The sequence below is a fragment of the Enterococcus sp. AZ109 genome (genome assembly GCF_051714625.1).
Classification (GTDB): Bacteria; Bacillota; Bacilli; order Lactobacillales; family Enterococcaceae; genus Enterococcus_A.
In genome coordinates this window covers 115,343-173,013 of record NZ_JBIOSF010000001.1, presented here as the reverse complement: position 1 = coordinate 173,013, position 57,671 = coordinate 115,343, and the positions used below count along the sequence as shown (strand labels likewise).

Annotated in this window: 53 protein-coding genes and 1 tRNA gene (1 of these 54 cut by a window edge); 9 read left to right on the top strand and 45 right to left on the bottom strand. The window is 38.5% G+C overall.

The window, feature by feature from the left end:
* Window positions 1-36 carry the 5' portion of a translation elongation factor 4 gene (gene lepA, locus IGI42_RS00825; RefSeq protein ID WP_438713646.1) on the bottom strand. 1,800 nt of this gene lie to the left of the window's left edge, so only the first 36 of its 1,836 coding nucleotides appear in the window; its start codon is at window positions 34-36; its stop codon lies off the left edge, out of view.
* A 152-nt stretch (window positions 37-188) separates the two neighbouring features.
* Between lepA and IGI42_RS00820 the strand changes: the two genes are divergently transcribed.
* The 3 genes from IGI42_RS00820 to IGI42_RS00810 are packed head-to-tail and all read left to right on the top strand — an operon-like array spanning window position 189 to window position 2,553.
* A complete protein-coding gene (locus IGI42_RS00820; protein ID WP_438713645.1) occupies window positions 189-1,406 on the top strand; it encodes a GNAT family N-acetyltransferase in 1,218 nt (405 codons plus the stop codon).
* Window positions 1,393-1,893 (top strand): nucleoside 2-deoxyribosyltransferase, encoded by a 501-nt coding sequence (locus IGI42_RS00815; protein WP_438713643.1) that lies wholly within the window; start codon window positions 1,393-1,395, stop codon window positions 1,891-1,893. Before IGI42_RS00820 ends, IGI42_RS00815 begins: the two co-directional genes overlap by 14 nt.
* Entirely contained in the window at window positions 1,894-2,553 is a 660-nt protein-coding gene (locus tag IGI42_RS00810; protein ID WP_438713642.1) for a hypothetical protein, read from the top strand.
* A gap of 72 nt (window positions 2,554-2,625) precedes the next feature.
* Here IGI42_RS00810 and IGI42_RS00805 read toward each other — a convergent pair whose 3' ends face one another.
* Complete coding sequence (locus tag IGI42_RS00805) at window positions 2,626-3,132, bottom strand: pyridoxamine 5'-phosphate oxidase family protein (protein ID WP_438713641.1); 507 nt, start codon at window positions 3,130-3,132, stop codon at window positions 2,626-2,628.
* A 223-nt stretch (window positions 3,133-3,355) separates the two neighbouring features.
* Between IGI42_RS00805 and IGI42_RS00800 the strand changes: the two genes are divergently transcribed.
* Window positions 3,356-4,093, top strand: coding sequence for an HAD family hydrolase (locus IGI42_RS00800; protein ID WP_438713640.1), 738 nt, complete (start codon window positions 3,356-3,358; stop codon window positions 4,091-4,093).
* Between the two features lie 42 nt (window positions 4,094-4,135).
* Here IGI42_RS00800 and IGI42_RS00795 read toward each other — a convergent pair whose 3' ends face one another.
* From IGI42_RS00795 to IGI42_RS00780, 4 genes are read right to left on the bottom strand one after another with little or no spacing between them, the layout of a single operon-like run.
* Window positions 4,136-4,816 carry a hydrolase gene (locus tag IGI42_RS00795; RefSeq protein ID WP_438713639.1) on the bottom strand — a complete coding sequence of 227 codons (681 nt, stop codon included), beginning with the start codon at window positions 4,814-4,816 and terminating at the stop codon, window positions 4,136-4,138.
* A 40-nt stretch (window positions 4,817-4,856) separates the two neighbouring features.
* Window positions 4,857-5,471, bottom strand: coding sequence for a glycoside hydrolase family 73 protein (locus IGI42_RS00790; RefSeq protein WP_438713637.1), 615 nt, complete (start codon window positions 5,469-5,471; stop codon window positions 4,857-4,859).
* A gap of 9 nt (window positions 5,472-5,480) precedes the next feature.
* Complete coding sequence (locus IGI42_RS00785) at window positions 5,481-6,260, bottom strand: M15 family metallopeptidase (RefSeq protein ID WP_438713636.1); 780 nt, start codon at window positions 6,258-6,260, stop codon at window positions 5,481-5,483.
* A 16-nt stretch (window positions 6,261-6,276) separates the two neighbouring features.
* A complete protein-coding gene (locus IGI42_RS00780; protein WP_438713634.1) occupies window positions 6,277-6,810 on the bottom strand; it encodes a hypothetical protein in 534 nt (177 codons plus the stop codon).
* Window positions 6,811-7,001: 191 nt separating this feature from the next.
* Between IGI42_RS00780 and IGI42_RS00775 the strand changes: the two genes are divergently transcribed.
* Window positions 7,002-7,955, top strand: a complete 954-nt coding sequence (locus IGI42_RS00775; protein ID WP_438713633.1) for a Gfo/Idh/MocA family protein — start codon at window positions 7,002-7,004, stop codon at window positions 7,953-7,955.
* A 144-nt stretch (window positions 7,956-8,099) separates the two neighbouring features.
* Window positions 8,100-8,693 carry an FUSC family protein gene (locus IGI42_RS00770; protein ID WP_438713631.1) on the top strand — a complete coding sequence of 198 codons (594 nt, stop codon included), beginning with the start codon at window positions 8,100-8,102 and terminating at the stop codon, window positions 8,691-8,693.
* Between the two features lie 6 nt (window positions 8,694-8,699).
* Here IGI42_RS00770 and IGI42_RS00765 read toward each other — a convergent pair whose 3' ends face one another.
* From IGI42_RS00765 to glgB, 14 genes are all read right to left on the bottom strand, one after another.
* Window positions 8,700-12,032, bottom strand: a complete 3,333-nt coding sequence (locus IGI42_RS00765) for an FtsX-like permease family protein (protein ID WP_438713629.1) — start codon at window positions 12,030-12,032, stop codon at window positions 8,700-8,702.
* Window positions 12,033-12,044: 12 nt separating this feature from the next.
* Entirely contained in the window at window positions 12,045-12,746 is a 702-nt protein-coding gene (locus tag IGI42_RS00760; RefSeq protein WP_438713627.1) for an ABC transporter ATP-binding protein, read from the bottom strand.
* Window positions 12,747-12,856: 110 nt separating this feature from the next.
* Window positions 12,857-14,005, bottom strand: coding sequence for an N-acetylglucosamine-6-phosphate deacetylase (nagA, locus tag IGI42_RS00755; protein WP_438713626.1), 1,149 nt, complete (start codon window positions 14,003-14,005; stop codon window positions 12,857-12,859).
* 77 nt (window positions 14,006-14,082) lie between these two features.
* On the bottom strand, window positions 14,083-14,910 hold the full coding sequence (locus IGI42_RS00750) for a helix-turn-helix domain-containing protein (protein ID WP_438713624.1): 828 nt from the start codon (window positions 14,908-14,910) through the stop codon (window positions 14,083-14,085).
* A 111-nt stretch (window positions 14,911-15,021) separates the two neighbouring features.
* Window positions 15,022-15,396 (bottom strand): YxeA family protein, encoded by a 375-nt coding sequence (locus tag IGI42_RS00745; RefSeq protein ID WP_438713623.1) that lies wholly within the window; start codon window positions 15,394-15,396, stop codon window positions 15,022-15,024.
* Between the two features lie 160 nt (window positions 15,397-15,556).
* A tRNA-Leu gene (locus IGI42_RS00740) sits at window positions 15,557-15,640 on the bottom strand.
* Between the two features lie 45 nt (window positions 15,641-15,685).
* Window positions 15,686-15,874, bottom strand: coding sequence for a hypothetical protein (locus IGI42_RS00735; RefSeq protein ID WP_438713621.1), 189 nt, complete (start codon window positions 15,872-15,874; stop codon window positions 15,686-15,688).
* A gap of 42 nt (window positions 15,875-15,916) precedes the next feature.
* On the bottom strand, window positions 15,917-16,576 hold the full coding sequence (locus tag IGI42_RS00730) for a hypothetical protein (RefSeq protein ID WP_438713620.1): 660 nt from the start codon (window positions 16,574-16,576) through the stop codon (window positions 15,917-15,919).
* 98 nt (window positions 16,577-16,674) lie between these two features.
* Window positions 16,675-18,516, bottom strand: a complete 1,842-nt coding sequence (locus IGI42_RS00725; RefSeq protein ID WP_438713618.1) for a glycoside hydrolase family 13 protein — start codon at window positions 18,514-18,516, stop codon at window positions 16,675-16,677.
* A complete protein-coding gene (locus IGI42_RS00720; RefSeq protein WP_438713617.1) occupies window positions 18,497-20,935 on the bottom strand; it encodes a glycogen/starch/alpha-glucan phosphorylase in 2,439 nt (812 codons plus the stop codon). Before IGI42_RS00720 ends, IGI42_RS00725 begins: the two co-directional genes overlap by 20 nt.
* Window positions 20,936-21,132: 197 nt before the next feature.
* On the bottom strand, window positions 21,133-22,563 hold the full coding sequence (glgA, locus tag IGI42_RS00715) for a glycogen synthase GlgA (protein WP_438713616.1): 1,431 nt from the start codon (window positions 22,561-22,563) through the stop codon (window positions 21,133-21,135).
* A complete protein-coding gene (glgD, locus tag IGI42_RS00710) occupies window positions 22,563-23,714 on the bottom strand; it encodes a glucose-1-phosphate adenylyltransferase subunit GlgD (protein WP_438713614.1) in 1,152 nt (383 codons plus the stop codon). The genes glgA and glgD overlap by 1 nt, the downstream gene beginning before the upstream one ends.
* Window positions 23,704-24,846, bottom strand: coding sequence for a glucose-1-phosphate adenylyltransferase (locus tag IGI42_RS00705; protein WP_438716985.1), 1,143 nt, complete (start codon window positions 24,844-24,846; stop codon window positions 23,704-23,706). The genes glgD and IGI42_RS00705 overlap by 11 nt, the downstream gene beginning before the upstream one ends.
* A gap of 45 nt (window positions 24,847-24,891) precedes the next feature.
* Window positions 24,892-26,805 carry a 1,4-alpha-glucan branching protein GlgB gene (gene glgB, locus IGI42_RS00700; protein ID WP_438713613.1) on the bottom strand — a complete coding sequence of 638 codons (1,914 nt, stop codon included), beginning with the start codon at window positions 26,803-26,805 and terminating at the stop codon, window positions 24,892-24,894.
* Window positions 26,806-27,193: 388 nt separating this feature from the next.
* Here glgB and IGI42_RS00695 point away from each other — a divergent pair, with 388 nt between their 5' ends.
* Entirely contained in the window at window positions 27,194-27,745 is a 552-nt protein-coding gene (locus IGI42_RS00695) for a DUF2179 domain-containing protein (protein WP_438713611.1), read from the top strand.
* Window positions 27,746-27,912: 167 nt separating this feature from the next.
* Here the strand turns inward: IGI42_RS00695 and IGI42_RS00690 are convergent, their stop codons facing one another.
* The 8 genes from IGI42_RS00690 to IGI42_RS00655 form a co-directional block, all read right to left on the bottom strand.
* Entirely contained in the window at window positions 27,913-28,707 is a 795-nt protein-coding gene (locus IGI42_RS00690) for an alpha/beta hydrolase (protein ID WP_438713610.1), read from the bottom strand.
* Between the two features lie 61 nt (window positions 28,708-28,768).
* Window positions 28,769-29,572, bottom strand: coding sequence for a DUF1803 domain-containing protein (locus tag IGI42_RS00685; protein WP_438713609.1), 804 nt, complete (start codon window positions 29,570-29,572; stop codon window positions 28,769-28,771).
* A gap of 78 nt (window positions 29,573-29,650) precedes the next feature.
* Window positions 29,651-30,580, bottom strand: a complete 930-nt coding sequence (locus tag IGI42_RS00680; RefSeq protein ID WP_438713608.1) for a manganese-dependent inorganic pyrophosphatase — start codon at window positions 30,578-30,580, stop codon at window positions 29,651-29,653.
* Window positions 30,581-30,667: 87 nt separating this feature from the next.
* A complete protein-coding gene (pflA, locus tag IGI42_RS00675) occupies window positions 30,668-31,447 on the bottom strand; it encodes a pyruvate formate-lyase-activating protein (protein WP_438713607.1) in 780 nt (259 codons plus the stop codon).
* An 83-nt stretch (window positions 31,448-31,530) separates the two neighbouring features.
* Window positions 31,531-33,822, bottom strand: coding sequence for a formate C-acetyltransferase (pflB, locus tag IGI42_RS00670; RefSeq protein ID WP_438713606.1), 2,292 nt, complete (start codon window positions 33,820-33,822; stop codon window positions 31,531-31,533).
* Between the two features lie 284 nt (window positions 33,823-34,106).
* Window positions 34,107-36,560 (bottom strand): DNA topoisomerase IV subunit A, encoded by a 2,454-nt coding sequence (gene parC / locus IGI42_RS00665; RefSeq protein ID WP_438713605.1) that lies wholly within the window; start codon window positions 36,558-36,560, stop codon window positions 34,107-34,109.
* 14 nt (window positions 36,561-36,574) lie between these two features.
* Window positions 36,575-38,602, bottom strand: coding sequence for a DNA topoisomerase IV subunit B (parE, locus tag IGI42_RS00660; protein WP_438713604.1), 2,028 nt, complete (start codon window positions 38,600-38,602; stop codon window positions 36,575-36,577).
* 123 nt (window positions 38,603-38,725) lie between these two features.
* A complete protein-coding gene (locus IGI42_RS00655; protein ID WP_438713603.1) occupies window positions 38,726-39,148 on the bottom strand; it encodes a CoA-binding protein in 423 nt (140 codons plus the stop codon).
* Window positions 39,149-39,254: 106 nt separating this feature from the next.
* Between IGI42_RS00655 and plsY the strand changes: the two genes are divergently transcribed.
* Complete coding sequence (gene plsY / locus IGI42_RS00650) at window positions 39,255-39,884, top strand: glycerol-3-phosphate 1-O-acyltransferase PlsY (protein WP_438713602.1); 630 nt, start codon at window positions 39,255-39,257, stop codon at window positions 39,882-39,884.
* A gap of 7 nt (window positions 39,885-39,891) precedes the next feature.
* The gene (locus IGI42_RS00645; protein WP_438716983.1) at window positions 39,892-40,506 is read left to right on the top strand and encodes an NUDIX hydrolase N-terminal domain-containing protein; all 615 of its coding nucleotides are present in this window, start codon (window positions 39,892-39,894) and stop codon (window positions 40,504-40,506) included.
* Between the two features lie 56 nt (window positions 40,507-40,562).
* Here IGI42_RS00645 and IGI42_RS00640 read toward each other — a convergent pair whose 3' ends face one another.
* From IGI42_RS00640 to IGI42_RS00560, 17 genes are all read right to left on the bottom strand, one after another.
* Window positions 40,563-41,432, bottom strand: a complete 870-nt coding sequence (locus IGI42_RS00640; protein ID WP_438713601.1) for an aldose 1-epimerase family protein — start codon at window positions 41,430-41,432, stop codon at window positions 40,563-40,565.
* 14 nt (window positions 41,433-41,446) lie between these two features.
* Window positions 41,447-42,235, bottom strand: coding sequence for a GTP-sensing pleiotropic transcriptional regulator CodY (gene codY, locus IGI42_RS00635; protein ID WP_438713600.1), 789 nt, complete (start codon window positions 42,233-42,235; stop codon window positions 41,447-41,449).
* A gap of 15 nt (window positions 42,236-42,250) precedes the next feature.
* Window positions 42,251-43,645: an ATP-dependent protease ATPase subunit HslU gene (hslU, locus tag IGI42_RS00630; protein ID WP_438713599.1), complete on the bottom strand. Its 1,395-nt coding sequence runs from the start codon at window positions 43,643-43,645 to the stop codon at window positions 42,251-42,253.
* Window positions 43,646-43,658: 13 nt separating this feature from the next.
* Entirely contained in the window at window positions 43,659-44,204 is a 546-nt protein-coding gene (gene hslV, locus IGI42_RS00625) for an ATP-dependent protease subunit HslV (RefSeq protein ID WP_438713598.1), read from the bottom strand.
* Window positions 44,205-44,221: 17 nt separating this feature from the next.
* Entirely contained in the window at window positions 44,222-45,121 is a 900-nt protein-coding gene (gene xerC, locus IGI42_RS00620; RefSeq protein ID WP_438713597.1) for a tyrosine recombinase XerC, read from the bottom strand.
* 156 nt (window positions 45,122-45,277) lie between these two features.
* The gene (trmFO, locus tag IGI42_RS00615; protein WP_438713596.1) at window positions 45,278-46,576 is read right to left on the bottom strand and encodes an FADH(2)-oxidizing methylenetetrahydrofolate--tRNA-(uracil(54)-C(5))-methyltransferase TrmFO; all 1,299 of its coding nucleotides are present in this window, start codon (window positions 46,574-46,576) and stop codon (window positions 45,278-45,280) included.
* Between the two features lie 17 nt (window positions 46,577-46,593).
* A complete protein-coding gene (gene topA, locus IGI42_RS00610) occupies window positions 46,594-48,672 on the bottom strand; it encodes a type I DNA topoisomerase (RefSeq protein WP_438713595.1) in 2,079 nt (692 codons plus the stop codon).
* A 101-nt stretch (window positions 48,673-48,773) separates the two neighbouring features.
* Window positions 48,774-49,631 carry a DNA-processing protein DprA gene (dprA, locus tag IGI42_RS00605; protein ID WP_438713594.1) on the bottom strand — a complete coding sequence of 286 codons (858 nt, stop codon included), beginning with the start codon at window positions 49,629-49,631 and terminating at the stop codon, window positions 48,774-48,776.
* Window positions 49,632-49,691: 60 nt separating this feature from the next.
* Window positions 49,692-50,456: a ribonuclease HII gene (locus tag IGI42_RS00600; protein WP_438716981.1), complete on the bottom strand. Its 765-nt coding sequence runs from the start codon at window positions 50,454-50,456 to the stop codon at window positions 49,692-49,694.
* The gene (gene ylqF / locus IGI42_RS00595) at window positions 50,456-51,304 is read right to left on the bottom strand and encodes a ribosome biogenesis GTPase YlqF (protein WP_438713593.1); all 849 of its coding nucleotides are present in this window, start codon (window positions 51,302-51,304) and stop codon (window positions 50,456-50,458) included. The genes IGI42_RS00600 and ylqF overlap by 1 nt, the downstream gene beginning before the upstream one ends.
* Window positions 51,305-51,513: 209 nt before the next feature.
* Complete coding sequence (locus IGI42_RS00590) at window positions 51,514-52,281, bottom strand: helix-turn-helix domain-containing protein (protein ID WP_438713592.1); 768 nt, start codon at window positions 52,279-52,281, stop codon at window positions 51,514-51,516.
* A 455-nt stretch (window positions 52,282-52,736) separates the two neighbouring features.
* A complete protein-coding gene (gene lepB, locus IGI42_RS00585) occupies window positions 52,737-53,279 on the bottom strand; it encodes a signal peptidase I (RefSeq protein WP_438713591.1) in 543 nt (180 codons plus the stop codon).
* A gap of 82 nt (window positions 53,280-53,361) precedes the next feature.
* Window positions 53,362-54,777, bottom strand: coding sequence for a S41 family peptidase (locus IGI42_RS00580; protein WP_438713590.1), 1,416 nt, complete (start codon window positions 54,775-54,777; stop codon window positions 53,362-53,364).
* A gap of 80 nt (window positions 54,778-54,857) precedes the next feature.
* On the bottom strand, window positions 54,858-55,079 hold the full coding sequence (locus IGI42_RS00575) for a YozE family protein (protein ID WP_438713589.1): 222 nt from the start codon (window positions 55,077-55,079) through the stop codon (window positions 54,858-54,860).
* Window positions 55,080-55,137: 58 nt separating this feature from the next.
* Entirely contained in the window at window positions 55,138-55,734 is a 597-nt protein-coding gene (locus tag IGI42_RS00570) for a YpmS family protein (RefSeq protein ID WP_438713588.1), read from the bottom strand.
* On the bottom strand, window positions 55,735-56,694 hold the full coding sequence (locus IGI42_RS00565; protein WP_438713587.1) for an SGNH/GDSL hydrolase family protein: 960 nt from the start codon (window positions 56,692-56,694) through the stop codon (window positions 55,735-55,737).
* Window positions 56,695-56,753: 59 nt separating this feature from the next.
* Window positions 56,754-57,596 (bottom strand): DegV family protein, encoded by an 843-nt coding sequence (locus IGI42_RS00560; protein ID WP_438713586.1) that lies wholly within the window; start codon window positions 57,594-57,596, stop codon window positions 56,754-56,756.
* Between the last annotated feature and the right edge of the window lie 75 nt (window positions 57,597-57,671).

The following is a 57,671-nucleotide window of genomic DNA, read 5'->3' as shown; positions in this document are numbered from 1 at the left end:
TTGCTTTTGTCTTTCTTGCATTTGTTCTATATTCATTGATGTTCCTCATTTCTTTTAATCAGCACCACTCATTATACCAACGATTGTACGATAAAAAAAGGCTTTTTACCATTTCTCAACGTTAGTAAGAGAAAAATCAAGTCGGTTTTGCTATACTTGTTCTATAAACTAAATTTGGAGATGAAAGAATGGACCATGAGTTGAAAAATGAGATGGAGCTGCGGCGAGTTAGTGAGAAATATCTTGCTCAGTATGATGAGCTGCTGAGTTATGTATTTCAAGTAACTGAAGAAGATATCGAAAGCAGTGGCTATGAAAACAAACGTGAAATGGTTCGGGCAAAAAAACCAGTACTCGAGCAGTCAAAAGTTTTCGGTTGGTTCCATAATGACAATTTGATATCCCAAATTGCGATCTACCCTTGTGAAGTCAATATCCACGGAAAAGTTTTCCAGATGGGTGGCGTTACAGGTGTAGGAACTTATCCTGAATATGCCAATCACGGATTAATGAAAGATTTGATTCAGCTAGCATTAGTGGAAATGCGTAAAGATAAACAGTGGATTTCATATCTTTACCCTTATAATATTCCCTATTATCGACGTAAAGGCTGGGAGATTATGTCGGATAAGCTGAGCTTTAAAGTAAAAGATACCCAACTACCTAAACAAGTGGATGTGCCTGGTATTGTGGAACGACGTGATGTAGATGATCCGGATGTCTACAAGGTTTACGATGAATTTGCTTTAAAAAATCACGGAGCTATGATTCGTAAAGAACTGAACTGGGAAGAATACTGGCGTTTTGAAAACGAAGAAGAACGAATTGCCGCTATTTATTACGATCAAGACGGTCAGCCCACCGGAGTGCTCTTTTACTGGATTTATGACGAAGTTTTTCATATTAAAGAAATGTTCTATTTGAATCAAGAGGCTCGCAATGGCCTATGGAACTTTATCAGTGCACATTTTTCAATGATTTACTGGGTGAAGGGCGATATTTTCAAGAATGAACCGTTATCCTTCTTACTAGACGACAGCGAAATCACCGAAACGATAGCCCCATATTTCATGGCACGCATTGTGGATGTAAAAGAATTTTTGCAGGAATATCCTTTCTTTAAACAGGTAGAACCATTTTACTTTGAAGTTACCGATCCGGTGGCTGATTGGAACAATGGCATCTTTGGCATAAGTTGGGACAATAATGGTCAACTACAGGTGTCCAACGAACCCGTGGGGCATCCTGTCAAGCTATCGATCCAAACCCTGAGCTGTATGCTGATGAATTATCGTCGGGCTTCTTACTTGGCAAGAATCGAGCGTTTGGAAGCTGACAAAGAAACGATTCAATTATTAGAAGAAACATTACCTGACATGGAGGCGTATTTTAGTGACTATTTCTAATCATATTTATTTCGCTGGACCAATGTTTACCCAAAGCGATCTGCGTTACAATGAATACTTAGTAAAAAAAATTCGAGCACTTTCATCAGAGATTACCGTCTACTTACCGCAAGAAAATGAAGCAATAAATGACAAGTCCGCATATGCCGATAGTAAAATGATCGCCTTGGCCGACACTGAGGAAGTCTTGAAAAGTGATCTGATGGTAGCCGTCTTAGATGGGATTACCATTGATGCAGGCGTTGCATCAGAGATTGGCGTGGCTTATGCTAAAGGAATTCCCGTAATTGCGTTGTATTCCGATACCCGTCAGCAAGGTGCGGATAACTCGCAAAAGCTGGAGGCTCTAGCAACACCTGCGGAAAATCAGTTTCATTATTTGAACCTGTACACAGTTGGTCTAGTAAAGTTAAACGGTGAAGTTGTTTCGACAGAAGATGCCATGCTGGATGCGATTAAACGGGTACTTCTAGAAAGAAGGGATTAAATGACCTATCGCAAGCTGCAAATCGGGCTAATCATATTCGGTCTAATCTGCTTAGCCTATAACATCTACGAACTAATTATCAGCAAATATTCCACCCAGCAAGGAATTATTTTCGTGGTGGAATGTATTGCCGGCATCGCTTTGATTTTTCTACCAGAATTGGTTCAGAAATTTTTCAAACTGGCGCTTCCTGAGAAAATTGTCTATTTTTACTGGTTCTTTCTAGTGATCTCGGTCTTTTTAGGAACCTCTTTGCACATGATTTCTAGGATTTCATATTGGGATAAAATCCTGCATGCCGTAAGTCCGATGGTTTTAACTGCCGTCGGCTATGGACTAATCGGCTTCTTTATGAAGGATGCACCTATAAGCAAAACCTCACCTTGGCTATTCCTGTTGTTTGGCTTTGCCTTTGCTGGATTATGCGGCGTTTTTTGGGAATTTTGGGAATTTCTCTGCGACACAGTGGCAGATATGAACCTTCAGCGTTATGCGACTTCCGGTGGTGTGCCTTTAGTCGGTCGGGACGCTTTGATGGATACGATGGGGGATTTGTTAACGAACACAATTGGCGCCTTTATTATGGGGGTCTTTGCGGCGGTTCAGGCTAGAGGAAACGCCGGCCATTTTGAAGAATACCGTTTAAGAAAAATAAAATAAATAGTTGTTTCCATCCTCTGCTACTTTGAGTGAGGATGGATATTTTTTTCTGCCTAAAAAAACCTAGTGAAGTTATTCTCCACCAGGTTTATCCATATGTTTTGGTGCATGCTCTTTCATCGTATATTCATTGACAGTAATTTTTATTATCTCAGTTCGTTTAATCATACCTTCAGGAATTTCGTCAAACTCGACACCCTTGGCCGCATGATCCATCAACAGATGCAATGCAGCACGCTTTTCTTCTATATCTTCTAACAATTCGGCAACGCCAAAACCAATCACACTTTCATAAGCATAGGAATAATTTTCCGCTTTTCGTCCACCTTCAACTAAAGCATGTTTGTGATCCATTTCAATTGCGACTTTGCTGTCTGCCTGCAGGCGGTTGATTTTTTCCCCTTCAGTTGCCCCATGAATATACAGGACTAACTGTTCCTCATTCCATTGATAACCGTAGTTTACCGGCACAATATAAGGATAGTCTTCTCCGTTAAAAGCGATTCGAACAACCTGACATTCCTCTACTACCGTTTTGATTCGATCCAGATCGGTAACCTGTCTTTTTTTTCTGCGCATGCCCTCACTCCTTTGTCTCTTCATTATATAAGATTAGAAATTGAAAAGAAATCTTTTTTAAAGTGAAAAAAACTGAAAACTGATAAACCAACCTTTATAAAATATAGTAAAGAAAACCTTTATTTATCAAGGTTTTTGCCCTTTTCAAGCGGCTTTTTTTGAGCTAGAATATCCATGAAAACATTCGTGAAAATTCCAACAAACTGAAAGGTGTGTTTTTACTTTGCTTGATGCAATTATTTTTGATGTGGATGATACCATTTATGATCAGCAACAACCGTTTCGCAATGCTATTCAGAGAGTGTTCCCTTACGTTCGTTTGAAAGATATGCATTTTATGTATATTCGGTTTCGCGTACATAGTGATGAGAATTTTAACAAAGTCATTTCCGGTGATTGGTCCTTAACCTATATGAGAAATTATCGGATTTGCCAATCCTTGAAGGAATTGAATTATCCAGAAATCATCGACGAACAAGCCTTGACCTTTCAAAAAGTGTATGAAGAAGAGCTTGATGGGATCATTATGCATCAAGAGGTACGAAAAACGTTAGACTTTCTACAAGAGCAAGAAATTACTTTAGGTATCATTACTAATGGTCCTACTGATCATCAACATAAAAAAATTGTCCAGTTGGATTTATTAAACTGGGTAAATCCTGAACACATTATTATTTCGCAAGCCTCTGGTTATGAAAAACCTGACAAAGAGATCTTCAGATTAGCAGAACAGCAATTTCAGCTAATTCCCGAACAAACACTTTACGTTGGTGATAATTTTGATAATGATGTAGTTGGTTCAAAAAGTGCCGGTTGGCAGGCTTTGTGGTTCAATCATCGCCAACGCCAGTTAGCGGACGATATGTTACCCATTCATGATGTTGAGATTACATCTTTTGACGAGTTACTCCCCGCTATTGAGCAACTGGTTCAAAAAGAACGTTTATTAGTTGAAGCTTAATTCAAAAAAAGGGAAACGACTTTTTCTGTCGTTCCCCCTTTTTTATTCGTTCTCAATTTCTTCTTTACGGTATTTCTCCATCTTCTTACTAAATAACGCACCATTAGTTGGCGGAGTATACGTAATCGCATTGGCTCCAGCTTCAATGGTTTTTTTAATAGTTGCTTCATCAGGTCCACCTGTAGCGATAATTGGCAAATCAGGATAGCGTTCTCTAAAGAATTTCACTGTTTCCACCGTATCCTTAGCAGCACTAATATTGATGATTTCCACACCTGCTTCAAGTTTCTCATCAATTGGTGAGTGAACTGATGTGACGGTACTGATCACGGGAATATCAATCACATCATTAACTGCTTTGATGGTATCAACTGGCGTCGGTGCGTTTACTACCACACCTAAACTACCTTGTGCTTCCGCAAATATACTCATAAAAGCCGAACGTTGCCCGTGTGTCAAACCGCCGCCGACACCGGAAAATACTGGAATATCAGCTGCTTCGATAATACTTTTCGTAATGGCCGGATGTGGGGTAAATGGATAAACAGCAATGACGGCATCTGCATCAGTGTTACGGATAATTGCGATATCCGTCGTAAAGATAATCGAGCGGATTCGTTTGCCAAACACCATCAAACCAGTTGCCTGGTGAATTATCTTAGGAACACGAACAATATCACTACGCAGTTCGGTCATAATCTCATTCACGTTATTCTTCTCCATACATTAGCCTCCTCTCTCAACACCTTATACAACCAGTTTACTATGGTTGATCATACTGCGACAAATTATACGTCTCAATCACGTTAATAATTTTCTGCGCATAGGTGGGATCGGTGGCATAGCCCGCATCCTGCAAGGCTTGTGCTGCTTGTTGATAGTTGGCAGCAGTTAATACATTTTCGTATAATCCGGGATTCCAAGTAGTTCCGTTAACAAAAAGCAACGTATGGTCATCCATTGAAGCCTCCCAAGAATCATAAACCCGAAAATCACCTTGAATGGTTACCCAAGCTTCATTTACATATTCCTGTGTTTCCAAAGTTACCTTAGGCTGGTTGCCATACGCCTTGATGCCAAACAAGTTATTGTATTGGCTGGCTAAAGATGACTGACCCCAATTCGATTCTAAAATGGCCTGTCCTAAAATAATACTAGGCAAAATCCCGTAACCTTGTTGTAGCTCTTTTGCATGAGGAGCTAAACGAGCGATGAACTCTTCATTGCTTAATTGTTCATTCGTTGCAGCCTGCTCGATCGTGTTTTCTGACAACGTATGTAAAGAAAAAACGAAAGCAAGGCCGATTAACAGCAGCCCTGCAAAAAAATAAGGCAGAGACATCTTGCGCTTTCGTTTTTTATATTTTTTCACCGGCATAGTGCCTCCTTAATTTGACGACAATAACTTCAAATACTCTTCTAAAGTTAAATTGTTTTTCGTAATGTATTCAGCGTTTTCTTTTCCTACATAACGAATGTGCCAAGGCTCATAGGTGATTCCAGTTATGTCTTCTTCCCCATCAGGATAGCGGATAATGAACCCATACTCAGGAGCATTCTCAGCGATCCATTGTGCGCCAGGCTGACTGCCATAAGAAGCATCTAATACTTGATTGGGATAAGTGTTGTACCATTCTTGATCAACGATATCCACTGCTAAACCAGTATGATGTTCACTATATCCAGGTTCAGTAATCGTTTCTTTCGTCTTAGCAATTGCATCAGCTTCAGTGAGTCCTTGACTGCTCATCAAACTGTTTACGTTGGTACTAAACACTTCTTGTTGAGCGGCAACTGAGCGATACGCAGAAACAATGACTAACGGATACCCTGCTTCACTGGCAGCGGTCGCAAATGCTTCGTAATCAGCAGCAATTCGGCTATCCACTTGATGGCTATTGTCGGATAAAGTAGACAATTGTGTTTCGTCAACTTCTTGTTCAATTTCATTTTTAGGTCCGACCAAGACTAAATTCCACGCGTCTGGATCAGCATCTGGTAAATCTTTAGGCTTATTTGACTCTTCTGATGATTGGTTAAAGGAGTATGTCGAAGCTACGGTTACTTTGTCAGCATTTGTTCTAGCATCGTTGCTGCTATAAAATAATGAATAGCCAGTCATTCCAAACATTGCAATCATGGAAAGTAATCCAACTGTTTTTTTCAAGTAAAAATTCCTTTCATTAATCCTCTAAGGATGTGTAAGTTTCCGTCAAATTCTCATTGACCCAATCTAATAACGCTGTCTGTTTTTGAGAACTTTCAATTTGGTTCTGAATGCGAGCTGGTAAACGGAAGCTTAAAATATCATTGTAGCCCCAGCTGTCGTAATCAATGGTTACGCGTAAATCAATATAATCCTGTTTTTCTTCATCGTTTTTGTTTTTGTAGGGAATCAATTCTACCTTACCCAAACCACTAGCAATCCATTTTTGAGCGACAATCGTCTTCATTTCCCGGTATTCAGCAACAGCTGTTGGCCGTTTTTCTGGAAATAAAAATGTTTGGCGAATCACCTTTTGGCTAAGCATCCATTCATAGTCACTAAATAGATTTTTTATTTTTTGATTGATTTCTGGCGGGAGATTGTTGCTGCCTTCCTTCCACTGCTGCCATTGATAAGCTTCAATGCCTAAGTAGTTGTGGTAAAAATCTTCTTCTGATTGGAATTGCTCTAAAATCGTGTTTAACACTAAATCAAGATAAATTGGATTCAAATGAAATCCCTCCTTTATTATTTTACTGATAGTTGCTGAAAAAGACAGTGCTTTGCCATAATGATTGAAATAATTTAAGAATTATTGCTATACTTGAGAAAGAACAAGTTATTCGAGAAGCTTGTTTCTGAAGCCTCTCAAAGATATTATAACATTGTACTTACATCGTTACTTTAAAAAGGAGAATGATTATGGAACAACTTGAATGGGGCATTGTCGGCTTAGGACATATTGCCCATGAGTTTGCAAAATGTTTTAACCAGACCTCAAGTAAATTAACCGCCTGTGCTTCACGTTCACAGGAAAAAGCCGAGCAGTTTGCCCAAACGTACAATTTACCAAAAGCCTTTGGCAGCTATGAAGAAATGCTGGCTGATCCGGCTATTTCTATTATCTACGTTGCTGTACCAAATCGTCAACATATTCAGCATATTTTACAAGCATTAAATGCCGGAAAACATGTACTATGTGAAAAAGCTATTACCATGAATCGTCAAGAGCTAGAAGAAGCAACGAAGCTAGCAGAACAAAAAGGACTGATTTTAGCTGAAGCTATGACTATTTTCAACATGCCTCTGTATCATGAACTGCATGCTTTGATGGACACAGGCAAGCTGGGTAGTTTGAAAATGATCCAAGCACCCTTTGGCAGCTACAAAGAACCCGACCCTAAGAACCGCTTCTTTAACCCTGAATTAGCTGGTGGTGCATTATTAGATATCGGAACTTATGCAGTATCCTTTGCGCGCTGGTTTATGTCCCAGCAGCCCAAAGTCATTGCTTCTACCATGATTCCTTTTTCCACGGGTGTTGATGAACAATCGATTACCATTTTGAAAAACGATAAAAATGAACTCGCTTCTGTTAGTCTAACCTTTCAGGCAAAAATGCCGAAAAAAGGAATTGTTGCTTTTGAAAATGGTTATATTACCGTTGATGATTACCCTCGAGCAGATAAAGCAGAAGTCTTCTTTAATGATGGCACTAAAGAATTCATTGAAGCAGGAGCTTCTACTAAAGCGATGAACTATGAAATTGAAACTATGGTAAAAATGATTCACAACGAATTATCTAACCAGTCACTGTCTTTTACTAAAGACGTGATTGATCTGCTGGATCAGATGACTCAAGCCTGGAACCAGTAAGACGCAAGAATTGTAACGAGTCCCGACTGTTAGAGCAAAAAGCTGACACTCGGGACTCGAGAACGATTCTGCGTCTTTTTATATAGTTTTTTCCTCTAGATTCCGTTAAACTAATAATAAGAAGAAAAAAAGGAGGAGCCCCTCATGCACTTTGGCCGTTTCCGTTTAGGGATGCGGACATTTAAAACAGCACTGGCTGTGATGATCTGTATCCTTCTTTTTCATTTGTTAGGTCGTGGCAGTCCCTTAATCGCCGCGCTGGCAGCAGTTTTTTCTTTACGTCAGGATTTAAATACAAGTTTTTCCTTTGGTCGATCACGAATTTTAGGTAATTCGATTGGTGGTTTTTTCGCCTTAATCTATTTCTATATTCAAGCTTTTTTTGAAAATGACTTTTACGTTGAATTAATTGTTTTACCAATTTTTGTCATTTTAGTTATTGTCATCTCAGACGGCATCGGCAATAACCCTGGTATTGTATCAGCAATAGCCACGATGCTGCTAATTTCTCTGAGTATTCCTCAAGGTGAGTCCACAATTTATGCCTTAAACCGGGTATTGGATACCTTTATCGGAACTGTGATTGCCATTTCTTTAAACGGGATTGTCACCCCACCTAAGATTGAAAAAGAGAAACAGATCAAAGAAGACCTAGTCGAACTGAAGAAAAAAGAAGTCGGATTATCTGAAATGTTGGAAGAAGTCCGAAAACAAATAGAGGATCAGTCAAAAGACTGATCCTCTTTATTCGTTGGCTTTTAAAGCCTCGATCATATTAATTTTTTTCAACTTAAAGTACATTAATATGCCCACGATTAAAGCAAAGAATAATGTAATCAACGCTGAATACAGATAACTCATTGGTTGTATATCTGGTGAAAACATTGTGACATCCAACTCGACAGTTTTCAAAATATAGCGATGCTCTATTTTACCTAAGAACATCCCTGCAACAATTCCGATTAATGTCAACAACACATTTTCGCGATAAACATAGGCGACTACTTCATTGTTGTAAAAGCCTAATACTTTGATAGTCGACAATTCCCGTATTCGTTCAGAAATATTTATATTGGTTAAATTATATAATACTATGAACGCTAGTAAGCCGGCTGACACAATAAGAACCCACATAATAATATTCAAACTGTCTACTGTATCTCTCAATGCATTGCGAGATTCTGACAGAAAAGCTACACTGATAATTTTATCTTTGTCCATTAATTGTTGCGCAATTGTTGTTTCTTGATTGTCACTTGGTTGCTTGTCGAACAACAACAAATCTGTATTATAAGTAGGCGTCCGATCAAATAACTTATCATAATAATCTGAGGTCATATAAATGAAATGACCCACATAATTTTCGGCAACCGCCGCAATTTTCACCTGATACGTTTTATCATCTGTCCCCTTAATTTCAAAATTATCTCCAGCTTCTAAATCGAACAGTTCGGCTAATTTCTCATTAATAATTACACCATCGTCACTTAGTTGATACGTCGTTTTACTGGTCCGATCATTAAAAGAGATAAAGGAATCGATTTTCTTACTATCTTCTGGCACATGTAAAGAGATTTCCTGCTGATTTACTTCATCACTTTCAGTCGTAAACATTTCTGTCGACATCGCCAAATGATCTTTAAAATCTGGTAAGTTATCTAGTTCCTGATCATAATCGCCGGCTTCTTGTGATGACAATGGTTCGCTGAAAACGACAGTCCCTTGATACTGCAAAATAGTATCAAATTGAATTGGTACAATATCTCCGATCGAATCTCGTAAACCAAAGCCTGTTATCAGCATCGACATACAGCCGGCAATACCTAGAATTGTCATCAGCATCCGCTGCTTGTAACGAAACAGATTACGCATTGTTACTTTTTGAATGAACGTTAGCCGTGACCAAATTGGGGTCACCCGTTCCAACCAGATTCGTTTACCTTTTTTAGGTGCTCGAGGCTGCATCAGAGTCGCTGGTGTTGCTCTCAGGTCATACCTTAAAACAAACAACGCAGTTCCTACCGAGCAGAGAAAAGCCACCAGCATCGCTATTAACGCATAGCTGACATACCAAGGTGTAACTACTTGGTCTAGGTTGTAGAGCTGACCATAGGCATTAAAAATAATAGTTGGCAACAAATAAAAACCAACTGCTAATCCTAGCAAACCACCAATTCCACCAGCTAAAGCGGCATACAGGACAAATTTTAACGATATTTCTCGGTTCCAGTACCCCAATGCTTTGAATGTTCCTAGTTCGGTACGTTTTTCCTCTACCATTCTAGTCATGGTAGTCAGTGTGACTAAAGCCGCAATCAAAAAGAAGATCAAAGGAAAGACAGTTGCTAGAGAGGAAATCCGATCCGCATTATCTTGATACTCTTTGTAGCCCGGATTGTCATCTCTACCTTGAATCGTGTATTCCAATTCATTTAGATTGCTTAAGGTTGCTTCTTTCTTAGCAATTTCATCTTGAGCATTCGCTAGTGCTTCGGTACTGGCTTCTTCCAACGCTGCCTGCCCGTCCGCATATGTTTTTTCAGCTTGGTCCAATTCTCGCTTTGATTGATCTAATTGGGCTTGGCCTTGTGATTGACTAGTTGCAAAGTCTTCTTTGGCAGTATCCAATTGCTGCTGACCATTTGTCAGCCAAGCATCAAATTCTTCAACTTGCTCCTGCAATTTTGCCAGTTCTTCAGCAGTTGGTAACGGCTGAGCAATTATTTGTTGGTTTTCGTTCCATTTCGCTTCCAGTTCATCAACTTGCTGCTGTTGTTGTGCCCATGTCTCATTGACTTGTTCTACATGCTGAGCAGTTGCTGCTTGTATTTCAGGAGGGTTTTGCTGCCGAATTACTTGTATCAAGTCCTCAAAGACCTGTTTATCAAGTGATGCGGCTACCGTCTGTAATTGCTGCATATTTCCTTGATCTGCAAGTAATTGGATTTGCTCTAGCTGACTTTTTTGTGTAGTCAGTTGATTTAACATCTCAGTTGCTTGGCTTCTTTGAGTACTTAATGTGCTCATTTGCTCCTCAGCAGCTTTTTTCCGTTCTCCCAGAGTCATTAAATTATCAAGTTCTTCTTTTTGCTGATCTAGTTCCTGCCTTTGTGGCGCCAGCAAATTTTCACGTTCTTCTATCTGAGCTTGAGCAGCTTGACTTTTTTCTTCGAATTCCTTTTGACTGGCCGCATACTCTTGTTTACCTGTCTCCAAACGCTGTTTCGCTTCTATTAATTGTTGTGTTTGCTCATTTGATTCTTGTTCGCCTGCCAATAACTGTTCCTTGGCCTCATCAATTTGTTTTTGGCTGCTATTTTTCAAGTCAACTAAGCGTTTTTTGGCATCTTTTTCTAATAGTTTTTCAAGCCGTTCCTGATTGTCAGCTAAACGATCTTCATAGGTATCTGTATATGCCGTAACATTCTCTAGGTTTTTATAGCGTACCAGCAACTCGGAAAAAACTGGCTGTTTGAAATTATCCGGTGTCGTCAGAGCAAAAAAGTCAATGGTTCCTTTACCCACCGTTGTATTCCCTCTTGAAAAATTCTCAATATATTGAGGACTCTCCACAAAGCCGACTACTGTCATTTCGTGCTCTTCGAAAGAATTACGGTCCTGAACGTCAATTGTGAACGTATCACCCACTTGATAATCATGATTCGTCTCAGCAATTGCGTCTAAAGCAATTTCTTCATTATTCTGCGGCAAATGCCCTTTTACCACGTTGACACGATTTAACTGTTGATCTTGATCATAGCTATAAAGACGAAGTGTCTGATCTTTGTCCTCTAAAAAGATATCTCGAAAATAGCGGCCTTCAACCCTTTTAACATTCTTATCAGACTTAACTGAATTAAGATCATCTTCATTTACACCTAAAGAGGTAAATATTTGCGTATCCGCTAGTTGTTGTTCCTGATAATACTCATCGGCGGTATTAATCATGTCCGGTCCAGTAGCGCTTAGACCAACGAAAAATGCCACTCCTAAAAAGACAATCCCTAAAATCGACAAAAAGCGGGTTTTAGAACGCCATATTTCTCGTATACTCGTCAACCATAAAACTTTATTCACATTATCCCCTCCTTACCACTGAATCTCTTCAATTGAAAGAGGTGTATCGTTCAACTTCTGACTGCGAACTTTGGCATCATTGATCCGAATAATCCGATCAGCCATCGGTGCAATCGCTGAATTGTGCGTAATGATGACAACAGTTGTCCCATAATTACGTGCCGTATCTTGTAAAATTTTCAATATCTGCTTACCAGTTTCAAAATCCAAAGCACCCGTTGGTTCATCGCACAATAAAAGCTTAGGACGCTTGGCTAATGCTCGGGCAATTGTCACTCGCTGTTGCTCACCCCCAGATAATTGAGCTGGAAAATTGTCCATTCGCTCTTCAAGTCCTACTGATCGTAAAACCTCAACAGGATCTAACGCATCAGAAACAATCTGTGAGGCCAACTCCACATTTTCTTTAGCAGTTAAATTAGGGACCAAATTATAAAATTGAAAAACAAATCCTACATCATTTCGGCGGTACGTTGTCAGTTCTTTATTGTTAAACGTTGCAATATCAGTACCATCAACAATTACTTGTCCTTCATCACAGCTATCCATTCCACCTAAAATATTCAAAACAGTTGATTTTCCAGCACCACTAGGACCTAGAATAACTGCGATTTCCCCCTTTTCAATTGTAAAAGTTATCTGATCATTGGCATGAATAACTGTTTCACCCATTTTATATCTTTTTGTTTCATTAATTACTTCAATGTATCCCATGTATTCTCCTCCATTCTATTCTAGTCTACCATAAGGACAAAAAAAAAGACTATGCAAACAAGGCTTTTGAAGAATAAAAGCTTCATTTGTATAGTCAATAAATTTTACTATTAGCTATGGTAACGTTCCACGCCGTCTAAATAGGTTGCTTCTAATTCCATGTCTGGATTCAGCACGATAAAGTCAGCATCGCGACCTTTAACAATCATACCACAGCGATCATCAATTTTACAGCTGACAGCCGGCACATAGGTTGCCATCATAATTGCCTCTTCAGGCGTTGCAATATTCCAGTCAACCACATTTTTGATGGCTTCTTTTAGCTTCAAAATGCTTCCAGCTAAATTACCAGAGTCTAAACGAGCGGTCCCGTCTTTTACTACAACTGGAAATTCCCCTAAGTTGTAATTACCATCTGGCATGCCGCCTGCCATCATACAATCAGTAATTAAAGCTACATGATCATGCCCAGCTTTTTTCATTAAAATTTCAGCTGCTTGCGGATGTACATGATGTCCATCACAAATCAACTCTGAAAAGACATGCTGCAAGGACAACAAAGCCCCCACCATACCAGGTTCGCGGTGGTTTAATCCCCGCATTCCGTTGTAAGCATGAACAAAGACACTTGCCCCAGCTTCTACAGCAGCTTGTGCTTCATCTATTGTGGCATTTGAATGACCTAATGCCACAACAACGCCTTCTTCAGTTACTTCCTTAACAAATTCCGCTACACCTTCACGTTCAGGAGCTAAAGCGATTTTTTTGATTAAGCCACCAGAAGCTTCTTGCCACTCGTGAAAAGTAGCCAAATCAGGATCACCAAAATAACTAGGATTCTGGGCACCTTTATGTTCTTCGGTGAAGAACGGACCTTCAAAATAAATTCCTTGAACTTTCGCACCTGGAACATCTTGGTAAGTTTTACCAATTGTTTCGGCTACATCCTTCAAGCGTTCTTTTGAGGAAGTTAAAGTTGTCGGCAAAAAGCTGGTAACACCGCAGGATAACAAGCCTTCTGACATTACTTTTAAGCCTTCTGCATCGTTGTCCATTACATCATGGTTTTTAAAGCCATGTATATGAGTATCCACAAGTCCTGGTGCGATCCATTTGCCACTATGATCAATGACTTTTGCTTCTTTGTCTGCTAATTCCTTAGTAAAATCACCAAAAATTCCATCAGTAATTTCTAAATAGCCTGCTTCTTTTACGCCGGATTTCAAAAAGAATTTATCCGCATAAATAAATGTTTTCATTTCGAACGCTCCTTCTTGCTTTATACCTTAAAGGTACTCCGAAACTAGTATTCTGTCAAGAATGGTGTAGACCATTTTTAGAAAAAATCCCGTAGTTGTGTAGTGGCATTTAACCATTCACGATACCGCTGTAAATCTTCGCTTTCGCCAATCATTGTTAGAATGGAAACTTTTAGTGTAAGTAGCTCATTTAATTTATAACAACTAGCTTGCTGTCGATTCCAGCGCAAACCTAAGTCAATAATTCGGTCTGCCTCTTTATAATTCGCCTGGTTCAATAAAAATAGCGCATAATCTAAAAATAGCTCGCTTAACTCAATTTTTTCGGTATAATCACACATCATTGTTTCGAACAGTTCGATACTTTGATTATACAAGTGTCGAGCTTCTTCTTTTTTGTCTAATTGATCATTCATTTTCGCTGCAAAAGCCATCAATAAAATCTTACTATCAAAGTATCCTTGGTACTTTTTGGAAACCAGCATTTCCAACCCTTTTCTAGCATTTTCTAGTGCAGACTTTGGATTGTTATCGATTCTAAAAGCGCAAATTGCTTGAAAGTAATAAAATTGTTGACGATCCTTATCTAAGACAATCCGCCGCTTCTCTTCTAAAAAGTTTAGAATCGTTTGAATTTCCGCGAACCGTTGATGACGTAACAATGTATACATTTTTTGAAAATACTTTCGCAACATTAATTCTTTAGGTAAAAAATCTACCATTAACTGATCGATCGTTATGCCTAAACGCTGACACAATTGTTGCATTACCATAATGTTAGGAATTTCCTCATTATTTTCGATCCGACTTAGAACGCTTTGCGAACAAATATCCTTTGATAAATCTTTTTGTGTCATTCCATGTTCTTTACGGAAGTCTTTTAAAGCCTGACCTATGGATTCCATCTACAATTTCCCCCAAAATATGCATATTCACATTTTCTATCCTATTGTAGCTTATGGAGGAATCCAGAGCAACCAGATACTGCCAGGAATCTTAGCAGTCAGGGGATCAACTTATTTATCTATTATCTGTAAAGCTTTTATTGGAACTTGATCTCTTGAAACTTCTTCATAAGTTTCGATATGTGCACCTTTATTTATCAATTTCAAATAGTGATCTAGCTTAAGCTCACTGAGTCCATTAAAAAAAATCGGACGAGTTTTACCATTTTCGTCAGCTGCTACTTGTCGATATGCAGCTGTCCCATACTCATTGACACTTTCAGGTGAGGTAGTTTTAACGTAAACGGTTCCTTGTTTTATTAAATGATTCAGTTTATCCATGATCCCAGCCATCTCACTGTCAGAATTTTTGGTAAAAATCGTGCTGCCTACTAATAGTAAAACGATGACTACTAAAGCAACTATTATTTGTTTTACACTACGCATTCATCATCATCTTCCTTTCTTGAATTAGCCTAACGAAAGATAGATCGTTGCTGTTCAGTCTTAGGTTGTATTTTCGACTAACAATTTTGTCACTTCTTAAATTTATCGACATAAAAAGAGGTTACAAAGGCTTTTTACACCCTTTGTAACCTCTTGACTATGCGGAAGATGGGATTTGAACCCACACGAGCCTTGCGCTCACAAGACCCTCAATCTTGCATGTCTGCCGTTCCATCACTTCCGCAAAAACCTTTTTTATCATAGCGATAAATTCAATAAAAGTCAATGACTAAACAGTTGTTGTGTCATAGACGTAGGTCACACTACCATTTAGTCCTGCAATACCACGGAAATATTTTCGATCTTCTTGCTTTAGCCAAACTTCTCGAAATAAGAAGAACTCTTCTTTCGATACCTCAATTTTTTCAATTTCACCAGTCCGTAGCTGATTTATTTTTTCATCAAATGGATTATTCATTCTGCTCACCTCAAAAGAATAGGAAGATACTAGGTATCCTCCTTATTCATGGAAATATTTACTTTTTTCTAATTGTTCTGTATTTTCGTTCATAATACCTTTTAACGATCTATCTAGTCTAGACGATTGTCTGGACTTGGTCTCTCTTGTCTGAATAGACGGTTGCTGACTTTTTTCACCTGTATCAAACAAAAGATAAGCTTGCTTTGAATTACGCAAGCTTGTATAAAGCTCCTTTAGCGGAATTGCATCCGTAGGCTCGTCTGGAATCAAAGACTTTGGCACATATTTTGGCTTGAAAGGTGTAGCATTTCTTTTTTCTTCACGCAAGCTCAATGGTGTGGAACTTCTTTTTTCTTCACGCAAGCTCCTACGATTGTTATCAGAAACCTGCTTTGGTTCAACAAATAGCGAACGAGAGGATTTCCTCTGCTCATGGGCTCTTGTTTCATAAGTTGGTAAATTTACTCGATGTCTTGCCAGTTCTTCCCTCGGCTTTTCATCCAACTGAACTCTGCGGGAACGTTTAGTATGGCGATTTGCTCGCTCTAAAACCTCTTTTGCATCTAATTTATAGTCAGTAATAAAATCATCATTTCCATCAAACAGTACCCGTTGACTGCCTTGATTCAATTTTACACCAGTTTCATCATCGTAAGCCGGAAAACGTGCACGTCTTCCACCAAATGGCCGATTTTCCATGATAAACCATCCTCATTTTCTGATTTCTTACTAGTTTAGCATAAATACCGAAAAAAAGCTTAGTATTTGACAAAGGAGGCAATAGCTCGAGTTACTTTTTAATCAATTAGCCTTTCAAAAGCAAAATACTCTTGGTAAGGAGTCACTTCAATTTCCTCAATCAATGATTCTAATATTTGATAGTCCCCTCTATATTGACGTGGACTAGCCAGTTCCTCAATTCGAATTTTTTGGGGCTTGTCCGACAGATTAACCAGATATACTGTATATTCTTCGATATTATAGCGTACAATGCCAAAAATTTCATTTTCTAAAGAATAGAAAGGAAAAAATTCACCGAATTTCATTGACGCATGCTTCTTTCGTCGGTGTATCCAAGTTTGACAAGCAGTATAAATGGTTTGGTTTACATTTTTCCAAGGAAAGAATTTACGATTTTCCGGATCTTTCCCACCAGTTGAACCAGCTTCGTCACCATAATAAACACACGGAATCCCTGGCATCATAAATAATAATCCCCAAGCATGGGTTAACTTGTCAACAGAACCTTCAAGCATCGATAAAATCCGTTCTGTATCATGAGTACCAATATTATTCAATTGATTATAATAGAAGTCTTCCGGATAATTCTCCTGATAACTAACCATTTCCTGACTGATTTTTTCAAAAGAGCGTGTCTGATTCAAGATATCCAAAATTTGTTGCCGTAAGGGATAATTCATTACACCTTGTAAATGATCACCAAAGACGTAGCGTCTTCTTTTATCGTATGCGATTTTATTAGAGGCGTCTTCCCAGACCTCGCCAATTAATATTTTATCAGTGTATCCTTGTAAATGCTTGCGAATACCTCCAATAAATTCATCCGTCAGTTCATCAGCTACATCAAGGCGCCAACCGTCAACGCCTAAACTGGTCCACTTAGCTAACACGCTATCTACATCACCATAAATAAATTCTTGGAAAGCTTTATTGTTTTTATCTACTTCTGGAAGATCTGCAACTCCCCACCATGATTGGTAGTTGGTAGGGTATTTTTCAAACTTGAACCAAGGGTAATAAGAACTTTCAGGATTACGAGCAGCCCCTACTTCTTTTCCATATATACCGGCTTGATTAAAATAACGGCTGTTTTTACCGACGTGTGAAAATACACCATCCAGAACAACTGAAATCCCGACAGCATGCAACGCTTCTAACATTTCAATAAAATCTTCTTCGGTTCCTAATACCGGATCAATTTTAAAATAGTCATTAGTATCGTATCGATGGTTACTGCTTCCTTCAAAAATAGGGTTCAGGTAAAGTGCAGTAATTCCTAATTCAAGTAGGTAAGGAATTTTTTCTGTGATTCCTTTTAAATTTCCACCAAAGAAATCCCAACGCACAACTTCATCCTTCTTGTTTCGAATATACATCGGCTCATCTTCTTCGGTTGCATAAATGAAGGAATTCTTTTTAGGTTGATTAATTTCTCCATGAGAATTACCATTAGCAAATCGATCAGGAAAAATTTGATAAAAGACCGCTTCACGGTACCAGTTAGGTGCAATTTCAGCTTTTTCAAAACAAGTTAATTGATAAGAAGCAACTTCTGCTTCTTGGTGCTCAATTTTACCTTCGCCACCTTGACCATTGAACCCATAAAATAAGGTCCGTTTACTACCATCCGAACAAAAGTGAACAATCTTGAAATAATAAAAATACAAGCCGCTTCCTTGGTCCACTTTGTATTGATAATGGTAACGATCTTCTTCGACTTTATTCATTGGAAAGCTAATCTTTCCGATGCTGCTCCCCTCTTTGCGAACAACGAAATAGACATTCGTTTCTAGATCAGAAGGAACCGAGATCCAAAAATCGACTCGTTTTCCTTCTTTCACTGCACCAAAAGGGAATTTGTACCGTTCCAGCCATGAATTATAGTAGATATGTGCCATGTTGATTCGCTCCTCTTTCGCTGTCACGAGCAAAAACTGGTTCGATCTGCCAAATGTCTTCTGCATAACGCATTACAGTGTTGTCAGAAGAAAAACGACCCGCATTAGCAATATTTTTCAAACTGATTTGTTTCCAGCGACGGCGATCTTGATAGGTTTGATTGATAGACTCTTGTGCTTGACAGTAAGAATCGAAATCTCTCAGCACAAAGAATTCATCATTGTATTTAATCAAAGAATCAATAATTTCTTGTCCCTCAGAAATGATATTTGGAATCGTTCCATCCACAAACGCATTCAAAACCTTATGAATAATTGGGTCATTATGATATAACTCAGACGAATTGTAATTATGCTCTTGATAATAACGATATACCTCTGTTTCGGTCAATCCAAAAATCGAAATGTTTTCATCACCAACAGCATCGCGAATTTCAATATTCGCTCCGTCTAATGTAGCGATCGTTACAGCGCCATTTAACATCAATTTCATATTAGATGTCCCCGAAGCCTCTTTAGAAGCTAACGAAATTTGTTCGCTTACATCAGCTGCTGGAATAATTCGTTCAGCCAATGTTACATTGTAATTTTCTAAGAAAACAACCTTCAATTTATCTTCAATTGAAGCATCATTATTAACCAAATTGGCTACTTCATTAATTACTTTAATTACAGATTTGGCATAGTGATAACTCGGTGCAGCCTTGGCGCCAAAAATAAATACACGTGGGTGAATCGACAACTTAGGATTTTCTTTCAAATCAAAATAAAGCTTTAAAATATGCAAAAGGTTCAACAACTGTCGCTTGTAGGCGTGCAGACGCTTGATTTGCACATCAAAAATAGCATCTGGAGACACATCAATCCCTTTAACTTCTTTGATGTATTCAGCCAACCGTACTTTATTCTCATGTTTAGCTTGTTCCAATGCATCCAAAACAGCATCATCTTCTGCATAGTTCATTAAAAGTCGTAAATCTTTAGGATCGCTCTTCCATGATTCCCCAATAGTGTCAGTTAGTACTTTGGTCATGCTGCGGTTGGCCAGCTGAGACCAGCGTCTTTGAGCAATTCCGTTTGTTTTATTGTTAAAACGTGAAGGGTACATTACGTAAAAGTCATTTAATACGACACTTTTTAATAAATCAGAGTGGAGCTTAGCAACACCGTTTGTTGAATGAGAACCAATAATAGCTAAGTGAGCCATGTGGATCTGACCATTTTGAATAATGCGGGTACGCTCAATCAAGTCTGCAGGCTGAACTCCAGTCATATCTTTGACGAATCGACGGTCAATCTCTTCAACAATTTGATAAATTCTTGGACAGACTTCTTGCATCATAGGGATGGACCATTTTTCCAAAGCCTCTGCCATGATTGTGTGGTTGGTATAGCTCATTACTTTGATCGTTAGATTCCATGCTTTCTCCCAACTTAGACCCTCTTCATCAATCAAAAGACGCATAAATTCTGCTACACACATTGCAGGATGCGTGTCGTTGATATGAATGGCAATGTACTGGTTAATTTTGTCAAATGAGAAACCTAATCGTTTGTAGTAACGTAAAATACTTTGGACTCCGGCTGATACAAAGAAATATTCTTGTGATAGGCGAAGTTTCCGACCTGCTTCATTCGAATCATCAGGGTATAATACTGATGTCAAATCTTCAATCATTCGTCGATCTTCAATACTGCGGTAGCGATCTTCTTCTTCAGGTGGAATCTCTACACTCCATAGGCGCATCGTATTCACAATGTCATTTTTATAACCTACCATCCCTGTATCGTAAGGAACAGCGCGAACAGTATAACCATCTTCATAAACTGGTTTAAAGTTACCAGGAGTCACTTCTTTTAAATAAACATTTCCACCAAAGTGAACATCCACAGCCTTACTTTCTTTACGTATTTCCCAGATGTTCCCTTTTTGCAACCACTCATCGGGCAATTCTACTTGATACCCATCTACGAACCGTTGTTTAAATAGACCATATTCATAACGGATGCCATTCCCGTTACCTGGTAACCCGCACGATGCAATTGAATCCATAAAACATGAAGCTAAACGTCCCAAACCACCGTTACCTAGCGCCATATCAGGTTCTACTTCTGCCAAATCATCTAAGGAAATTCCCATTTCCTGTAGTGCTTCTTCAATTGTCTCTAACCAACCCATATTTAATAAATTACTTTTTAACATTTTTCCAGGTAGAAACTCGATTGAAAAATAATATGCTTGTTTTTGTTGCTGATCGCGATAATCCTGCCAAGTTTGTTGCCAATTTTGTGAGTAATTTGCGGTCATGATTGATCCGAGTGTTTGATATAATTCAGAAGCTGAAGCATCCTTAACTTCCATTGCAAATTTCTCAGCTAACCTTTTCTTAAATTGCTGTTTGAATTCTTTCTTTTCCACTTGATTTTCTCCTTTATTCCTAAGAAAGACCCTGTGAACTCGCTCAACGATTGAGTAATAAGATTTAACTAGTTTCAGAAAAAAGTTCTGAAAAAAATTCCCTTATTGTCGAAAAGTAAGTTCACAAGGCCATCATCTTGGTACTGCCTCTTTATACTACCAAAGTTTATAGCAATAATGTCATAAATTTTGGTTATTTAGCTAATTTGCTGATATAGCTCTAGATAACGTTGACTAGATACATCCCAACTGAAGTCCTGTGCCATGGCATTGCGCATTAATTTTTTCCAAACTTTTGGCTCTTGCTGATACAATTCAATTGCTTGCTTTAAGACTTGTAACAAGAAGTAGGACTGATAATCAATAAAACCAAAACCGGTCCCTTCGTGTGTCAATGGATTGTATGGCTGAACCGTATCCTTCAGCCCACCAACTTCATGAACTACCGGCAACGTCCCATACCGCATTGAAATCATTTGCGATAGCCCGCATGGTTCAAAAGCAGACGGCATTAAGAACATGTCCACACCTGCATAAACTTTTTGAGCCAGCTTCACATCAAAGGCAATTTGTATGCTAGTTTTCTCAGGATACTTCTCCCCGAAATAGCGGAAGCCATTTTCGAAATCTGGATCACCTGTTCCAATCAAGATTAGCTGCACATCGAACTGCATAAGGTTTTCCATTTCTTGCAGAAGTAGATGGAAGCCTTTTTGATACGTCAATCGACTTACAATACCAATTACAGGAACATCTTTACGAATCGGAAGACCTAAAAGTTTTTGAAGTTTAGTTTTGTTCACTAATTTCTTATCCAGTTCTTTACTATTATAATGAGTAAAAATTGCTGGATCAGTCATGGGATCAAACATTTCATAATCAATACCGTTCACGATACCGCTTAATTTCCCACTTTCCATGCGTAAAATCACATCTAAGCCTGAACCAAATTCTGCTGTTTTAATTTCTTCCGCATAAGATGGACTCACTGTAGTTACTCGATCAGCGTACAAAACACCGGCCTTCATGAAGTTTACACAGTCCTCAAAACGAATCGTTCCGTCATCATAGCGTTCCGTTCCCATGCCAAACAAATCATAAAGAACTTCACTGCCATATTGCCCTTGAAATTCAATGTTATGAATCGTTAAAACCGTTCGGATTTTGCTGTACTCTTTAATCCAGCTGTATTTTTCCTTTAACAAAAACGGAACCATTGCTGTATGGTAATCATTAACATGAATAACATCAGGAATAAAATCAATCTTTTCCATCATTTCAATTAACGCCAACTGGAAAAATGCAAAACGTTCACCATCGTCATAATCACCGTACAGATTTGGACGATTAAAATAATACATATTGTCAATAAAATAGTAGTCGATACCTTGAAGCCTTAAATGCTTGATGCCGCAATACTGTTTACGCCAACCTACATACACCTCAAATTGGAATAAGTCTTCTACTTTTTCTTTGTATTGCTCACCCATTTTTGAGAAGTACGGTAGCACAACCCGAATGTCCGCCCCTTTTTCTTTTAGTGCTTTAGGCAAGGCTCCTGCTACATCTCCTAAGCCACCTGTTTTAAAGAAAGGCGCACACTCTGCTGCAGCGAATAGTATCTTCATTACTTTTCGCCTCCGTAGATGTCGCTTGTAACATGTGTTCCTTTTTTAATTACCAGCGGCTTCTCAGGCGTTCCTATAATTTTCACTCCTGGATCAACAAACACGTGTTTATCCAAAATCGCATAAGAGATATATGAATTTTTGCTGATTACAGCACTAGCCATAATGATTGAATCACTAACTTCCGCACCCTCTTCTACAACTGAACTACGAGAGAATAACGAATTTTTAACTTTACCTTTAACAATACAACCAGTAGCAAATTGACTGTTATGAACCTCAGAAGTCGATGCGTAATACGTAGCAACTTCATTTTTCAACTTAGTATAGATTTTTTGATTAGAGTAAAGTAAAGAAGAAAATTTCTTCGAGTCTAGCATCGCCATGTTGGCATCATAATAAGCTTTGATATCAAAAATATTGCTTAAGAAACCAGTGTATTCGTAAGCAGAAGTTTTATGCTTATCCATACATTGTGTTAAGAAATCTTGAATAGCTACCGGAGTTCCTTTCTTTTGGCCATCTTCTAATGCATTAATCAACCAGTTTGTTTGTACAATATAAATGTTCATGCAAAGGTTTTTAATGTCTGAATCATTTTGATCGTCAAAATAAGAGTGCTGACCTTCAACCACACCGTGCTCATCAATATTTAAAATAATATCTTGATAAGCAATTTGATCGACAGGCATTTTTTTATACACTACTGTAATTTCGCTATCATGTTGTTGATGAATTTTTAGAACTGCTCTCAAATCAATGTTACATAGCATTTTGTTACCCATAAATACAGTATATTTACTTTTGGATTTCTTTAAATAGTCAATAGCAGCTTCATAGTAAGGGCGACCTTCAGCACGTCTTTGCAAAAAGTCTTGGTAAAAGTGAATGAAGTATTTACTATCAATACTGTCCAAATGCCATTCACGACCACCACCGATATGGTCAAAGACCGAACGAGTCAGCCCTTGATTGAATACCATATAGACAGATTTTACATTCGCATTTACGATGTTTGATAGCGAAAAATCTAGTAAACGATATTTACAATCAAACGGAAGCGTCGCTAGCGGACGTTTCTCAGTTAAAGGCATTAAATCTTGACACTCATGGGCATTTCCCAAAATTGCACACATTTTATTAGCTCTCATCAATCGACACTCCAATCACTTCTGAATAACCTACAACAGCGATTTCATCTTCGCCATTTACAACAGCATTATCGCCTATGATCGCATTCTCACCAACAATAGCTTTGCTGATTTTTGCATTTTTACCAATAGTTGCCCCAGGCATAATTACGCTATCAATAACTTGAGCACCTTCTTTAACCTGAACATCGCTGGATAAAATACTATGAGTTATCTCTCCTGCTACGTAACAACCATCCACCACTAGTGAATCTTTCACATTCGCAGTGTCGGTAAAGAAATGGGGCGGTGAAACAGTGTTTTTAGCAGAAATACGCCACGTTTTATCTCGAATATCTAAGCTATGACTAGGATCAATAAATTCCATGCTGGTTTCCCATAATGAATCGATCGTTCCAACGTCTTTCCAATACCCTTCAAAGTGGTAAGCAAAAACATTGTCTCCCGCTTCCAAGTAGGCGGGAATTACGTGTTTCCCGAAGTCTAACATATGGTCGTCTTTCTGGTAGCTATTTAACAGCATGCTGCGCAAACGACTCCAGTTAAAAATATAAATCCCCATTGATGCTAAATTACTCTTAGGCTCTTCTGGTTTTTCTTCAAACTCAATAATGCGGTCATTTTCATCCGTGTTCATTATACCAAAGCGAGAGGCTTCTTCAATTGGAACACCGATAACTGCTACCGTTAAAGCCGCATTGTTTTCTTTGTGATTTTCTAGCATAGCTTCGTAATCCATCTTGTATATGTGATCTCCTGACAAGATTAAAACGTATTGCGGGTCCATCTGGTCAATGTAATCCATGTTTTGATAGATGGCATGGGCAGTTCCTTCAAACCATTTACTTCCGTCATTGCTTGAATACGGCTGTAAAATCGTAACGCCTGCGTTTAACCCGTCAAAGCCCCAGCTAGAACCATTACCAATATGGCTGTTAAGAGCCAACGGTTGATACTGAGTTACTACACCTACATTGTTAATGCCTGAATTGATGCAATTGCTTAATGTGAAATCGATAATTCGATATCTTCCGCCGAAAGGTACCGCTGGTTTTGCGATATTTTGTGTTAGTTTACCTAAACGCGACCCTTTTCCTCCAGCTAAAATCATAGCTAATATTTCTGTTTTCATTTTTGGATGATGAAGGCAGTCCTTCATCAACCTCCTCTCAACTTATTATTTGTTTTTTCGCCTTAAAACAATTGACTCAGGTTTGAATATCACTGCGCCAAAAGCAGGAACCGTTGTTTTGATTAACTGCTCATAATCTTTAAATGCACTTGGTTCGCTCACACAATCCTCATTGTGTTTAGTCCAAGTTCCCCCAAACTCTTCCATTTCCGTATTCCAAATCTCCTTATACGTACCAGGATATGGAACACCTATATGGAAATCTCTGCGTTCAACTGGTGTCATATTCAAGACCACAATCAAGAAGTCTTTTTTTCGTTTCCCTTGACGCAAATAAGAAAGAACCGACTCCGATGTATTATCTGCATCAATGATTTCAAGTGTTTCATGGGTGTTGTCTAACTCCCATAAAGCAGTCTCGTTCTTGTAAAAATCATTCAATGTAGCAGTAAAATGCTGCATTTTACTATTTAATGAATCCTCTAGATCACCCCACTCTAAACCCTCATCGAATTTCCATTCAAGAAACTGTCCCCATTCACTTCCCATGAATAACAATTTCTTACCAGGATGTGTAATAAAATAGGTGTACAAATTACGAAGCTGAGCAAATTGTTTGTAGCGATCACCCCACATTTTATGCATTAAACTTTTCTTGCCGTGAACTACTTCATCATGAGACAATGGTAAAATATAATTTTCTTGCATCATGTACATAAAAGAAAAAGTAACTAAATTGAAATGATCTTTTCGCAAGATTGGATCCATTTCATAAAAACGTAGAACATCATTCATCCAACCCATATTCCACTTGTAATCAAAACCTAACGCACCAGTTTCCGTCAACCCAGTCACCTGTGTTTCTGATGAGCTTTCTTCAGCTATCATTAAAACATTCGGATGAGCTAGTTTAATAACAGTATTAAGCTTTTGTAAGAAATAATAGCCTTCAAAGTTGCGGTTCCCACCTTCATGATTCGGTGTCCAAGGACCATCATCGTAATCCCTGTAAAGCATACTAGAAACTGCGTCAACTCTAATTCCATCAATATGATACATTTCAATCCAAAATAGTGCACTTGAAATTAGAAAACTTTGTACTTGCGGCTTACCTAAGTCAAAGTTAATTGAACCCCAGCGGACATTTTTTGCGCGATCAGGATCGCTATACTCAAATTGTGCGGTTCCATCATAATACGGCAACGTATCATCATTAATACAAAAATGACCAGGTACCCAATCTACCAACACGCCGATGTTGTTTAAATGACATGCTTCTACGAACTGCTGAAATTCCTCTGGTGTTCCATAATAAGAGCTTAGTGCATAATATCCGATTAGTTGATATCCCCACGAACGTCCTAATGGGTGTTCCATCAAAGGTAAAAATTCTACATGAGTGTAGCCCATTTTCGCCAGGTAAGGAACTAGCTCTTCAGCCAGATCACCAAAACTATAAGGCGTTCCATCTTCATGATGCTTCCAAGAGCTCGCATGAACTTCATAAATGTTCATTGGTCTTTTTAGTGCATTTACTCGCTTGCTGCGGCCCCGCCATAGACCGTCTTTCCATTTCTTCGCCGGAATCGTGTACAGCACAGCTGCATCACCTGGTCTCTTTTCAAATCGAATAGCAAATGGATCAATTTTCATTACTTCACGACCGTCTGCTTGACGTACTTTAAATTTGTAAAGATCTCCCTCATTTGGTTGATCAGTAATGATTTCCCAAATACCCGTTTCAGCTTCAAAATTCATTGGCAGGGTATCTTGCCATTCGTTGAAATCGCCAACTAAAAATACTGCTTTAGCATTAGGTGCCCAAACGCGAAAACAGTATTGTTCATCAGAAAGCCGATGTGCTCCTAATAAATGTTGTACATAAAAATTTTCTCCAGTCAAAAAGTTATTTTTTGCTTGACTTATTTCTGCTGAAAGTTTGTTTGTATTTTCTCCCATACTCATCACCTTAACTATTTTTTGTCGAAAAGAATGAATTTTCACCTTTAAAGAATGAACGTTTCCTAATTATACATCCAACTCTTCTATTTTATAATAACACATTTCCCTAAGTAATACAGCCAAAACCGTTGATTGTAACCAATAAAAACGGCATTAAGATCACTCTCATTTCATTATAATATACTTAGAAATGAAATGCCATATCATAATGGTTATTTTATTACAAAATTTTCGTTTTCCCACTCAAGAATATTCAATATTTATATAATGACATATTTTATAGTTACCTCCGTTATTTTTGTACGCTTGGCTATTTACATAAATTAGTTCTATTTGCCTTTTTTTCTTGTAGTCGATACTCTTATATTGAAAGGAGTGAAATCACATGTTTGATCCAACACTATTAATGATGACTTTTGGCATAAATTTTGCGTATGTCGCTTTAAATACCATTAGGTTCATGTTAACTATAAAAGGTTATCGTCTTTTGGCACCTTTGTTAAGTATGATTGAAATCACAATCTACATCTTAGGGCTTTCAATGGTTTTAGATCGGTTAGATAATCCAATCAATTTGTTTGCCTATGCATTGGGATATGCAATTGGTATTAGTTTAGGAATAAAAATTGAGGATAAGTTAGCTTTAGGTTATATTATGGTAACTGTTATTTTGCCTACAAATACAGAAAACGAAAAGAATTTACCAAAGATACTGCGTGATAACGGCTACGGGGTGACACAGTCTTATGCTGAAGGATTAGAAGGAGAACGGATGGTTTTAGAAATTCTTTCACCTAGAAAAACTGAGCAGACTCTTTATCGATTAATAAAGGAAATCGAAGCTAGGGCATTTATTATTTCATATGTACCTAAATACATTTCTGGCGGTTTTTGGACCAAAAAGATCCGCAAACGTCAAAACAGCTCTGCCACCTAACGCAAATAGGTGGCTGCGACATAAAACGTCACAGCCACTGAAAACCGTATAATTGGTGTTATGGAAGCAGCTCTATTGGAAATAAATCATAACTGCAAAAATATGAGAAGCTATTTTCGACTCATTACTCGGAACGGAAGACTTCTGTCACAACTGCAATCAACGATCTAACGCCATAAGAAAGCGACTATATTTTCCTGTAACTGATCACTACGCGTAACTCTTGAATGACTTCCATTTCTTCCTTTTATTAAAACTTCTTGGTATTTTTTTGTGTGATTTTGCAATAAGAAACGCAAAGAAAATGCACTATGGATCGAAACAGAACCATCACTAGCCGATCCGTCTCCCAAATCACCAGCTATGTTTAAAATTGACAAGTCGCTGGGCAATCTTTTCATAGCTTGATCAAAATAATCATAAATAGGAGTCGTATCACTCGGACCTTGTTCGGTTAACTCATAGGCAAAAATTTCTTCAGTGTCTTCAGCAATCTCTAAATCGTTAAAAGGTGACGCAATCGTCACTAGCCTTCCTACCGCAGGCGTATGACTGTCCTTATACTCCAATAAGTAGCGGAGCGCAGAAACCCCGCCCATAGAATGCGCCACCAAATTCACCTTGCTAACATGCTGTTTATATAAATACCTCATTACTTCAGCGATCCAACGGCTCTGTGTTACCTCATCAGTCACATCTTCGCTAAATAGAACCATAATTGTCGGATTGTCTTGGTTATTTGTCAAATCACCTTCAACTGATAGTCCCCCATCTGGTTTCACAACGATAGTCATTTCCCGCTTAGCAATATTATCCTTCTCGAGCTGGTTTAATAAAGGCCCGAAGGATAAAGAGCTTCCTTGATAGCCATGAATAAATACAGTCGGTATATTGGAATAATGAATACTTTTTTGTTTATTCAACTGCCACGTACTAAAATAGCGGAGTTGCTTGTAGTACATTAGCCCAGCTACTGAAAAAAAACAAAGTAAGAAGACTATAATCCTGGTAAATCTTTTCATACTAATCCTTCTTTTGAATAATGTAAGAGAGCGTTTCCTTGGAGCCCATTAAACAATCTAATAGCTGATAAAAAGCAAAATATCGTGTCACTTCATCTGCTTTTTCCCAAAGTTTTGCAATTTCATCTAGGGATTCTACACTTTTAACAATCGGGGCATTAACTTGTATTGTTGGCTCTAACTCAACTAAGCTAGTCATAACCATTGCTTTAAGAAAGATAGACGATTTTTTAGGTTTTTTACCTTGTAACAAAGTGTCTAAAAGGACTTCTACGTGATTGAAGAAAAATGCTGGATTAACATCCCCTAATAAGTTCTCCAAAGCTTCAAATTGTTTGGGACGCTTTTTTTGCTGATAATAAAAATAATTTGGTAACGTTGCTTGCCAATTACTCCTTTTATTCAAAGTAACCAACGCATAGGACTCATTTTCAATTATCGTTCGACTAGGCAATTCAAAGGAAATTGCCATCAGTCCTGTCAACTCTGTTGGATAAAACATTTCAACAAACATGTAAAGATTGCTAGAATCAATTAATTTTTCTACCTGTTCACTCAGCTCGTTCTTAGGATACTCGTGATAGATTGTTAATATCAGTCGATACCGTCGATCCTTGCGTTCCACAACTCCTGTTTGAATCAATAAGTCTAGACGTTTATCTAATTGCTGGTCTTCTGGAAAAGCGGCCCGAATTTCCCGTAAAATGACTGGCTGCTCCAACTGGTAGAAATACTCAAATAATTCTAACGTTTGAGTGGCTAAAAGACTCTTTTGCAATTGCTTATTGGTTGTAAATAGCTTCATATCTGCTCCGTTTCTAATTATATTCCTAAATAAAAAAACACACAAAAAAGAGGATTATTTTAAATCCTCTTTTTTCTTTTAACCTTCGAATGCCGCAGTCAGTTGCGGAACAACCTGTTTTTTACGAGAAACAACACCTGGCAAGAAAGCACGATCATTTTCTAACTGAACATTAAAGGCTTCAATAACCTTCTCACGTGGTTCACCAGCAACCAGCAATTCTGAATCTGAATTTAAAATATTAGTTACTAGTAACAGGAACAAATCATAACCCTTTTCAGCATTCTCAGCGATCATAGCTGTTTTTAATGCGTCTTGACGAGCAAACACTTCATCGAGATCAACAGTGTTAACTTGAGCAACCCGAACTGTTTTATCAGCCATGGGAAAACTTTTTGCGTCTAAATCTAATAACTCAGCTTCAGATTTATCCGATAGATTGGTTCCAGCTTTTAACATAGCTAAGCCGTAACTATCCAAATCAACATCAGCTATTACAGCTAGTTCTTTTGCTGCAGCCACATCTTGCTCTGTGCAAGTAGGTGATTTGAATAGCAATGTATCAGAAACAATTGCTGATAACATAATGCCTGCAATAGCTTTTGGCACAGTCACATTATTTTCTTTGTACAATTTCAATACGATGGTTGAAGTACAACCTACTGGCTCAGCACGGTAATACAATGGATCGGCTGTTTGAAAATTTGCTATCCGGTGATGATCCACCACTGCTAGAATATTTGCTTTTTCAATATCAGAAATTGATTGTTGAAATTCATTGTGATCCACTAGCATAACATCTGCTTCTTCTGCCACTACACTCTCTACAACACGAGGGGCCGCAAGACCAAAATGATCTAATGCATATTGTGTTTCCTCGCTAGGTGTACCTAGTGCGACTGCTTCAGCATCCACTCCTAGTTCTTTTTGCAAATTAGCAAAGGCAATTGCAGCGCCAATTGCATCAGTATCGGGATTCTGGTGACCAAAAACTAAAACTTTTGTCATAATCATTTCGCTCCTTTAAATAAGTTCTTCTTAATGATATCAAAAAAAACGAAAAGAGCAACCAAGAGTCGCTCTTTTCTAGAAAGTTTATCGGTTTAAATAGCCTTTGTAATCTTCAGTATGGAGAAGTTTCTTTGCATTTTCGACCCGATCATCCGTTGGTGGTTCGATACCCTCTAACGGATATTTTAATCCCATTTCTTCCCACTTGTATTTACCCATCGTATGATAAGGTAATATTTCAACCTTTTGAACGTTCTTCAGGGTTTTAATAAATGTATCTAATCGAATTAAAAATTCGTCATAGTCGCTTCTAAATGGTACTAATACGTGGCGAATCCAAACTGGTTTATTAATGTCTGATAGATACTTCGCCATTTCTAAGATGTTGGCATTGCCTTGACCAGTTAGTTCCTTGTGCTTTTGGTCATCAATTTGTTTGATATCAAATAGAATTAAATCAGTATATTGCATTAATTCTTCAAACTTAGAGAAGAAGGGTTCTTCAAATGTAAATGGTTTCCCGCATGAATCTAGCGTTGTATGTATTCCTTGAGCTTTTGCTTTTTTGAATAAATCAATTAGAAAATCAATCTGCAACAACGGTTCTCCACCGCTGACAGTAATTCCGCCTTTTTTTCCCCAATAGCTCTTGTAATTAACGGCTTCTTCCAAAAGATCATCGGCAGTTCGCTGCTTCGCCTTGGGATCTTTGATTTGCCAAGTATCCGGATTATGACAAAATTGACAGCGCATGCGGCAGCCTTGCATAAAGACGATAAAACGCACACCCGGCCCATCAACCGAACCAAAGCTTTCAATTGAGTGGACATTTCCAATAATCGGTTGTTCAGTCGTTGTCGACATAAACATTTCCTCCTTATGAACATGGGTAAAGGCGAACAGACCTCCGTCCATCCGCCCTTACTTGCGTTACTTTTTTTCAGTTATTACATTTTGTCGTGGAATGTACGGCTGATTACATCTAGTTGTTGTTCACGAGATAAATCGATGAATTTAACTGCGTAGCCAGATACCCGAATAGTAAAGTTAGCATACTCTTCTTTTTCTGGATGTTCCATCGCATCAACTAATTTTTCTTTACCAAATACGTTCACGTTTAAGTGGTGAGCGCCTTGGTCAAAGTAACCATTCAATACATTCGTTAAGTTTTCAATTTGTTCTTCTTCATCATGACCTAAAGCATCAGGATTGATACTTTGGGTATTTGAAATACCATCCAAAGCATATTCGTAAGGCAATTTAGTCAATGAATTTAGAGAAGCTAGCAAACCGTTTTGTTCAGCCCCGTATGATGGGTTTGCTCCTGGTGATAATGGTGCTCCAGCAGGACGTCCATCTGGTAAACTTCCTGTTGCTTTTCCGTAAACCACATTTGAAGTGATTGTAAGAATAGAAGTTGTTGGTTCAGAATCGCGGTAAGTCTTGTAATGTTCTAATTTTTCTAAGAAAGTTTTCAACAACCATACAGCGATGTTATCGGCACGGTCATCGTCATTTCCATATTTAGGAAATTCGCCTTCTGTTTTGTAATCAATTACTAAGCCATCTTCATCTCGAACTGGATAAACTTTTGCGTATTTGATTGCTGACAATGAGTCTACTACGTGAGAGAATCCAGCAATACCTGTTGCAAATGTACGTTTCAAGTTGGTATCCATCAACGCTAATTCAGCTGCTTCATAGTAATATTTATCATGCATGTAGTGGATGCAGTTCAATGTGTTTACATATAAACCTGCTAACCATTCTAGCATGTCATCGTATTTTTCCATTACTTCTTCAAAGTCTAATGCATCATCTGAAGAAATCGGACGGAATTTAGGTCCTACTTGTGTTTTAGACTTTTCATCTACCCCACCATTGATTGCATAAGTCAAAGCTTTCGCAAGGTTGGCACGAGCGCCAAAGAATTGCATCTCTTTACCCGTTTCAGTAGCTGAGACACAGCAGCAAATTGCGTAGTCATCTAACCAGATTGGACGCATTACATCATCATTTTCGTATTGAATTGAAGAAGTTTCAATTGAAATCTTCGCAGCATAATCTTTGAATCCTTCTGGTAACCGTGAAGAATACAAAACAGTCAAGTTTGGTTCAGGAGAAGGTCCCATGTTTTGCAACGTACGTAAGAATCGGAAGTCGTTCTTAGTTACTAATGTACGTCCGTCCATACCCATACCAGCGATTGAAAGAGTTGCCCATACAGGATCGCCAGAGAACAATTCATTGTATGAAGGAATACGCGCAAATTTCACCATACGTAGTTTCATTACTAAATGGTCAATCAATTCTTGTGCTTCTGCTTCGTTAAGCAAACCGTTGCTGATATCACGTTGGATGTAGATATCTAAGAAGGTAGATACACGTCCGATTGACATAGCAGCGCCATTTTGTTCTTTGATAGCAGCTAAGTAACCGAAGTATACCCATTGAACAGCTTCTTTAGCATTTTCAGCAGGGCGAGAAATATCGTAGCCATAAGCTGCAGCCATTTCTTTCATGCGTTTTAATGCTTTGTATTGGTCATTAAGCTCTTCACGCAAACGAATATCTTCGTCAGTGTATTGTCCGTTACCAACATTAGCATGATCTTTCAATTTTTCTTGCATCAAGTAGTCAATTCCGTACAATGCTACACGACGGTAATCACCAACGATACGTCCGCGTCCGTAAGTATCAGGAAGACCTGTGATGATTTTGTTACGACGTGCTGCACGAATTTCTGGTGTGTACACTTCGAAAACACCTTGGTTATGTGTTTTATGATATTCATTAAAGATTTCAGTATATTTAGGGTTTGGAGTATATCCGTAGCTTTGTAGTGCTTCTTCAGCCATACGAATACCACCATAAGGCATAAATGCACGTTTTAACGGTTTGTCTGTTTGAAGTCCAACAACTTTTTCATCGTCTTTTAACTCTTCATCGATGTAACCAGCGCCATATGCATTTGCTGAAGAAACAACATCTGTTTCCATATCCAAAACGCCGCCGTTTTCACGCTCTTGTTTTTGTAGTTCTTGCAATTTGCCCCATAGTTTATTGGTAGCATCAGTTGCTTCTGACAAGAAATCAGCGTTTCCTTCATACGGTGTATAGTTAGCTTGGATAAAATCACGTGTGTTTACTTCTGTTTTCCAAATTGTTCCTTTGAATCCATTCCATGCTGCTTTCTCTGTTACATTCAACTTTTCAAGCTCTTTTGTTGCAGTTCCCATTTAAGAGAGACCTCCTTAGAAATTATGACCATTTTTGATTGCTACAGCTTTACAGTCACAGTATAACACATTTCAAGGCTATTGCAATAGTTTCATGTAAAAAGTTTAACAAGTCTCTTATAAAACCCTTGATATCGTTAACAACGTTATAATATCAACGATTAAACCTTATTAACAATTGTTAAGGAAGCCTCTAAAATAGATACTGATTAGCTATATGTGAGCAAAAAAACGGCGTCTGTACTAATACAGTTAGCCGTTCAAATCATTTTTTTATAACACAGTTACTCGATTTGTTCATCCCATTGTTTTGGTTCGTAAACCGCTAATACTTCGCCATCTTTCTTTTCTTCAATGGCAAAAGAGCCATTTGCTAAACGGTCACTGACTGGTATTTTTTTGATGTCCATAACTTTTGTTGTCCCTTTTTGTGTCAGCAGTTCAATTTCGCCTTCTGGTGTATCTGTTAAGTAAACTAGACGATGCGCATTTTTCTTCAGCTCTCTGAAAATCATTAGTCCTCGTTTTGCACGACCTAGCTGAGGTAGCTCTTGAGCTAGCATTCGTTTCACTGCCCCACGCTGACTAACTAGGACAATAGGTGAATCTCCTTCAGATAGGATAAGTGCCCCGCCTGAAACAAAGTCTCCGTCTTTCAGATTAACTGCTTTTACTCCAGCAGCCTTAGCTCCAACAACCGGAACTTCTTCCAACGGATACCTTAACCCAAATCCGCGATAAGTACCTACAAAGACATCTAGGTTCTTAACATTTTTAATTAATTGGACTGAGATAACTCTATCTGTATCACTTTTTAATTTTATAGCAAGAGTTGGACGGCTCTTATAGGTGCGCCAAGGAGAAAATTCTGTCATACGTGTCTGCTTAATCATGCCTTCTTTAGTCATAAGAACAAACAACTGATTTGCGTCAATTTCTTTGTAAGGAAAGACCGCCATAATTTCTTCGTCCACTTTAAGATTGGTAATAGTCTGAGAAATATGCTCACCAACGTCTTTCCATTTCAGATCAGCAATCTCGTGAACCGGTCGATAGATCATATTCCCGCGATTGGTTAGAATCAATACATGCTCGAGAGTATTCATCTTTTGAGCAAATAGTACCCGGTCGCCATCCTTTTTACCAAGCTCTTCAGGACGTGAAGCGTTGTACGAACGTAAACTACTGCGCTTTAGGTAACCTTCTTGAGTAACCGAGACGATTACATCTTCTTGGGCAATCAGAACTTCTGTATCAATTTTGATCTCCGTAATTTGATCTTCAATTTTGGTTAAGCGTCCATTTCCGTACCTTTTTTTAATTTGACGCAACTCTTGCTTCATCACTTTATTCAATTCACGTTCATTGGACAAAATTAATTGCAATTCTTTAATTTCAGCTGCTAGCTCCGCAGCTTCCTTTTTCAACTGCGTAATATCGGTATTAGTTAAACGGTATAGCTGCAAGTTCACTATCGCCTCTGCTTGCTCTTCTGTAAAGTCGAACTTTTTCACCAAATTTCCTTTGGCGTCCTTTTTATCTTTACTTTCTCGAATAGCCGCAATCACTTCATCAAGAATGGACAAAGCCTTCATTAAACCTTCAACTATATGTTGTCGTTTCTGTGCTTTTATTAATTCGTACTGACTACGTTTAGTTATTACTGACTGACGATGGCCGATATAGCTAGTAAGAATATGCTTTAAGCCTACTTGACGCGGTGTCATATTATCAATAGCGACCATGTTAAAATTATAATTGATTTGCAAATCAGTATTTTTGAATAAATAGTTTAAAATACCTTCTGCATTCGCATCTTTTTTCAGTTCAACGACAATTTGCAATCCAGTACGATCAGTTTCATCGCGCACTTCGGCAATTCCGTCAATTTTCTTATTCAGACGGATCTCATCCATCTTTTTCACTAAGACAGCTTTGTTCACTTCGTAAGGAACTTCATGAATAACGATCTGCTGCTTGCCACCCTTTAACGGTTCAATCGAGGTTTTCGATCGCAGAATGACTTTTCCTTTACCTGTTTCATAAGCTTTTTTTATTTCATCTTTTCCTTGTAAAATACCACCGGTTGGAAAATCCGGACCCGGAATAAATTCCATGATTTTCTCTAGACTGGCATTGGGATGATCCAGCAAATAAATCGTACCATCAATCACTTCTGACAAGTTATGGGTCGGAATCTCGGTAGCATATCCTGCTGAAATCCCAGTAGAACCATTGATTAACAGGTTAGGGTACGCAGCTGGTAACACAGTTGGTTCTTTTTCTGTATCGTCAAAGTTCCAAACTAAATCGACAGTATCTTTTTCAATATCCCTTAACATCTCGCCGCTTAGTTGGGAGAGACGTGCCTCCGTATAACGCATCGCTGCCGGTGGATCACCATCCATTGATCCGTTATTTCCGTGCATCTCAATCAAAACTTCTCTAAGTTTCCAATCTTGACTCATTCGAACCATTGCTTCATAAATTGAACTGTCACCATGAGGATGATAATTCCCCATAATATTTCCGACAGATTTAGCTGACTTGCGAAAGCCTTTGTCATAAGTATTGCCATCTTTATTCATTGCATACAGAATACGGCGTTGTACTGGCTTCAGACCATCTCGTACATCTGGCAACGCCCGTTCTTGAATTATATATTTTGAGTAACGACCAAAGCGGTCACCCATGACTTCTTCCAATGTTAATTCTTGAATTGACTGTTTATTTTCCATCTGTTGACCACCACCTACTCTTCAAACAATTGTTCAGCATCGTAATTTTCTTCATCCAGCAGCTCATTAGAGACAGATGATTGAATCTCATCTTTATTTTCCAATAAACTACCCTCTTCTTCCATTGTAAACTGAACATGACTTTCAATCCATTTGCGTCGTGGTTCGACCTTATCACCCATTAGCGTTGTCACGCGGCGTTCTGCCTTTGCTGCATCATCAATTCGCACACGAACCAATGTCCGATGTTCAGGATCCATCGTCGTTTCCCATAATTGTTCAGCATTCATTTCCCCTAAACCTTTGTATCGCTGCAACATGTAACCTTTACCTATTCTATCAATGACACCTGCCAGCTCATCATCAGTCCAAGCATATTCCATCACTTGTTTTTTTCCAGAACCTTTGGACACTTTATATAAAGGCGGTAATGCAATGTATATTTTTCCCGCCTCAATTAATGGCTTCATGTAACGGTAGAAAAAGGTTAAAAGTAATACTTGGATATGAGCACCATCAGTATCCGCATCGGTCATAATTATTACTTTGTCGTAATTGCAATCGTCAATGGAAAATTCAGGACCAACACCCGCACCAATAGTGTAGATCATGGTATTGATTTCTTCATTTTTTAAAATATCTTGCAATTTGGCTTTCTCCGTATTAATTACTTTTCCACGCAAGGGTAAAATCGCTTGAAACTTCCGATCCCGGCCTTGCTTGGCAGAGCCTCCCGCTGAATCTCCTTCAACTAAGAAAAGTTCGTTTCGTTTAGCATTGCGTGATTGAGCTGGAGTTAGTTTACCCGACAGCAGGGATTCACCCTTTTTGCGTTTTTTTCCGTTACGACTTTCTTCACGTGCCTTACGAGCAGCTTCACGTGCTTCTCTAGCCTTTATAGCCTTACGAACAAGCATTTGGCTAGTGTCGCTGTTTTCCTGCAAGTAGAAGCCCATCTGTTCGCCTATAACGCTATCTACAACACCACGAGCTGCTGGTGTTCCTAATTTTTCTTTAGTTTGGCCCTCAAATTGTAATAAGTTTTCAGGAACCCGAATAGATAAGACGGCCGAAAGTCCTTCACGAAAATCTGAGCCCTCCAAATTCTTATCTTTTTCTTTTAATAAACCTGTTTTTCGTGCATATTCATTAAAAGCCTTCGTCATTGACGTTTTCATTCCAGCTTCATGGGTACCGCCATCTTTAGTCCGTACGTTATTAACAAAAGACAAGACGTTTTCAGAATACCCATCGTTGTACTGATAAGAAAATTCCACTTCAATGCCATCTTTGTCACCAGAAAAGTAGGTGATTGGTGTTAAGGTGTCTTTGTCTTCATTTAAGTATTCAACAAATTCTTTGATACCCTCTTCAAAAAGGAAGACTTCTTCCTTAACTTCTTCTCCCCGCAAATCAGTTATTGCTATTTTTACACCTCGTAATAGGAAAGCTGATTCCCGTAAACGTTCAGAAAGAGTTTCATAAGAAAAGCGTACGGTCGAAAAGATTGTATCATCTGGTAAGAAATGAACACTTGTCCCATTAGGCTGACGCGTTTTACCAATCTTTTTCAAACTACCTTGTGGTTTGCCGCCGTCTTTAAATTTTTGTACATATTCGACACCATCACGAACAATTGTAACAGTTAGCCATTTCGACAAGGCATTGACGACACTAGCACCCACACCATGGAGACCACCAGATGTTTTATAGCCGCCTTGTCCAAACTTACCTCCTGCATGCAAAATAGTGAAAATTACTTCGACTGTAGGAATACCAGATGCATGCATCCCAACAGGCATTCCACGTCCTTTATCGCTTACAGTCACGCTATTATCGGCATGTAAAGTTACATTGATTTCACTGCCAAATCCAGACAGCGCTTCGTCGACTGCGTTGTCAACGATTTCATAAACTAGATGATGTAGACCACGTCCATCTGTGGAACCAATATACATACCAGGTCTTTTTCTAACTGCTTCTAAGCCTTCTAAGACCTGAATCGAAGCATCATTGTATTCATTGTTGTTTTTTGTAGCCAAGCTAACAGCTCCTTATCTAAAAATACATCATTGCTATGATACGCTAAAAAAGCCTAAAAAAAAAGCCTTCCGATGACCCGAGAAGGCATTTTATCAATTTTTAGACAGAAAATCAACTAGCTCTTAAGCTCTTTTAGCTAATTCAATTTTGATACAACGGTCCATGACAATGTCATTTCTGCCCTGTTCTTGCAACGTTTCAGCCGCTTTTTCACTACTTAAGCCCAATTGAGCCCAAAAAACTTTTGCATCAGTTGCTAAGAATTCTTTAGCAACCTGTGGTAAAAATTCGCTACGGCGGAAAATATCTACAATATCAATATGTTCAGGCACATCTGCTAATGTCGCTACCACCTGAATTCCCGCTACCATTTGACCACCCAATTTAGGATTTACACCATACACAGTATAACCCGCATTTTTTAGTAATTGAGCGATTTGATGGCTGGTTTTATCAGCGTTTTCACTATAGCCGACTACTGCAATCACTTTTGCAGAGTCTAAATATTCAAAAATGGTTTCTTGACTTGGATTTTCAAATTGCATATTATGACCACCTTTCTTAATAGTTAGTATATCATTGCTTTAGTGATTGTTCACCTATTTCAAATCTGTTAAAATAACTGTAACAACTATGAAATGGGGAAGTCCAATGAAAACAGCTATGCTTTTATTGCTAGCTTATTTTTTAGGTTCGATTCCTTCGGGCGTTTGGATCGGAAAAATTTTCTTTAAAAAAGATATTCGTGACTACGGCAGTGGAGGAACGGGAACCACTAACACCTTCCGTATATTAGGTAAACCAGCCGGCTTTGTGGTATTTGCGATTGATCTTTTGAAGGGTACTCTTGCCACCAGCCTGCCAATCCTTTTCCATTTAAATGTCAATCCCTTATGGTTTGGTTTAGTCGCTGTTGTCGGACATACATTGCCGATTTTTGCCGGATTCAAGGGCGGGAAAGCTGTCGCAACCAGCGCCGGAATGTTGTTAGGCTACAGTCCTTTATTTTTCTTTTACTCGTTGGTATTCTTTTTAATTGTTTTGTATATTACTAGCATGGTGAGTGCTACCAGCATGCTCTCGGCTATTTTCGTAACAGCTTCCACCGTCGTTCTACCGATAATCTGGCCTGCCATCCTGCCGGAACACAATTGGCTGTTAACCCTTATCTGTCTTGTACTGACGACCTATATTATCTATCGCCATCGGGAAAACCTTCAGCGAATCAAAAATGGCACTGAAAGCCGCGTACCTTTTGGATTAAACAAAAAGGAGTCTTAAATTGGACATCAACGAACAATTAACTGACTGGGCAGTTGAACTACAATCTTTAGCCCAAGCTGGATTGGCTTACACTAAAGATTCCTTCGACAAAGAGCGCTTCGAACGTATTCGTACAATGGCTGTCGAAATGCTGTCGGTTCAATCACCGTTGCCGGAATTGAAAATCAAAGAATTATTTGCTGAAGAGACTGGCTATCCAACGCCCAAGCTTGACACTCGAGCAGCAATCTTTGAAGGTGACAAAATTCTTTTAGTCCAAGAAAGCAACTACAAGTGGTCGCTGCCTGGTGGTTGGGTAGATATTGATCAATCTATTAGAGAGAATACGGTAAAAGAAGTAAAAGAAGAGACTGGCTTTGATGCGCAAGCGCTAAAAATCATTGCTTTGCAAGATCGAAATCGCCACAATCTGCCTCGTTATGCCTATGGTATTTGCAAAATTTTTGTCCTTTGCGAAATAACCGGTGGACAATTTGAAGAAAATCTTGAAACCTTACAGATTGGCTGGTTTGATTTCAACGATCTACCAGAATTAGCCGAAGAAAAAACCACAACTGAACAAATCGCTCTTTGTTTTGCTGCTAAAAATGATCCAAATTGGCAAGTACTTTTTGATTAAAAACAAGTGCCTATAAAAAACGCCGATCTCTCGGCGTTTTTTTGTGGTCTTATTTTTTATCTAACAGTAATTGAAAACTGAGTTTTAAATGTTTCAGCAGGTGACAGAAGATTCATACCAGGCTTGTCTTCCAGCTTTCCATTACTGTCTACCGTATCAGCGAACCCCCACCATGGTTCAATACAAACAAATGGAGCTTCTTTGGGATAAGGCGACCAAAAACCCACATAAGGAATATGGTTATACGCCAGCGTGACACTATGCGGCGAGTCCTCTGCACTAATAGTAAAAGCATTCAGGCCTTTAGTTTCATAAATCAGCGCATCATTTTGGAACAGATCGTGGCTAATTCGAATATTCGTATTGGTTTGACCAAGCGTTTTTTGATCCAAATTGGCATAAGGTCCTTCTAAAGGAATTTTCACCCGTGATTTTTGTGGTGAAAAAGAGAAGAAGTAATCTTCAAAATCCAGCCCTTTTTCCATCGGAACGTTAAAAGCCGGATGGCCGCCTAGAGCAAACAGCATTTCGTCATCTCCGGTATTCTCTACCTCAAAACGGATACGTAAGCCTTCACCCCAAACTTCATAGCTGACAGTTAACAGAAAATCAAATGGATAGACTTCCTTGGTCTTCTCGCTGCTTTTCAAGACTAAAACGACTTTTTCTTCCGTTTGTTTCTTTACTTGAAATGTTTCGTCACGAGCAAATCCATGTTGCGACATTGGATATATTTTGCCTTTATAACTATACTGATCATCTTTTAAACGACCGACAAAAGGAAACAGAATTGGTGCATGTCGCCCCCAAAACGCCGGATCTGCCTGCCAAATATACTCTATCTCGTTTGCTTTCAAGCTTGTTAACTCGGCGCCTTTTTCATTAATTATTGCTTGTAAGTAGTCATTTTTAATTATTACTGTCATAAGCTTCCGCCTCTCTATTGATGTCGAACCAATTCTTTTTTGAATAAGGGGTTTAATACTTTCAGATACGTCCCCTTCATTCCTAGCGAGCGTGACTCAATAATACCTGCTGACTCTAATTTACGCAAAGCATTGACAATAACCGAACGAGTAATGCCAATTTTGTCAGCGATGTTAGAAGCTGTTAAACGACCTTCATCACCTTCTAAGGCTTCAAAAATTGCTTTGACTGCCTTTAATTCACTATATGAAAGTGTGCTAATAGCCATTTGTACAGCTGTTTGACTACGAACCTTTTCTTCCACATGTAAGAATTGTTGATACAATATTTCCATCCCAATAACTGTTGCCCCATACTCTGCCAACACTAGATCATCTTCTGTGAACGATTCTTCTGTTCGAGCAATTATGATTGTGCCTAAACGCTCGCCAGAACCAAAGATTGGGACGATGGTGGTTACCCCATTAGGATAGTACTGCGCACGTTCAGTTGGGAATGCCGTTCCAGAACTTCCACTAGGAATATTTGCTTCGGTTTTTATAACCTGTGTCAGCTCCTCTACATAACTATCCGGAAATTGTCGATCTACTAAAAACGACTTCACACGATCATTGTTGATATCAATTTTTTCATTGTAACCTAAAAGTTTCCCTTTAGAATCAATGATATATGACAATGAATCCAGCACATCACCCAAGATACGCGCCATATTATTGTACGGTAGCTCAGCCGTTGGTTCAAAAGCATTTTTCTGCTGCATCAATTTGTTTATCTGGCGCGTCTTTTCTAATAAGGTTACCATCATTTCCCCTCCGAACTATAGAATATAACGACTTAAATCTTTATTCTGAGCTATTGAAGCCAATTTCTCATCAACGTACGCTTCAGTAATCGTAATTTCTCCCATTTGCATATCTGGCGCTTCAAACAGCAAATCTTCTAAAAGTTTTTCTAAAATTGTGTGCAGTCGTCTAGCACCAATATTATCAGTTTCACGGTTCACATCAAAAGCAATTTTAGCTAATTTCTCGATCGCTTCTTGCGTGAAAATCACTTTAACATTTTCCGTTCCAATCAAATCAATATATTGTTGAATCAGTGCATTGTTGGGTTCAGTTAAGATTCGAACAAAATCTTCAGCAGTTAAATCATCTAGTTCAACTCGAATTGGAAAGCGCCCTTGCAATTCCGGTATCAAATCGCTTGGTTTTGAAAAACTAAAGGCCCCGCTAGCAATAAACAAAATATGATCTGTTTGAATAGCTCCATATTTTGTGTTCACTTGTGATCCTTCCACGATTGGCAAAATATCTCGTTGAACGCCTTCACGAGAAACTTCACCTGCGTTTTGTTGAGATTTAGAGGTAATTTTATCGATTTCATCAATAAAGATAATCCCTGAGCTTTGAGCCAATTTTATTGCTGCTGTATGAATGTCAGCATCGTTGACTAGTTTGGCCTGTTCTTCTTTGACTAGTAGTTCTTGAGCATCTTTCACAGTCACTGTACGTTGTATTTTTTTAGTAGGGGTCAAGGCACCCAAGGTATCATTTAGATCGATCCCCATTTGTTCTAGGCCGTTATTCATTGGCATTGTTTTTTTAGGTTCATCAACTTCAATGGTCACTTCACGGCCGTCTAGCTGACCTTTTTCCAACTGTTCCAAAATCGTTTTGCGATTGACCTTGATTTCTTCCGTCAATTCTTCCTGCGGCTCGGCTTGTTGGCTTTGATTAAAGATGTTCATCATTTGCTCATACGGATTATTCGATTTCTTTTGTTCTCGTTTAATTCCTGGAACTAACGCTTTGACCAAACGCTTATTGGCCCGTTTCAACGCTTTGCTATAAACCTGTGAGTACTGTTGTTTTTCAACTATCGTAATCGCATTTTCCACTAAATCTCGTACCATAGATTCGACATCGCGACCTACGTAACCCACTTCGGTGAACTTTGTTGCTTCTACTTTTACAAAAGGCGCCTTGACTATGCGCGATAAACGGCGTGCAATCTCGGTCTTGCCGACACCAGTAGGTCCGATCATTAAAATGTTTTTAGGTGTGACCTCTTGTTGCATGCTTTCTTCAAGTTGCATTCGACGATAACGATTGCGTAACGCAACAGCAACAGAGCGTTTTGCTTCATTTTGACCAATAATATATTGATCCAACTCGCTAACAATCTCTCTTGGCGTTTTATTAATTTCTGACATTCAACATTCTCCTTTACATCTCTTCAACAATAATATTATGGTTTGTAAAAACACAGATATCGGCGGCAATATTTAAGGCGCTCTCGGCAATTTCTTTAGCAGACATTTCCGGATTGTGCCGTTTCAAAGCTCTTGCTGCTGCCAATGCATAGTTACCGCCTGATCCGATAGCTAAAATACCATCATCAGGAGCGATGACTTCACCGTTACCTGAAACTAGTAACATTTCATCTTTATTCATAACAATTAATAATGCTTCTAAGTTTTTCATTGCTTGTTGTGTGCGCCATTCTTGCGCTAATTCAACAGCTGCTCTTTGTAGGTTGCCATTATATTCATTGAGTTTTCCTTCAAATTTTTCTTCTAGCGTAAACGCATCAGCTACACTTCCTGCAAAGCCGACAACTACCTGCCCATTATAAATTCGGCGTACTTTACGTGCCGTTCCTTTCATAACTACTTGTTGTCCCATTGTAACTTGTCCATCACCGGCCATTGCCAACTTGCCGTCTTTTTCTACAGCACAGATAGTAGTCGAATGAAATTGTGATTCTGCCATTGGTATTCCTCCTAAATTCAAGCTCGTGGATGAAACGAGCGATAACTTTTTTGTAAACTTTCTTTTGTAACATGAGTATAAATTTGAGTAGTTGATAAATTTGAATGCCCCAACAATTCTTGAACTGTTCTTAAATCAGCTCCATTGTTCAATAAATGAGTAGCAAATGTATGCCTCAGCATATGGGGATGTATGGTTGAATTCAAGCTGCTCTTTTTTATTAGCTGATTCAATACATATTCAATCCCAGTCGGTGTAATTTGCACTCCGCGATGATTGATAAAAACATAATCATGCTCTTTGCCAAAGCGCTCCATGATCAGTTTACGACCATCTAAACGAAATTCCTGTAGTGCATCTGCAGCGTAAGAGCCTAGCGGAACATAACGATCTTTGTTTCCTTTTCCGTGAATCAACATAACACTGTTATCAAAATCAATAACAGAGAACGTCAAATTGGCACATTCGCTGACTCGCAGCCCTGCACCGTATAGCACCTCTAGCAATGCTCGATTTCGCTGATCTAGCGGCTTGTTCCCTTCAACACTTTGAAAAAGGACATCTAATTCTTTTTCATAAAAAAAGCGTGGTAGACGATTTTTCTTTTTCTTCAAATGAACATAGGAAAAAGGATTTTCATCAATTTTCTCCCGCCTCAACAGATATTGATAGAAGGATCGTAGACTAGCAATTTTACGGCTAATTGTATTCCGGCTATATTCTTGATCATTCAAATAGGCTAAGTAAACGCGTACATCTAAGTGATCTATTGTTAGTAGTTCTTCATTACCGGAGCCCTTCAAAAAATCACAAAAATCCTGTAAATCTCGCAAATAAGCTTCTTTAGTTTTAACTGAATAACCTCTTTCAGTGATCAAATAACGCATAAAATCTTGAATTCGTTCTTCGTTTGTCAAAACCTCACCTCACAAACATATTCCAAATTTAGCACAACCTGTTTTTAAATACAATTAAATTGTCAGAATTTATTGAGTTTTCACGAATTTGTTTACAATTCCTTAGAAACCGCAAAGAAAAACCCACTGCAACTTTCTGCAGCGGGTCATGTATACTTATAAATCCATTTGAGTTAAAGCATCTAACGCACGTTGCGCTAAGGTCTCGTAGCGTAACTTTTTGTCCTTTATCCGCTCTGGCAAGCTAGGAAATAAGCCGAAATTAGCATTCATTGGCTGGAAATGCTTTCCTTCAGCATGGGTAATGTAGTAAGCCATTGCACCTAAAGCTGTTTCTTGCGGAAATTCCAGTAGTGGTTCGCCTTTTGCTAGCCTAGCCGCATTCATTCCAGCTACTAAACCACTACCAGCACTTTCAACGTAGCCTTCTACCCCAGTCATTTGACCAGCAAAGAATAAATCCTCCCGATTACGACTTTGATAGGTTGGCTGCAAAAGTTCCGGTGAATTCATGAAGCTGTTGCGGTGCATCACGCCATAGCGCAGGAATTCAGCGTTTTCCAGTCCTGGAATCATGCGGAAAACCCGTTTTTGCTCGCCCCATTTTAAATGAGTTTGGAAGCCAACCATGTTATACATGGAAGCTGCTGCATTATCTTGGCGCAACTGAATAACAGCATACGGACGTTTACCTGTTTTAGGATCTTCTAATCCGACAGGCTTCATGGGACCAAAGAGCATTGTTTTCACTCCACGTTTGGCCATTACTTCAATTGGCATGCAGCCTTCAAAGAATTTTTCTTTTTCGAAAGTTTTTAATTCAGCTACCTCGGCTTCAATTAACGCTTCGTAAAATGCCATAAACTCTTCTTTATCCATAGGGCAGTTTAAATATGCTGCTTCACCTTTATCGTAGCGAGATTTTAAATAAACCTTTTCACGATCAATTGTCGTACCATCGATGATAGGTGCTGCTGCATCGTAGAAATAAAAGCCATGTGAACCATTAAAAGTAGCAATTTCCTCTGCTAAAATTTCAGAAGTTAAAGGACCAGTAGCAATAATAGTGATTCCTTCCGGTAATTTCGTTACTTCTTCGTTATGCACAGTTACCAAAGGATGCCCTTTTACTTTCTCAGTAATTAGGGCAGAAAAACCTTCGCGATCTACTGCCAAAGCACCCCCGGCAGGCACTGCAGTCTCATCTGCTGAATGAATAATTACAGAATTCAACCGGCGCATTTCTTCTTTCAATACGCCTACAGCATTCGTCAAACTGTTTCCCCGTAAAGAATTGCTGCAAACTAGTTCAGCAAATTTTTCCGTTTTGTGAGCCGGTGTCGAATGGATGGGGCGCATTTCGTATAAATCAACTGGCACACCTGCTTGGGCTAGCTGCCAAGCAGCTTCGCTTCCTGCAAGACCCGCACCGATAACATTAACCGTTTTTACCATTTTATTCCTCACTTATGCTATTTTTGAACGGCTTCTTCGTAATCACCATTAATGCAGACTACTTGTTTACCGCCTTTTACTTTTTTCTCAACTAAGTAATTATCACATTTAGGACAGTTTCGACCAACCGGTTTGTCCCAAGAAGTGAAGTCACAATCTGGGTAACGTGAGCAACCGTAGAACAAACGGTTTTTCTTGGATTTTCTTTCCACTACTTGTCCCTTGTGACAAACTGGGCATTCCACGCCAATTTCTTTAATAATTGGTTTTGTATTACGACATTCTGGGAAGTTGCTGCAGGCATAAAATTTACCATAGCGTCCTAACTTGATCACCATTGGATGTCCGCAGACGTCACAGTCAAAACCAGCAGGCTCATCTTTGATCTGGATTTTTTCAATCCCGTCTTCAGCTTTTTCTAATTCTTTAGCAAAAGGTTGGTAGAAGCGGTCGACTACTTTGACCCATTCCTCTTTGCCTTCTTCCACTTTATCCAAATCATTTTCCATTTCAGCCGTGAAGTTTACATCGACTATCTGAGGGAAGAATTCTACAATCAGCGAATTGACAATTTCTCCTAACTCAGTCGGTTCAAAACGTTTTTGTGTTAACTTCACATAATAACGTCTTTGAATCGTATCTAAAGTAGGCGCATAAGTTGATGGTCGTCCTACACCATTTTCTTCTAAGGTTTTAATCAATGTTGCTTCACTGTAGCGAGCTGGCGGTTGAGTGAAATGTTGCTTAGGCTCGATGTCTACGGATTGAACGACATCTCCTTCAGCTAACTCTGGTAAGATATTTTCCTTATCTTCTTTGCCGTCATCACGACCTTCAACATAAACCTGCATAAACCCTTTGAATTTAATCTTTGAACCATTTGCAATAAAGATGACCCCGTTTTGTTCCAAGGTAACTTTCATGGTATCCAAAACAGCTGCCGTCATCTGACTAGCCACAAGACGTGACCAGATTAACGTATATAATTTTAGTTGATCTTTATCCAAGTATTGTTTCATTTCATCTGGTGTACGCATCACACTAGTTGGTCGAATCGCTTCATGGGCATCTTGTGAACCTTGAGGATTTTTAGTCTTACGGGCATGATGCTGAGAATATTCTTTGCCGTATTTGTTTTCAATGAATTCTGCTGCTTCAGCTTTTGCTGTATCAGATATACGTGTAGAATCCGTACGCATGTACGTAATTAGTCCGACAGTCCCTTGTTTCCCCAATGCAATACCTTCATACAACTGCTGAGCAACCATCATCGTTTTTCGCGTACGGAAGTTTAGCTTACGTGCTGCTTCTTGTTGCAAATTACTGGTTGTAAATGGTTGAGCAGGGTTACGTCTGCGTTCTTTTTTCTCAACTTTTGTTACTTGATAATCTTTACCGTCAATCCGCTGGGTGATTTCTTTGACTGCTTCGGCATTCGGCAGCTTTTTCTTTTTACCATCGACACCCCAGAAGTTTGCTTTGAATTTTTTTGTTTTTTTCTTGAAGTTCCCATCGATGCTCCAGTATTCTTCCGGAATGAATTTGCGGATTTCTTGTTCGCGATCAATAATAATTTTTAAAGCAATGGATTGTACCCGACCAGCACTTAATCCCTTTTTCACTTTACGCCATAAAATTGGTGAAATTGAATAACCAACTAAACGGTCTAGTGCACGACGCGCTTGTTGCGCATCAACTAACGAAACATCAATCGATCGAGGTTCCTTAAACGCTGCTTTTACCGCATCTTTTGTTATTTCGTTAAAGACTACCCGATTTTTATCATCCAAGTCTAACCCCAGCAAGTAGGCTAAATGCCAAGCAATAGCTTCCCCTTCTCTATCTGGGTCACTTGCTAGATAAACTTTTTGTGCTTTTTTTGCTGCTTGCTTTAAGCCTTTAATGACGTCACCTTTACCACGAATAGAAATATAATGAGGTTCGTAATTATTTTCGATATCGATCCCCATTTTACTTTTTGGCAAGTCTCTAACGTGTCCAACACTCGCTACGACTTTGTAATTTCTACCAAGATACTTTTCAATTGTTTTTGCTTTTGCCGGTGATTCTACAATCACTAAATATTTATAGGCCAAACGTTTTTGCCTCCTAATTTTTTTCTTCTATTATATACAGGAAATTTACTGACAAATCGTAGCCTATCATAGCGATTCAATTTTTATTTGTCAAGTCACAACTAATAAATTTTTTTCAATAATTGAAGAGAATCGAGAATATTTTGCACTTTTTCAACACAGACTGCTCCATCTTGAATTAACTGGTGACAGCCGGCTGAACGACCGTTCAAAATGCTTCCAGGCACAGCAAATACCTCTTTTCCAGAATCCAAAGCCTGTTGAGCAGTAATGAGAGAGCCACTTTTTTGTTTGGCCTCAATTACTAATACCCCTTGACCTAACCCTGCAATAATTCGGTTTCGCATCGGGAAGTGGAACTTGGCCGGTGGTGTTCCTTTTGGATATTCGCTTAGCACTAAATGATTTCTAGTCATTTCAATTTGTAAATTACCACTTTCTTTAGGATAGCAGATATCCAAACCAGTGCCAATCACTCCTATCGTTTTTCCTTGATTGGATATGGCAAATTGATGGGCATAGGAATCAATCCCTTTCGCCAATCCACTGACAATTACAAATTGTCGTTTGATCAATTCAGGCATAAATTCCCTAAGAACGCCATAACCATAATCAGATGCTAAACGAGCACCTACAATTGAAAGACTGTTTCTTTTTAGCAATTCTAAATTTCCTTTATAAAACAAGATTAAAGGCGGCGCTTGAATCAAGCGAAGGTGTTCTGGGTACTCATCATCTTCAATTGATATCATCGGTTGATTAGCCAAAATCTCTTCCAATCTTAGTTTAGTCCAATTGTCCCAGTCTCCAGATCCTTTTCCCTTGGTGAGCGAATAGAGATCAGTTGACGAAAATTGCCAGCAATTTAGCTTTTTGGCATACCGATAAATTTTTAGTTTTGTAATTGCACCAATACCTCTCGTTAAATTTAAACGAAGTAAAAATAATTTCTTTTCCAAAAAAATCCCTCTTTTCTGACGATCTACTTTAAAGTAAGTCAAAAAGAGAGATTTCATTTTTTATTTTTTTCGAATTGGAGCAAAGGTCTTTCGGTGAATCGGTAATACGCCAAATTTTTCAATTGCATTTAGATGTTGTTTGGTCCCATATCCGGCATTTTGTTCAAACCCATAAGCCGGGTATTCCAGGCCATATTCCGCCATCAAATCATCTCGATAAACTTTTGCAATAATACTAGCCGCAGCAATTGATACCGAGCGTGCATCTCCTTTGATAATCTTTTCTTGCGGAAGGCCATTTTCTAACACCATTGCGTCAATTAACAAACAATCTGGTTGGATAGGTAACTGGTCGATCGCGCGCTGCATTGCTACTTTAGTCGCTTGATAAATATTTAACTCATCAATTTCTGCTGCACTTGCTTCACCGATTCCAATCCCAAGCGCATGTTTTTTTATTTCAGTTACAAGTACTTCTCTTTTACTAGCTGAAAGCTGTTTCGAATCATTTAATCCTAAGATTTGATGGTTGTCATTTAAGATCACAGCAGCTGCTACGACAGGACCTGCTAACGGTCCACGACCGACTTCATCAATACCAGCAATGAACTGAAAGCCTCGCCCCTTTTTTTCTTCTTCAAAACTAGACATTTGACGATACTTAGAGATTAATGCAGCCTCTTTTTCTTGGCGTTTGTGCCACTGCCTTAGGGCTGTTTGCACCCCTTTGCGTTCGTCAGCTCTAAGTGCTATCAGTCGCTGATCTTTTTCATCGATAATATCTAGCAACAATTCCTTAACTGCTTGAATTGAAAGTTTCTCCATCACTCTATATACTCCTCGAAGCGATCCAAAGTATACCGCCCTAATCTTCCTTGTCGCAATTCAATAATCATCATCTCACTGGCACGTTCGTAATCCTCTTTGAACCCACGCTTATGAGCAATTAGCATTAACAGTTCAGGCAGTTCTTGAGAGATATCCTCGTCACTAAGTTTATACCGTTCTTTCAACTGTTCTGGATAAAATCGGCGCAAAAAGCCCAGTTCATCGATTGCTAAATCGTCTAGATGTAATAAATCATCTTTGATAGCCCCGGTTAAAGCCAATCTTTTTCCTACTTCAGGATCTTCAAACTTAGGCCATAAAATTCCTGGGGTATCTAACAACTCCAATTGTGACCCAAAACGCAACCACTGTTGGCCTTTGGTTACTCCAGGTTTATTGCCTGTACTCGCAATTTTTTTTCCTGCCAAATGATTTAATAGCGTTGATTTACCTACATTTGGAATTCCTAAAACCATTGCACGAATTGCCCGAGGTTTGATTCCTCTTTCTTTATCCCTAGCCAATTTTTCAGCTAATACTTTTTTGGCTGCTGGTACGATTTGTTTGACGCTCTTATCATCTTTGGCATTTAATGACAAAACTTCATAACCTTGATCTTTAAACCACCCCATCCACAGACTGGTTTGATTATGATCTGCCAAATCTGCTTTATTTAATAGGATAAGGCGCGGTTTTTGTTGTACGATTTGGTCCAACATCGGATTACGCGAAGATCGTGGCAACCGAGCATCAACCAATTCAAAAACTATATCAACGAATTTTAGCTTTTCGGATACTTCTCTTCTTGCTTTGGCCATGTGACCTGGAAACCATTGAATGGTCATTTGATGTTTCCTCCTTTGAATAGTGAGTCGCTAATTAGTAATCTCTTCCTCAGATATTCTACCATATCGTCTGACTATTTAAGCGGAAATATTTAGTTAAATCTTTTTCTAAAGACATAAAAAAGAAGAATCATCGTATACATATCTCAAATAAACAGACTTTTGAGTTTTTGCATATCAATGTTCTTCTTATCAATAATTCGTACCGATTAACCTAAATTAAAGAGATGTGTAACAACTTCAGGGGAACGGCGGATCACTGCCACTTGATCAGCAAAATCATTAGAAAGAGTATAGCCATCCCCCCATTGTGTTTTGATAATCAAACCTGAAAAACCATTTTTATTGAATTTTTGTTCAATTCTTTTAGACAAACTAGACAGTGTACTTAAATGTGAGTTAGTTGTTTTATCTCCCCACAGACGCTCACACAATTCTTCTCTAGTTACTGGTTGCGAATGAGCTGTGAAGATTATTCTAAAGAATTCTGTTTCTTGCTTTGATAGATGTTTAATTACATTGGTCAACTTATATTCAATTTTTTGACGCTGGAATGGGGAAGTATCCACAGAATCCATTGAATTTTCGGATGAAGCTGGATAAGTGTCCGCCACTAAAGCTTGTTGCAATTTTTCTCTTAACAACTCTGAAGGGCTAGTGTCTTTCAACCAATGAGTGATGCCAACATTTTCAAGAAATTCTTTCTCTTGTTCCGCTGGTTCTTCTTCGTAACTTCTAAAGATGGTTAAGTTATGACGTTTTAGTACGGGTAAGACTTCATGTATTTCCTCATTACAAATTGTTTTACTTAAAATCACGAATTGGAAATATTCTAAGAATTGTTCATTTACTTGAGAATACTTGCTTAATTCTAAAAAGCTAGATGTACTAAACACCTCATAATTCAGTATTTGTAAACTTTTCTGAAGTTTATCTTCCGATAATATGTTCTTGGTTAATAATAAGATTTGTTGCATTAAGTTCACTACTTTCTATATTAAATTGTGCTGTTGAATCAAGACTTTTGTACTTACACAATGAACCTTCCCCAGTATATTTAATTGGACATTGTGTGGGAAACTTACATTTGATTTTAGCAACTGACAAATTTTGTAAATAAAAACATCTATTCAATATTTTTACTAAAAAAATGTTTTTTTGTCCATTAATTCAAACATTAAATTTTCGCAAAGAGGTCTCGTTTTAATAAATTAAAAAACCTCTTTTTAATAAGAGGTTTTAAAATAACAACACAATATTGACTATAATGCTCAACCATAGTCTACATTAAGATCTAAAAGATCATATAAATATTCGGACCTATTATAAATTAGTTTTTTATAAGCGTTAATATGATTATAAACACTTAATCTTATCTTAACTAAATACTAATTAAAGATAAAAATATAATCAAACACTCTTTCCGAAGTGGTCAATGGATAAATTTTATATCAGATATAGGATAGTATACAAAACGTGCTTTCCCCATAATTTCTCGGCTATTGACGGTACCAAAAGAGCGGCTATCTTTCGAAATTCTTCGATTGTCTCCTAACACAAAATATTCATTCTGTGGAAGTTGATCTACATCGATCAAGTCCCGCAAATTAAAGCTTGTCGTATAAGGAGTATTTTCATTGTCGTGATCTTGATTATTAGTTAAGAAATTTTCAGGTACTCGTTCTTCATTAATATATAGTTGATCTTGATCATAACGAATAGTCTCTCCGGGAAGACCAATGACCCGCTTGATATAAGTCGTTCCATCATCTTGGCGAAAAACAATTACATCAAACCGCTGAACTTTAGTAAACTTTTCCATTAATACCATGTCACCTTGTTTTAAGGTTTGATTCATTGAATTTCCGGTGACCGGTATTGGAATAAGTAGAAACCCACGAATAATTACACCCAGAAAGAGCGCAATTAAAAAATATTTTATTGCCAACCATAGCTGGTCTTGCCATTTTTTCATCTTGCTCTTCCCCCTCTACATCTATTATAGGGGAAGACCCCCTACCTTTACCAATAAAAAACAACAGAGAACACCTCTGCTGTTAAGATAATTCCTCTATTGCACGTTTGTAAGCCGCATCGTTCGATTTAACTAATTGAAATAGCTTTTCTTGGATAACCTGAGAGGTTTTAACATCAACTGCACCAGTAGCCGGAAGATTGTTTTCAGTCTGAATTTGGAGCACCGCTTGACGTGTTCGATCATCGAATTGATCTCCTTCTGTGTCATAATCTAAAGCGCTCAACATAGCATTCAAATTAGTAATAACTTCTCCTTGATCACCAATCCGCCAGTTTGACTGTCTAGATAAAGGTGGTAGGTTTGCATAGCCAGGTTCGCCAACTTCTATTGTGGGTGTAACACCTTTGTTATTGATCCATTCACCATCAGGAGTAAGCCATTTTAAAATAGTTAATTGAACATAGCTTTCTTCACCAATGGGTTGGACATTTTGCACAGTGCCTTTGCCGAAAGTACGAGTTCCAATCACTGGTATATCTTTACTTTTAACAGCTGCTGCTAATAGCTCTCCACCAGCAGTTGTTTCTTGATCCACTAAAAACACAACCGGTTCATTAACCTTGAATCCGTCATCAATTTCTTCAGTAGCTTCTTCGACCGCTACTACACCCTTGTCATCTGCAAATTGTACAATCGTGTCACCATTGTCCAAAAAATAACTTGCGATGCGTTCGGCCTCATTCAATAGACTGCCAGAGTTTTGGCGAATATCTACAACGAATGAGAGCGCCCCCTCTTTTCTTAGTGCTTCAATTGAGTTACGAAATTCCAATGCCGTTGTTTCACGAAAATTAGCAAGTTGAATCACTCCGATAGTAGGATTGTCTACGTCCAACTGCCCTTTAACGGTTTCATTTGGAACAATATCTCTTTTGATACTGACACTAAATTTTTCTGAACTGCGTTGAATCATTAAATGTACTTCAGTTCCTTTTTTCCCTCTGATAGAGCTAGCAATCGCATCTAGCGATTGATCTTGAGTCGTTGTACCATCAACTTCTAAAATAACATCACCTGATTTAAGCCCAGCTTTTTCAGCAGGCGAATCCTTAATGGGCACTTGATCGATAGTCGGCATTCGATCCTTTAATTGTAAATTAGCTCCTATACCTTCAAACGTACCCGCTACTTCATCATCTAGCTCTTTTGTCTCTTTCGCAGAAAGAAACTCTGAATAAGGATCTCCCAAAGCTTCGGTCATTCCAGAGAGAGCTCCTTTTATTAACTCATCCTCATCCACATTTCCTACATAATTTGTACTAATCAAATCATAAAGATCTTGAACCTCATCCAGCTCGCTACGCGTTACTTTAATTACTGATTCTTGGTGAGTAAATTGTGTTTTCTCTAAAAAAAACACAATTACAGCAGTAATAACAATGGTGCAAAACAAAGAGACTAGATAGAAGGACAACGATACTGTTTTTTTCTGCAAAGCGCACCACCCTTTCACTTATTTTCATAATAGCACGAGGAAAAAAAAAGGAAAAGCCTTCTCAGGCTTTTCCTAGAAATTTATCGATTATTCTCAAGATAATATTCCCATAGTCGATCAAAAAGATCCATTGACTCGATATAATTAGTATTTAATTCCAAATAATCAGCAACTTCATGGTAATCCTCTGAATGCTTTGGAAACATAATATCTTTGCTGACTGCTGCAGCAAATGATTGGGTAGGATCTTTTAAATTATTCCCCCGCAGAGTCATAATATAGTGATAAAAGCTTCTTCTCATTGTTCACTCCACTTTGATTTAATAGTTGCATATTCAACCTCATCCTATGATTACTCGGTTATTCATCCGATTGAGGAAGATACAGTCCGAATTGAATGTCATCTCCCACAAGATCGATATGATCGGCTTTGATAAACATTCCATTTTTCATCTTAAATTGATCTAGTTTTAATTCAATGGTTTGATCCTTTGGGGAAACTTCGACCCAATCAGGAAATTTGTAGCTTCGTACGATCATTGACATTACTTCGCTAACAGGTAAATTTAAGGTACCAATCGATAGATCCCTTGCTCGCAATTGTACGTTTCCATTGTCCATCACATAAGGATCAAAATATAGATAAAAATTGATATCCGCTCCTAATAAACTAAACTGACCTTTTAGCAGCGCCTGATTTTCTAGATAAAATTCATACTTTATATCAGAATCCTTTTGATATTCAGTCAAAAAATATTCCATAACAGTATTTAACTTCTTTTTATCCATATTCATAGTCAACACTGGAGATCCTTCAGGGATAGTAGTCTCACTGCTGGGTGGTAAGTTTGTCTCACGAGTGGACAACACACGTGTTGTTAAAAAAATACCACTGCCGACTAAAATACCCACTAGCACTAAAAAAGCTATTTTCCAAGCATTCATTTTTTTTCTCATCTACTTACCCTCCTTCAACAACCATAAATCATTCGTGTTCATCATTTCTTCTTTCACCGCATTTGCCATTAACTGATAGCCAAGATTGTTAGGGTGGAAATTATCCCCGTCATACAACACATTATTCCTGACAGTGGTTCCTTCACTTATCTGTTCAGACGTTTGCGTTGTAGAATCCTCGCTAGATTCACTAATTGATCTTTTTATTGAGCTTCGTGTTGAGCTTCCATTGGAACTTTCTTGTGTTGAGCTCCCACTCGAGCTTGCATTGGAACTCTCTGGCAATCCTTTATACAGCAAATCGTTAATCGGGACAAAATAACTATTCCGAGTATCCTCAGTTAATTCTTCAGTTGCATCGTTCCAATTATCTACTACCTGCTGCATTTCATCAATATCTGGAAAATTCAAATAATAGGGATTGTATATACCTAGAATATAGATTGGCGCATCTTTGTTCAACTTTCTTGTTTCTGTTAAGATTTTTTCTACATTCTTTTGATACTTTTTGATAGAAGAATTAAATTTCTTTGCAGAAGTGGCTGTCATGTTCTTTTGAAAAGCTTGCAACAAATCATTACCACCTACGGTCAAAGTGATCATATCAGCACTTTCTAAGCTTCGTTGAAGGTCTTCATCTTTGCTAAGTCTTTTTAAGATCTGGTCGCTGCGTTCTCCAGAAACCCCGAAGTTCTCCGTCTGTACAGTCGAAATGCTATATTCATTTTTTAAGCTATCGGCTACTAAAGGTACAAATCCACCGCGATTCGTTTCATCACCAACACCTTGAGTGAGTGAATCTCCCAACGCAACAAAATGAACTGTCTGTTTGTATTTTTCGTTTGGATTATTGGCTGTAACTTTTAGCCTTGGTTCGGCTTTCGGTAATAACAAGGACAAAAAGACGAAAGCCAGCACAGCAACTACTGCAGGAATAATCGGTGTGATAAATTTTTTCAATGTTTCGCCTCCTTTTTGAGATAAAAAAGACCTCTAAATAATTAGAGGCCCCGTAACAACTAATCAGTATAGTACATAATTGCAAATGCATCTTTGCCAGTATGTGTCGCAACAATTGGGTTGGTATGCAATACTGGAATGTCCATTTCTGGAAACATTTCTTGCAAGCTGCTTTTGGCTTCTTCGATAAAGTCAGTTCTTCCGGTATGAGAGATGCCGATCTGTTTGACTTGTGAAAACTTACTTAACTCATCTCTGAAGGTTTCCAGCCATTTGCTGAAGGTTTTCTTGCCGCGGCCCTTAACTATCGGCAACAAAGCACCCTCTTCCAACTCCATGATAACACGCATGTTCAACATATTCGACAAAACACCCTTGGCACGACTAACGCGCCCGCCTTTTACTAAATTATCCAAAGAAGAAATACCAATGAATAATCGACTATTCTCCTTCACCTTGTGTACAGCATCTAAAACTTCTTCTAAACTTGCACCCTTCTGCGCCAGTTCAGCTGCACGGATAACCTGAAACGCCAATGATTGATCAATAAATCCACTATCGATCACCGTTACATCACTGTTGGTTAAAAAAGTCGCCTGGCGCGCAGCTTCCACCGTTCCACTCAAGCTCTGAGTCATATGAATCGAAACAATTTGACTGCCATCTTTGCCAAGCTCGTCATATAGTTCAGCAAAATAACCAATTGGAGGTTGACTTGTTTTAGGTAAGGCCTGCGCACTAGCCATCATATCCATAAATTTTTCACCAGTTAATTTATCATCATCAGGATATACCACATCGTCAATCATAACCGATAATGGGATGACCGTAATGTTTAATTCTTCTTGGTATTTTTTTTCGAATGTACAAGAAGAGTCCGTTACTATTTTAACTTTAGACATTCCTATCCTTCTTTCCAGATCGTTTTGAAATTAATCTTAGTATATCAGAGAGCTTAAAATAAATCATGGTAAAGC

Excerpts from the sequence above, each read along its gene's own strand:
- IGI42_RS00590 (WP_438713592.1), bottom strand. The coding sequence starts at position 52,281 with ATGCAACAAATCTTATTATTAACCAAGAACATATTATCGGAAGATAAA.
- IGI42_RS00795 (WP_438713639.1), bottom strand. The coding sequence starts at position 4,816 with ATGGAGAAGAATAACGTGAATGAGATTATGACCGAACTGCGTAGTGAT.
- pflA (WP_438713607.1), bottom strand. The coding sequence starts at position 31,447 with ATGTCGACAACGACTGAACAACCGATTATTGGAAATGTCCACTCAATT.
- trmFO (WP_438713596.1), bottom strand. The coding sequence starts at position 46,576 with ATGGTAAAAACGGTTAATGTTATCGGTGCGGGTCTTGCAGGAAGCGAA.
- hslV (WP_438713598.1), bottom strand. The coding sequence starts at position 44,204 with ATGGCAGAATCACAATTTCATTCGACTACTATCTGTGCTGTAGAAAAA.
- IGI42_RS00685 (WP_438713609.1), bottom strand. The coding sequence starts at position 29,572 with ATGAAGCTATTTACAACCAATAAGCAATTGCAAAAGAGTCTTTTAGCC.
- IGI42_RS00680 (WP_438713608.1), bottom strand. The coding sequence starts at position 30,580 with ATGACAAAAGTTTTAGTTTTTGGTCACCAGAATCCCGATACTGATGCA.
- IGI42_RS00600 (WP_438716981.1), bottom strand. The coding sequence starts at position 50,456 with ATGGAGAAACTTTCAATTCAAGCAGTTAAGGAATTGTTGCTAGATATT.
- pflB (WP_438713606.1), bottom strand. The coding sequence starts at position 33,822 with ATGGGAACTGCAACAAAAGAGCTTGAAAAGTTGAATGTAACAGAGAAA.
- glgA (WP_438713616.1), bottom strand. The coding sequence starts at position 22,563 with ATGAAGATACTATTCGCTGCAGCAGAGTGTGCGCCTTTCTTTAAAACA.
- lepB (WP_438713591.1), bottom strand. The coding sequence starts at position 53,279 with ATGAAAAAATGGCAAGACCAGCTATGGTTGGCAATAAAATATTTTTTA.
- IGI42_RS00735 (WP_438713621.1), bottom strand. The coding sequence starts at position 15,874 with ATGAATAATCCATTTGATGAAAAAATAAATCAGCTACGGACTGGTGAA.
- ylqF (WP_438713593.1), bottom strand. The coding sequence starts at position 51,304 with ATGACCATTCAATGGTTTCCAGGTCACATGGCCAAAGCAAGAAGAGAA.
- IGI42_RS00730 (WP_438713620.1), bottom strand. The coding sequence starts at position 16,576 with ATGGAAAATCGGCCATTTGGTGGAAGACGTGCACGTTTTCCGGCTTAC.
- IGI42_RS00690 (WP_438713610.1), bottom strand. The coding sequence starts at position 28,707 with ATGTACTACAAGCAACTCCGCTATTTTAGTACGTGGCAGTTGAATAAA.
- IGI42_RS00640 (WP_438713601.1), bottom strand. The coding sequence starts at position 41,432 with ATGACAGTAATAATTAAAAATGACTACTTACAAGCAATAATTAATGAA.
- IGI42_RS00805 (WP_438713641.1), bottom strand. The coding sequence starts at position 3,132 with ATGCGCAGAAAAAAAAGACAGGTTACCGATCTGGATCGAATCAAAACG.
- glgB (WP_438713613.1), bottom strand. The coding sequence starts at position 26,805 with ATGGGAGAAAATACAAACAAACTTTCAGCAGAAATAAGTCAAGCAAAA.
- IGI42_RS00790 (WP_438713637.1), bottom strand. The coding sequence starts at position 5,471 with ATGCCGGTGAAAAAATATAAAAAACGAAAGCGCAAGATGTCTCTGCCT.
- IGI42_RS00745 (WP_438713623.1), bottom strand. The coding sequence starts at position 15,396 with ATGCGTAGTGTAAAACAAATAATAGTTGCTTTAGTAGTCATCGTTTTA.
- IGI42_RS00820 (WP_438713645.1), top strand. The coding sequence starts at position 189 with ATGGACCATGAGTTGAAAAATGAGATGGAGCTGCGGCGAGTTAGTGAG.
- IGI42_RS00725 (WP_438713618.1), bottom strand. The coding sequence starts at position 18,516 with ATGGCACATATCTACTATAATTCATGGCTGGAACGGTACAAATTCCCT.
- parC (WP_438713605.1), bottom strand. The coding sequence starts at position 36,560 with ATGGAAAATAAACAGTCAATTCAAGAATTAACATTGGAAGAAGTCATG.
- IGI42_RS00750 (WP_438713624.1), bottom strand. The coding sequence starts at position 14,910 with ATGGAATCCATAGGTCAGGCTTTAAAAGACTTCCGTAAAGAACATGGA.
- plsY (WP_438713602.1), top strand. The coding sequence starts at position 39,255 with ATGAAAACAGCTATGCTTTTATTGCTAGCTTATTTTTTAGGTTCGATT.
- IGI42_RS00570 (WP_438713588.1), bottom strand. The coding sequence starts at position 55,734 with ATGAGAAAAAAAATGAATGCTTGGAAAATAGCTTTTTTAGTGCTAGTG.
- IGI42_RS00775 (WP_438713633.1), top strand. The coding sequence starts at position 7,002 with ATGGAACAACTTGAATGGGGCATTGTCGGCTTAGGACATATTGCCCAT.
- IGI42_RS00655 (WP_438713603.1), bottom strand. The coding sequence starts at position 39,148 with ATGCAATTTGAAAATCCAAGTCAAGAAACCATTTTTGAATATTTAGAC.
- IGI42_RS00760 (WP_438713627.1), bottom strand. The coding sequence starts at position 12,746 with ATGGGATACATTGAAGTAATTAATGAAACAAAAAGATATAAAATGGGT.
- hslU (WP_438713599.1), bottom strand. The coding sequence starts at position 43,645 with ATGTCAGAAATTAATAAAACGCCAAGAGAGATTGTTAGCGAGTTGGAT.
- IGI42_RS00560 (WP_438713586.1), bottom strand. The coding sequence starts at position 57,596 with ATGTCTAAAGTTAAAATAGTAACGGACTCTTCTTGTACATTCGAAAAA.
- nagA (WP_438713626.1), bottom strand. The coding sequence starts at position 14,005 with ATGAAAACATTTATTTATGCGGATAAATTCTTTTTGAAATCCGGCGTA.
- glgD (WP_438713614.1), bottom strand. The coding sequence starts at position 23,714 with ATGAGAGCTAATAAAATGTGTGCAATTTTGGGAAATGCCCATGAGTGT.
- codY (WP_438713600.1), bottom strand. The coding sequence starts at position 42,235 with ATGGTAACCTTATTAGAAAAGACGCGCCAGATAAACAAATTGATGCAG.
- IGI42_RS00705 (WP_438716985.1), bottom strand. The coding sequence starts at position 24,846 with ATGAAAACAGAAATATTAGCTATGATTTTAGCTGGAGGAAAAGGGTCG.
- IGI42_RS00810 (WP_438713642.1), top strand. The coding sequence starts at position 1,894 with ATGACCTATCGCAAGCTGCAAATCGGGCTAATCATATTCGGTCTAATC.
- IGI42_RS00770 (WP_438713631.1), top strand. The coding sequence starts at position 8,100 with ATGCACTTTGGCCGTTTCCGTTTAGGGATGCGGACATTTAAAACAGCA.
- IGI42_RS00575 (WP_438713589.1), bottom strand. The coding sequence starts at position 55,079 with ATGAGAAGAAGCTTTTATCACTATATTATGACTCTGCGGGGGAATAAT.
- IGI42_RS00695 (WP_438713611.1), top strand. The coding sequence starts at position 27,194 with ATGTTTGATCCAACACTATTAATGATGACTTTTGGCATAAATTTTGCG.